59 protein-coding genes (1 of these 59 cut by a window edge) are annotated in these 55,765 nt (G+C 55.9%); 39 read left to right on the top strand and 20 right to left on the bottom strand.

Annotated elements, in window-relative coordinates; translation table 11 throughout:
- The 4 genes from QZQ97_RS16445 to QZQ97_RS16430 form a co-directional block, all read left to right on the top strand.
- Positions 1–682, top strand: the 3' portion of a protein-coding gene (locus QZQ97_RS16445; protein WP_311994327.1) for a putative quinol monooxygenase. 38 nt of this gene lie to the left of the window's left edge; the window shows 682 of its 720 coding nt (coding positions 39–720); its start codon lies off the left edge, out of view; its stop codon occupies positions 680–682.
- Between the two features lie 41 nt (positions 683–723).
- Positions 724–1,512 (top strand): carboxymuconolactone decarboxylase family protein, encoded by a 789-nt coding sequence (locus QZQ97_RS16440; protein ID WP_311994326.1) that lies wholly within the window; start codon positions 724–726, stop codon positions 1,510–1,512.
- Between the two features lie 188 nt (positions 1,513–1,700).
- Entirely contained in the window at positions 1,701–2,633 is a 933-nt protein-coding gene (locus tag QZQ97_RS16435) for an NAD(P)-dependent alcohol dehydrogenase (protein WP_311994325.1), read from the top strand.
- A 2-nt stretch (positions 2,634–2,635) separates the two neighbouring features.
- Positions 2,636–3,340: a helix-turn-helix transcriptional regulator gene (locus QZQ97_RS16430; protein WP_311994324.1), complete on the top strand. Its 705-nt coding sequence runs from the start codon at positions 2,636–2,638 to the stop codon at positions 3,338–3,340.
- 63 nt (positions 3,341–3,403) lie between these two features.
- Here QZQ97_RS16430 and QZQ97_RS16425 read toward each other — a convergent pair whose 3' ends face one another.
- On the bottom strand, positions 3,404–4,306 hold the full coding sequence (locus QZQ97_RS16425) for a LysR family transcriptional regulator (protein WP_311994323.1): 903 nt from the start codon (positions 4,304–4,306) through the stop codon (positions 3,404–3,406).
- 114 nt (positions 4,307–4,420) lie between these two features.
- On the opposite strand from QZQ97_RS16425, the gene QZQ97_RS16420 reads away from it, so the two are divergent.
- Positions 4,421–5,284 (top strand): aldo/keto reductase family oxidoreductase, encoded by an 864-nt coding sequence (locus QZQ97_RS16420; RefSeq protein ID WP_311994322.1) that lies wholly within the window; start codon positions 4,421–4,423, stop codon positions 5,282–5,284.
- Positions 5,285–5,475: 191 nt separating this feature from the next.
- Here the strand turns inward: QZQ97_RS16420 and QZQ97_RS16415 are convergent, their stop codons facing one another.
- Positions 5,476–6,261, bottom strand: coding sequence for a MipA/OmpV family protein (locus QZQ97_RS16415; RefSeq protein ID WP_311994321.1), 786 nt, complete (start codon positions 6,259–6,261; stop codon positions 5,476–5,478).
- 263 nt (positions 6,262–6,524) lie between these two features.
- Here QZQ97_RS16415 and QZQ97_RS16410 point away from each other — a divergent pair, with 263 nt between their 5' ends.
- Positions 6,525–7,196, top strand: coding sequence for a winged helix-turn-helix transcriptional regulator (locus QZQ97_RS16410; RefSeq protein ID WP_311994320.1), 672 nt, complete (start codon positions 6,525–6,527; stop codon positions 7,194–7,196).
- A 79-nt stretch (positions 7,197–7,275) separates the two neighbouring features.
- Here QZQ97_RS16410 and QZQ97_RS16405 read toward each other — a convergent pair whose 3' ends face one another.
- The gene (locus tag QZQ97_RS16405; RefSeq protein WP_311994319.1) at positions 7,276–7,728 is read right to left on the bottom strand and encodes a GNAT family N-acetyltransferase; all 453 of its coding nucleotides are present in this window, start codon (positions 7,726–7,728) and stop codon (positions 7,276–7,278) included.
- Between the two features lie 161 nt (positions 7,729–7,889).
- Between QZQ97_RS16405 and QZQ97_RS16400 the strand changes: the two genes are divergently transcribed.
- Entirely contained in the window at positions 7,890–8,624 is a 735-nt protein-coding gene (locus QZQ97_RS16400; RefSeq protein ID WP_311994318.1) for a class I SAM-dependent methyltransferase, read from the top strand.
- Between the two features lie 158 nt (positions 8,625–8,782).
- A complete protein-coding gene (locus tag QZQ97_RS16395; RefSeq protein WP_006318523.1) occupies positions 8,783–8,965 on the top strand; it encodes a YodC family protein in 183 nt (60 codons plus the stop codon).
- A gap of 33 nt (positions 8,966–8,998) precedes the next feature.
- Here QZQ97_RS16395 and QZQ97_RS16390 read toward each other — a convergent pair whose 3' ends face one another.
- Positions 8,999–9,265 carry a GNAT family N-acetyltransferase gene (locus tag QZQ97_RS16390; protein ID WP_311994547.1) on the bottom strand — a complete coding sequence of 89 codons (267 nt, stop codon included), beginning with the start codon at positions 9,263–9,265 and terminating at the stop codon, positions 8,999–9,001.
- A gap of 128 nt (positions 9,266–9,393) precedes the next feature.
- Between QZQ97_RS16390 and QZQ97_RS16385 the strand changes: the two genes are divergently transcribed.
- Positions 9,394–9,807: a DoxX family protein gene (locus tag QZQ97_RS16385; RefSeq protein WP_311994317.1), complete on the top strand. Its 414-nt coding sequence runs from the start codon at positions 9,394–9,396 to the stop codon at positions 9,805–9,807.
- Positions 9,808–9,858: 51 nt separating this feature from the next.
- On the opposite strand, the gene smrA is transcribed toward QZQ97_RS16385, so the two are convergent.
- Entirely contained in the window at positions 9,859–10,431 is a 573-nt protein-coding gene (smrA, locus tag QZQ97_RS16380; protein WP_311994316.1) for a DNA endonuclease SmrA, read from the bottom strand.
- Positions 10,432–10,615: 184 nt separating this feature from the next.
- On the opposite strand from smrA, the gene QZQ97_RS16375 reads away from it, so the two are divergent.
- A complete protein-coding gene (locus QZQ97_RS16375; RefSeq protein WP_006318535.1) occupies positions 10,616–10,987 on the top strand; it encodes an MbeD/MobD family mobilization/exclusion protein in 372 nt (123 codons plus the stop codon).
- Between the two features lie 66 nt (positions 10,988–11,053).
- A complete protein-coding gene (locus QZQ97_RS16370; protein WP_006318537.1) occupies positions 11,054–11,500 on the top strand; it encodes a DUF1198 family protein in 447 nt (148 codons plus the stop codon).
- Between the two features lie 27 nt (positions 11,501–11,527).
- Here QZQ97_RS16370 and QZQ97_RS16365 read toward each other — a convergent pair whose 3' ends face one another.
- The 3 genes from QZQ97_RS16365 to QZQ97_RS16355 all read right to left on the bottom strand — a co-directional run bounded on the left by QZQ97_RS16365 (position 11,528) and on the right by QZQ97_RS16355 (position 14,267).
- Entirely contained in the window at positions 11,528–11,866 is a 339-nt protein-coding gene (locus QZQ97_RS16365; protein ID WP_311994315.1) for a DUF2002 family protein, read from the bottom strand.
- A 102-nt stretch (positions 11,867–11,968) separates the two neighbouring features.
- Positions 11,969–13,159, bottom strand: coding sequence for an MFS transporter (locus QZQ97_RS16360; RefSeq protein ID WP_311994314.1), 1,191 nt, complete (start codon positions 13,157–13,159; stop codon positions 11,969–11,971).
- Between the two features lie 94 nt (positions 13,160–13,253).
- Positions 13,254–14,267, bottom strand: a complete 1,014-nt coding sequence (locus QZQ97_RS16355) for a helix-turn-helix domain-containing protein (RefSeq protein WP_311994313.1) — start codon at positions 14,265–14,267, stop codon at positions 13,254–13,256.
- Positions 14,268–14,410: 143 nt separating this feature from the next.
- Here QZQ97_RS16355 and QZQ97_RS16350 point away from each other — a divergent pair, with 143 nt between their 5' ends.
- The gene (locus QZQ97_RS16350) at positions 14,411–15,448 is read left to right on the top strand and encodes an alpha/beta hydrolase family protein (RefSeq protein ID WP_311994312.1); all 1,038 of its coding nucleotides are present in this window, start codon (positions 14,411–14,413) and stop codon (positions 15,446–15,448) included.
- Here the strand turns inward: QZQ97_RS16350 and QZQ97_RS16345 are convergent.
- Complete coding sequence (locus QZQ97_RS16345; protein ID WP_311994311.1) at positions 15,408–16,304, bottom strand: LysR family transcriptional regulator; 897 nt, start codon at positions 16,302–16,304, stop codon at positions 15,408–15,410. The genes QZQ97_RS16350 and QZQ97_RS16345 overlap by 41 nt on opposite strands.
- 106 nt (positions 16,305–16,410) lie before the next feature.
- Between QZQ97_RS16345 and QZQ97_RS16340 the strand changes: the two genes are divergently transcribed.
- Positions 16,411–17,793, top strand: a complete 1,383-nt coding sequence (locus QZQ97_RS16340; RefSeq protein WP_311994310.1) for an MFS transporter — start codon at positions 16,411–16,413, stop codon at positions 17,791–17,793.
- On the top strand, positions 17,790–18,170 hold the full coding sequence (locus tag QZQ97_RS16335) for a DUF4440 domain-containing protein (RefSeq protein ID WP_311994309.1): 381 nt from the start codon (positions 17,790–17,792) through the stop codon (positions 18,168–18,170). The genes QZQ97_RS16340 and QZQ97_RS16335 overlap by 4 nt, the downstream gene beginning before the upstream one ends.
- A 190-nt stretch (positions 18,171–18,360) precedes the next feature.
- Here QZQ97_RS16335 and asr read toward each other — a convergent pair whose 3' ends face one another.
- Positions 18,361–18,819, bottom strand: coding sequence for an acid resistance repetitive basic protein Asr (gene asr / locus QZQ97_RS16330; protein ID WP_004953721.1), 459 nt, complete (start codon positions 18,817–18,819; stop codon positions 18,361–18,363).
- Between the two features lie 230 nt (positions 18,820–19,049).
- On the opposite strand from asr, the gene QZQ97_RS16325 reads away from it, so the two are divergent.
- On the top strand, positions 19,050–19,358 hold the full coding sequence (locus tag QZQ97_RS16325) for a DUF883 family protein (RefSeq protein ID WP_311994308.1): 309 nt from the start codon (positions 19,050–19,052) through the stop codon (positions 19,356–19,358).
- Between the two features lie 63 nt (positions 19,359–19,421).
- Here the strand turns inward: QZQ97_RS16325 and pdxR are convergent, their stop codons facing one another.
- On the bottom strand, positions 19,422–20,858 hold the full coding sequence (gene pdxR / locus QZQ97_RS16320) for a MocR-like pyridoxine biosynthesis transcription factor PdxR (RefSeq protein ID WP_311994546.1): 1,437 nt from the start codon (positions 20,856–20,858) through the stop codon (positions 19,422–19,424).
- A gap of 96 nt (positions 20,859–20,954) precedes the next feature.
- Between pdxR and QZQ97_RS16315 the strand changes: the two genes are divergently transcribed.
- From QZQ97_RS16315 to nrdF, 5 genes are all read left to right on the top strand, one after another.
- Positions 20,955–21,386 (top strand): carboxymuconolactone decarboxylase family protein, encoded by a 432-nt coding sequence (locus QZQ97_RS16315; protein ID WP_311994307.1) that lies wholly within the window; start codon positions 20,955–20,957, stop codon positions 21,384–21,386.
- Between the two features lie 281 nt (positions 21,387–21,667).
- Positions 21,668–21,904 carry a glutaredoxin-like protein NrdH gene (gene nrdH / locus QZQ97_RS16310; RefSeq protein WP_311994306.1) on the top strand — a complete coding sequence of 79 codons (237 nt, stop codon included), beginning with the start codon at positions 21,668–21,670 and terminating at the stop codon, positions 21,902–21,904.
- An 8-nt stretch (positions 21,905–21,912) separates the two neighbouring features.
- Positions 21,913–22,317 carry a class Ib ribonucleoside-diphosphate reductase assembly flavoprotein NrdI gene (gene nrdI, locus QZQ97_RS16305; protein ID WP_004953744.1) on the top strand — a complete coding sequence of 135 codons (405 nt, stop codon included), beginning with the start codon at positions 21,913–21,915 and terminating at the stop codon, positions 22,315–22,317.
- The gene (gene nrdE, locus QZQ97_RS16300) at positions 22,299–24,443 is read left to right on the top strand and encodes a class 1b ribonucleoside-diphosphate reductase subunit alpha (RefSeq protein ID WP_311994305.1); all 2,145 of its coding nucleotides are present in this window, start codon (positions 22,299–22,301) and stop codon (positions 24,441–24,443) included. Before nrdI ends, nrdE begins: the two co-directional genes overlap by 19 nt.
- An 8-nt stretch (positions 24,444–24,451) precedes the next feature.
- Entirely contained in the window at positions 24,452–25,423 is a 972-nt protein-coding gene (gene nrdF, locus QZQ97_RS16295; protein ID WP_311994304.1) for a class 1b ribonucleoside-diphosphate reductase subunit beta, read from the top strand.
- A gap of 41 nt (positions 25,424–25,464) precedes the next feature.
- Here the strand turns inward: nrdF and QZQ97_RS16290 are convergent, their stop codons facing one another.
- The 4 genes from QZQ97_RS16290 to QZQ97_RS16275 form a co-directional block, all read right to left on the bottom strand.
- Positions 25,465–25,755 carry a type II toxin-antitoxin system RelE/ParE family toxin gene (locus QZQ97_RS16290; protein ID WP_073438959.1) on the bottom strand — a complete coding sequence of 97 codons (291 nt, stop codon included), beginning with the start codon at positions 25,753–25,755 and terminating at the stop codon, positions 25,465–25,467.
- Positions 25,752–26,042 (bottom strand): ribbon-helix-helix protein, CopG family, encoded by a 291-nt coding sequence (locus QZQ97_RS16285; RefSeq protein WP_062791798.1) that lies wholly within the window; start codon positions 26,040–26,042, stop codon positions 25,752–25,754. The genes QZQ97_RS16290 and QZQ97_RS16285 overlap by 4 nt, the downstream gene beginning before the upstream one ends.
- Before the next feature lie 77 nt (positions 26,043–26,119).
- A complete protein-coding gene (locus QZQ97_RS16280; protein WP_119804999.1) occupies positions 26,120–26,317 on the bottom strand; it encodes a DUF1289 domain-containing protein in 198 nt (65 codons plus the stop codon).
- A 75-nt stretch (positions 26,318–26,392) separates the two neighbouring features.
- On the bottom strand, positions 26,393–27,133 hold the full coding sequence (locus QZQ97_RS16275) for an SDR family oxidoreductase (protein WP_311994303.1): 741 nt from the start codon (positions 27,131–27,133) through the stop codon (positions 26,393–26,395).
- Positions 27,134–27,257: 124 nt separating this feature from the next.
- On the opposite strand from QZQ97_RS16275, the gene QZQ97_RS16270 reads away from it, so the two are divergent.
- A complete protein-coding gene (locus tag QZQ97_RS16270) occupies positions 27,258–28,151 on the top strand; it encodes a LysR family transcriptional regulator (RefSeq protein WP_311994302.1) in 894 nt (297 codons plus the stop codon).
- A gap of 27 nt (positions 28,152–28,178) precedes the next feature.
- On the opposite strand, the gene QZQ97_RS16265 is transcribed toward QZQ97_RS16270, so the two are convergent.
- A complete protein-coding gene (locus QZQ97_RS16265; protein WP_311994301.1) occupies positions 28,179–29,123 on the bottom strand; it encodes an MBL fold metallo-hydrolase in 945 nt (314 codons plus the stop codon).
- A 211-nt stretch (positions 29,124–29,334) separates the two neighbouring features.
- On the opposite strand from QZQ97_RS16265, the gene QZQ97_RS16260 reads away from it, so the two are divergent.
- A complete protein-coding gene (locus QZQ97_RS16260) occupies positions 29,335–30,306 on the top strand; it encodes a patatin-like phospholipase family protein (RefSeq protein ID WP_311994300.1) in 972 nt (323 codons plus the stop codon).
- Between the two features lie 98 nt (positions 30,307–30,404).
- Here the strand turns inward: QZQ97_RS16260 and QZQ97_RS16255 are convergent, their stop codons facing one another.
- Positions 30,405–31,760 carry a 2-hydroxycarboxylate transporter family protein gene (locus QZQ97_RS16255; protein ID WP_311994299.1) on the bottom strand — a complete coding sequence of 452 codons (1,356 nt, stop codon included), beginning with the start codon at positions 31,758–31,760 and terminating at the stop codon, positions 30,405–30,407.
- 325 nt (positions 31,761–32,085) lie between these two features.
- On the opposite strand from QZQ97_RS16255, the gene QZQ97_RS16250 reads away from it, so the two are divergent.
- From QZQ97_RS16250 to proX (QZQ97_RS16225), 6 genes are all read left to right on the top strand, one after another.
- Positions 32,086–33,711: a sensor histidine kinase gene (locus tag QZQ97_RS16250; protein ID WP_311994298.1), complete on the top strand. Its 1,626-nt coding sequence runs from the start codon at positions 32,086–32,088 to the stop codon at positions 33,709–33,711.
- A gap of 52 nt (positions 33,712–33,763) precedes the next feature.
- Positions 33,764–34,450 carry a response regulator gene (locus QZQ97_RS16245; protein ID WP_311994297.1) on the top strand — a complete coding sequence of 229 codons (687 nt, stop codon included), beginning with the start codon at positions 33,764–33,766 and terminating at the stop codon, positions 34,448–34,450.
- Between the two features lie 415 nt (positions 34,451–34,865).
- Complete coding sequence (gene proV, locus QZQ97_RS16240) at positions 34,866–36,068, top strand: glycine betaine/L-proline ABC transporter ATP-binding protein ProV (RefSeq protein ID WP_119804878.1); 1,203 nt, start codon at positions 34,866–34,868, stop codon at positions 36,066–36,068.
- The gene (proW, locus tag QZQ97_RS16235) at positions 36,061–37,188 is read left to right on the top strand and encodes a glycine betaine/L-proline ABC transporter permease ProW (protein ID WP_311994296.1); all 1,128 of its coding nucleotides are present in this window, start codon (positions 36,061–36,063) and stop codon (positions 37,186–37,188) included. The genes proV and proW overlap by 8 nt, the downstream gene beginning before the upstream one ends.
- A gap of 61 nt (positions 37,189–37,249) precedes the next feature.
- Complete coding sequence (gene proX / locus QZQ97_RS16230; RefSeq protein ID WP_006318592.1) at positions 37,250–38,245, top strand: glycine betaine/L-proline ABC transporter substrate-binding protein ProX; 996 nt, start codon at positions 37,250–37,252, stop codon at positions 38,243–38,245.
- Positions 38,246–38,279: 34 nt separating this feature from the next.
- A complete protein-coding gene (proX, locus tag QZQ97_RS16225) occupies positions 38,280–39,281 on the top strand; it encodes a glycine betaine/L-proline ABC transporter substrate-binding protein ProX (RefSeq protein ID WP_311994295.1) in 1,002 nt (333 codons plus the stop codon).
- 36 nt (positions 39,282–39,317) lie between these two features.
- Here the strand turns inward: proX (QZQ97_RS16225) and QZQ97_RS16220 are convergent, their stop codons facing one another.
- Entirely contained in the window at positions 39,318–40,196 is an 879-nt protein-coding gene (locus QZQ97_RS16220) for a LysR family transcriptional regulator (RefSeq protein WP_311994294.1), read from the bottom strand.
- Positions 40,197–40,300: 104 nt separating this feature from the next.
- Here QZQ97_RS16220 and QZQ97_RS16215 point away from each other — a divergent pair, with 104 nt between their 5' ends.
- The 6 genes from QZQ97_RS16215 to emrB all read left to right on the top strand — a co-directional run bounded on the left by QZQ97_RS16215 (position 40,301) and on the right by emrB (position 46,865).
- A complete protein-coding gene (locus QZQ97_RS16215; protein ID WP_311994293.1) occupies positions 40,301–41,500 on the top strand; it encodes an MFS transporter in 1,200 nt (399 codons plus the stop codon).
- A gap of 124 nt (positions 41,501–41,624) precedes the next feature.
- A complete protein-coding gene (locus QZQ97_RS16210; protein WP_311994292.1) occupies positions 41,625–41,957 on the top strand; it encodes a hypothetical protein in 333 nt (110 codons plus the stop codon).
- A 158-nt stretch (positions 41,958–42,115) separates the two neighbouring features.
- Entirely contained in the window at positions 42,116–42,634 is a 519-nt protein-coding gene (gene mprA / locus QZQ97_RS16205) for a transcriptional repressor MprA (RefSeq protein ID WP_006318604.1), read from the top strand.
- Positions 42,635–42,662: 28 nt separating this feature from the next.
- Entirely contained in the window at positions 42,663–44,114 is a 1,452-nt protein-coding gene (locus tag QZQ97_RS16200; protein ID WP_311994291.1) for an efflux transporter outer membrane subunit, read from the top strand.
- A gap of 25 nt (positions 44,115–44,139) precedes the next feature.
- Positions 44,140–45,312 carry a multidrug efflux MFS transporter periplasmic adaptor subunit EmrA gene (gene emrA / locus QZQ97_RS16195; RefSeq protein ID WP_311994290.1) on the top strand — a complete coding sequence of 391 codons (1,173 nt, stop codon included), beginning with the start codon at positions 44,140–44,142 and terminating at the stop codon, positions 45,310–45,312.
- Positions 45,313–45,329: 17 nt separating this feature from the next.
- Positions 45,330–46,865 carry a multidrug efflux MFS transporter permease subunit EmrB gene (gene emrB, locus QZQ97_RS16190; RefSeq protein ID WP_311994289.1) on the top strand — a complete coding sequence of 512 codons (1,536 nt, stop codon included), beginning with the start codon at positions 45,330–45,332 and terminating at the stop codon, positions 46,863–46,865.
- A gap of 126 nt (positions 46,866–46,991) precedes the next feature.
- On the opposite strand, the gene QZQ97_RS16185 is transcribed toward emrB, so the two are convergent.
- Positions 46,992–48,080 (bottom strand): tRNA/rRNA methyltransferase, encoded by a 1,089-nt coding sequence (locus QZQ97_RS16185; RefSeq protein WP_311994288.1) that lies wholly within the window; start codon positions 48,078–48,080, stop codon positions 46,992–46,994.
- Positions 48,081–48,288: 208 nt separating this feature from the next.
- Here QZQ97_RS16185 and trxC point away from each other — a divergent pair, with 208 nt between their 5' ends.
- The 5 genes from trxC to QZQ97_RS16160 all read left to right on the top strand — a co-directional run bounded on the left by trxC (position 48,289) and on the right by QZQ97_RS16160 (position 54,193).
- Positions 48,289–48,708, top strand: a complete 420-nt coding sequence (trxC, locus tag QZQ97_RS16180) for a thioredoxin TrxC (protein WP_212557561.1) — start codon at positions 48,289–48,291, stop codon at positions 48,706–48,708.
- A gap of 177 nt (positions 48,709–48,885) precedes the next feature.
- Positions 48,886–49,590 carry a tRNA-uridine aminocarboxypropyltransferase gene (locus QZQ97_RS16175; protein ID WP_311994287.1) on the top strand — a complete coding sequence of 235 codons (705 nt, stop codon included), beginning with the start codon at positions 48,886–48,888 and terminating at the stop codon, positions 49,588–49,590.
- Positions 49,591–49,623: 33 nt separating this feature from the next.
- A complete protein-coding gene (locus QZQ97_RS16170; RefSeq protein ID WP_311994286.1) occupies positions 49,624–52,272 on the top strand; it encodes a bifunctional acetate--CoA ligase family protein/GNAT family N-acetyltransferase in 2,649 nt (882 codons plus the stop codon).
- Positions 52,273–52,425: 153 nt separating this feature from the next.
- Positions 52,426–53,781, top strand: a complete 1,356-nt coding sequence (pssA, locus tag QZQ97_RS16165) for a CDP-diacylglycerol--serine O-phosphatidyltransferase (RefSeq protein WP_311994285.1) — start codon at positions 52,426–52,428, stop codon at positions 53,779–53,781.
- Positions 53,782–53,860: 79 nt separating this feature from the next.
- Positions 53,861–54,193: a YfiM family lipoprotein gene (locus QZQ97_RS16160; RefSeq protein ID WP_311994284.1), complete on the top strand. Its 333-nt coding sequence runs from the start codon at positions 53,861–53,863 to the stop codon at positions 54,191–54,193.
- 1 nt (position 54,194) lies between these two features.
- On the opposite strand, the gene QZQ97_RS16155 is transcribed toward QZQ97_RS16160, so the two are convergent.
- Positions 54,195–55,505, bottom strand: coding sequence for an MFS family transporter (locus QZQ97_RS16155; RefSeq protein ID WP_311994283.1), 1,311 nt, complete (start codon positions 55,503–55,505; stop codon positions 54,195–54,197).
- Positions 55,506–55,765: the final 260 nt, after the last annotated feature.

Below are 55,765 nucleotides of genomic sequence, written 5' to 3'. Positions count from 1 at the left end.
GGGCAGCCCCACATTTGCAGCCGGCTCAACTCTGCGGGATAAAACCGTTATGAACATTTTCGAGCTTGGTATCAAGACGGGGAAAAGCCAGCAGTATGATGAAGTCGCCAGCAGCACTATTTCCTCTTCCGTTGAGACTGAAAGTGGCACCCTGGCCATGTACTCACTCAAACGCAAGGATGATCTCAATCAGGCGTACATGATTGAGATCTACGCCAGAAAGGAGGCCTATAAAAAACATTTGGATTCAGAGCAGTACAAGGCGTTTATTGAGCGTGCTCCTGAAATCATAGATAAAAAAAGCAAAACAGATGTCACCCCGCAATTCCTTGGCGATAAGCGAATAGTACAAAACGAGAGAACGATAAATAACCTGGTTATTGTCGATGTAAAACCCGAACACCAACAGGCCTTCAAAAATATCGTCCTCGCGGAAATGTCTGACTCCCTGAAAATTGAAGATGGCGTTTTGGCCATGTATGCCGCAACCGATGCGAAAAATGAAAATCGCTGGTACTTCTATGAAATTTACACCAGCGAAGCTGATTATCAACGGCACCGGCAGACGCCCCACTTCCGGGGGTATATAGAGCAAACGTCAGAAATGACAACCGGGAAGGAATCAATCCCTGTCGTGCCCGTTTTTCTCAGAAATAAAGGCGCCATGCCGTTTGGTGATTAGCACCTGAGCTTCAGTCGATTGGATGATCAATGAGGTTTGCAATGAAAGAGGTTATTGCCGCTGCAGTGATGTCGCTTGTACTTGCAGATTTCGCGAATGCAGAAGAAAAAAGAGGTGAAGCTATGTTGAAAATTAATCCGTCGGGCCTTTCAGTTGCCGATATCCAATCCGTTTCTCCGGCCCTGGCCCGCTTCGGTAGCGAAGCCATTACGGACGACCTCTGGAAACGCGACGAGCTTTCGCAACGTGATCGCAGCATCGTTACCCTGGCCATTCTGATTGCCAGGAACCAGCCCACCGAGCTGAAGCATTATGTCGGGGTTGCTCTCGACAGTGGCGTCACGCCGGCCGAAGTATCGGAGATTATCACGCACCTTGCGTTCTATTCCGGATGGCCAAGCGCGATGTCGGCTATCGCGGTAACTAAAGGTGTTTTTCAGGAGCGTGGCGTCACTGCAGAACAGTTAGCCGAAGCCTCCCCTGCACTTCTGCCGCTTAATCAGGATGCCGAACGGCAGCGTTCAGAAACGGTGGAAAAAAATGTCGCGCCAATTTCCCCCGGGCTGGTGAAATTCACCACCGCCCCTCTCTTTCTCGATCTTTGGCAGAGGCCGGCGCTTAAGCCCCGGGACAGGAGTCTGGTGACGGTAAGCGCGCTGATAGCATCGGGGCAGAGCGCGCAAATTGGTTACCACCTTAACCGGGCCATGGATAATGGATTGACCGCCGAGGAAGCGGGTGAAGTCGTGACCCATTGCGCTTTCTATGCCGGCTGGCCAAACGCCTTTTCGGCAGCACCCGTGGTCGGTGAAGTGCTACGCACCCGATAAAGGATGGAACGCCCTGGATTAGCGGTGCAAAAAGAGCCCAACGAATGGTGCCAGAAACTGTCATCACGGCGTTATAGGATGTCTCCGCAAGTAGAGAAGAGGCATCCAAATCGCACTCAACGCCTTCTGTCTTTCAGAAGGATTTGCAACCTACCTCGACCAGAACCGCTCAAACCTCGGTGAAGCAAATGAAACGTATTCAGTACGACAGTTATGGTGGCCCGGAGTTAATGCGGGTCGCTGATGTTGAATTACCCGCGCCCGGTAACGATGAAGTGGCCGTGCGAGTCGGGTTCGCGGCAATCAACCCCATCGATTGGAAGCTGCGCAACGGACTGATGAAGATCGTCACCGGCAGACGTTTTCCTCGTGCCATGGGAATGGATTTTTCCGGTATCGTCACGTCCATTGGCCCAGGTGTCTCGCGCTTTAGGGTAGGCGACGCCGTCTTCGGACTCGCTCGCTTCAAGGAAAGCGGTGCGCTTGGCCAGTCGGTGATAACGAAAGAAAACTTCCTGACCAGGAAGCCCGAGAGTATCTCCTTCGAGGATGCTGCCTGTCTGGGCACTCCGGGCGTTACGGCATGGAACGGACTGATCGACAAGGCCAAACTGCAAGCGGGCCAGCACGTCTTCATTAATGGCTGTGCCGGAGCGGTAGGTGAAGCGTCCGTGCAGATCGCACGGCTTTTCGGTGCGATCGTTTCCGGAAGTTGCAGCTCCCGAGATATGGAGCGCGCTAAATCACTTGGCGTACAGACGGTCTATGACTACCGTGAGACGGATGTGTCGTCCATATCCACGCGCTTCGATGTGGTATACGACACTGCTGCGACAATGACCGTATCTGCCGGCGTGGCTATGCTACGCCGCGGGGGCGTGTTCCTTGATCTCAACCCCGACCTGGGCAAGTTCCTTCGGGCTGTCTTCGATCGACGGTTGAAGCCTGTCATTGGTTCGCCGCGAGCCGATATCCTGGAAAAGCTTGCCAGTGCCGCTAAAGAGGGCAAGTTCCAAATAGCGATTGGCGAAATCGTTGGTCTGGAGGGTGCGATTAAACTGATCACCGAGCTTGAAAAAGGCCGCAAGCTCGGCGGTAAAGGCATTGTGGCGATGGAGTAAGCATGGCCAGAAGTCATCGATTATTCGAGCTAATGCAAGTGCTCCGCCGACACCGAAGAACGGTGTCGGGCCAAGCACTGGCGCGTGAGTTGGGCGTGTCCCTGCGAACTCTCCGCCGCGACGTTGCCACACTGCAGGGCATGGGAGCCGACATCGACGGAGAGGCAGGCGTCGGCTACATCCTGCGGCCAGGATTTCTCCTGCCCCCAATGTCTTTTACCGAAGAAGAGATCCTGGCGCTCGTGACCGGCGCCAAGTGGGTCAGTCGTCAGACCGACGATACGTTAGCCCTTGCAGTGACAAACGCGCTGGCCAAAATCAACGCCGTTCTTACGCCCGACATGCGATCAGCCTTCGACGATGACACTATCTATGTAGGCCATTCGCTGAAAGGCTCGACACACCTTGATCTGAGCGAAATCCGCCGAGCGCTTCGCGAGCAACGTAAGCTGCGCATCAAGCTGTCGCTCGAACACGCACCGGAAGATGAACAGGTAATATGGCCGATCATGCTGGGCTTCATCGAAGCCAAGCGGTTTGTCGCAGCCTGGTGCGAGCTGGACGAACAGTTCCGCGTGATCGGCATGGACGATATCACGAGCGCTGAAGTTCTTGCCGAACGCTACCTTCGGAGTCGCCGGCTGCTCGTTAAGGAGTGGCGCGCTCTCGAGATGCGACCGTGCAACGGTCAGGGCGACACTTGCTGATTAAGATTAAAGTGATGGGATCCGAGGAATTTGGCACTGATCTGTCAGCAAAGTTTACCGATCTCAACCCGCCCCCTGCTTAATAAAATCGATAAAAGCGCGCAGCGGCGAGGGGATAAACCGCCGGTCGGAATAATAGAGAAACGGGCCGGAAAACTGCGGCCACCAGGGTTCGAGCACCGGTTCCAGGCTTCCGTTGACCAGGTAAGGTTTCAACCAATCCTCAAACAGATAGACAATACCCACGCCGGCCACCGCCGCCGCTATGGCCAGATCCGTGGCGCCACCGGCCTGTACCGTCAGCGGCCCCTCAGGGTGAAAAGAAACATTCTCCCCACCCTTTGCAAACTCCCAGGGATAACTTTTCCCGCTGGGGAAACGGCCATTGATACAGGCGTGCGAGAACAGGTCATGCGGATGTGCAGGCCGCCCACGCCGTTCAAGGTAAACCGCAGATGCACCTGCGGCAAAACGCTGTACCCTGGGGCCAATAGGTACGGCAATCATGTCTTTTTCCAGCCGCTCTTCATAGCGGATACCGGCATCGCAGCCGGCGGCCAGCACATCGACAAAGCTTTCTTCCGTCTGCACCTCAACCTTGATATCCGGGTAGGCGGCAAGAAAGGCAGGAATCAACGCAGGCAGCACCAGCCGCGCCGCGCTGACCGGGACATTCAGCTTAAGCGTTCCGGCGGGTTTATCGCGAAAGCCATTCACCACATCCAGCGCGCCCTGCACCTCGGCGAGCGCTGGCCCCAGCCTTTCCAGCAAGCCGTAACCGGCGGCGGTTGGCGTTACGCTGCGCGTCGTGCGGTTAAACAGCCGCACGCCAAGCTGCTTTTCGAGGCGCCGAATGGCATCGCTGACTCCGGACGCGCTCCGGCTCAACGTTCGCGCACCTTCACGAAATCCCCCTGAGCGCGCCACGGCGAGAAAAGCATGCAGGTCTTCTAAATCGGTTTTCATTGTGCGTCCCCCCGTACACCCCGTCCACTGCCCCACTACTTATCACGGGAATGAGCAGCGCCTATTATAAATAAATGCGGCAGCCCCGCAGACTATCCCAACAGGAGACAAGTTATGTCCAATAACGACCAGCATCCCACATTTCCCCTTGGCGATCGAAACGTCAAGCGGCTCGGCTACGGTGCCATGCAGTTGGCCGGCCCCGGCGTGTTCGGGCCACCGAAGGATCCTGATGCCGCCCTGGCGGTACTGCGGGAAGCCGTTGCGCTGGGGGTTAACCATATCGACACCAGCGACTTTTATGGCCCGCATATCACTAACCAGTTGATTCGCAAAGCGCTGGCCCCCTATCCGGACGATCTGACCCTTGTCACCAAGATCGGCGCGCGCCGGGGTGCGGACGCCTCATGGCTACCGGCCTTTTCCGCCGCAGAACTGACCAGTGCGGTACATGACAACTTGCGCAACCTCGGCCTTGAAACGCTGGATGTGGTCAATCTCAGGATCATGCTTGATACCCATGGTCCGGCGGAAGGCTCGATAGAAGAACCCCTGACGATCCTCGCGGAACTTCAACGTCAGGGGCTGGTGAAACACATTGGCCTGAGTAATGTGACACCGACCCAGGTGGCGCAGGCGCGCAATATTTGCAACATTGTTTGCGTGCAAAACCACTACAACCTGATAAACCGCGGCGATGATGCTCTGATTGACCATCTGGCCCGGGAAAGCATCGCTTATGTGCCGTTTTTCCCGCTCGGCGGTTTTACGCCGCTCCAATCCTCGGCGTTATCGGATATCGCCGTGCGTCTTGGGGCCACTCCTCTGCAAACCGCGCTGGCGTGGCTGTATCATCGTTCGCCCAATATTCTGCTGATACCGGGCACCTCCTCCGTCGGCCATTTGCGCGAAAACCTCGCGGTACCTGATTTGCCGTGGACGGAGGATATCGCTAAAGCACTGGACGCTCTCGTCTGACACGCGGCGCCAGTTATACCGCAAAACAAAACCCTGCCGAAGCAGGGTTTTAGTGTTCGTCTTTCCGAACCGTCGACAGTTACCTTTTATCGGTCTTTCCCGATCGTCATTGGGTTCAAGAGCATAGCCAAATCACCACGGCAGACAGGCACGACTCCCCTGAGGACAGAATATGCTCTCGAACACGTGGATTAAAACCTGTAGCCACCGCCCAGCAAGACCTGGCTGGAAATATCTTTGTCCACCATTGGGCTATCGGTGATTTCACTGCTCAGCTGCACGACACGTACTGACGCCAAGGCATACCAATGTTCGTTAAACTGGTAATTGGCGCTCAGCTCCACATAAGGGCTCCAGCTCTCTCCGGCCGAATACGTCGAAAAACCGCTGCGCTTTGCCTCAGCATGACCAATGCCGTAGTAGTAATCATTTTGGTTGCCGTTGTTGTAAACCGCGCCAATGCCGGGAACAAGGCGTAGCTTGCCCACCTTGATTGGGTACAGAAAGGCCACGTCTCCCACCACACCGTTGCTGTTATCAAGGGTATCACCAGCCAGCGAGGCGCGAATAACCCCCCATTTCTCTTTATGGGTGAAGGCCATTCCGGCCATTAATGTGCCGTCGCGCTTATCCAGGCTTTTCATTTGACGGTTATTGCTGTCATCGGGATCAAAACCCAGAGGGGAATAGTAAGTAATAACCGAGATTCGATCCTTTGGCGTATTCAGTAGGTAATAACCGGCAGCCAACGAATGAATATAAAAATTCCCTTTTTCATAATTTACCGTGGGCAGCCCCTGCGTTTTTGCATCGGTATCAACATAGCCATAATCGTTTAGCATAGCGGCAGCACCCAAAGACCAGCTTGCAGCGGATGAAACCGTCGGGTAAATAAGAGAGGCGAAAATCAAAAAAATATTAATATAAGATGTTTTCCTCAGAAAAAAGGAAAGCGAAGAGACTGAAAGCGGTTTCATTATTATCATCCATAGTGGGAGCATCAAGCGCCCTGCATACTACTCCCAACGGCAATCGCCTCATAGCCGCTCGCATGTCCAAAAATGCACACTTGACAACGAATTGATTTATAAACACACTCACCCCATCTTACTAATACCTTCTCTCCGCCGCCTTATCGATAAGGCCGCTCAATTGCATCGCAGCAAGGCATATTATAGTATGCGTAAAAACGTCATTCAGGGCTCACCGTAATAAGCTCTCATCCTTGGACTCTCAAATTATGGCAGCAGAAGTTATCTTAACGCCCCCTGAAAAAAATGCCCCGACCTTATTCACGCAAGAGGATAAACCCACAGAACATATCTTGGCGCTGCAGCACGCTTTAACGCCGTTTGGGAGGAAATGCTCATTTCCTGCTGGAAAGAAAATCCGTTTATTTCACAATGGAATACGTTATTGGTTCTTGCTCCAGTCAGGTGAAATGTCTGTATGTCGCGACAGCGATGGGTTAAAAATAGCCAATTTTAGAGAGCCTTCACTCGCCGGCATCGCAGAAACCTTCTACCCCAAGGAACTGCTCTTCTTCCTGGCTGAATCACCGGTTGAACTTCTGATGTATCAGGAAAGAGATGTGCTGGAAACCCTGGCGCGAGAAAACCTTTGGCAGAGTCTGGTCTATATACAAGCCTATATTATCCAAACCATGAGCATTCGCGACAAATTGCTTTTAGGCAGCGATACCTATGAGATAGTTTGTAATCACCTACTCATGCTAATGAATGAAAAAGAAGCTTTCCGGTTATCCACCACGGTCCCTCGCTATATCCAGCAAAGAACGCAACTCTCACGCAGCGGCATCATGAAGATATTATCTGACCTGCGTAAGGGGGATTACATTACTATCGAAAAAGGGATTTTATACGCGGTTAATCGGCTGCCGAAGCGTTATTAAATTACCGTTCAGGGCCCTTAATACGCCCTAAACGGTGCACTCGCCTTATTTGACTTAGATGGTCTGGCTGCGGCGTTCTTTACAGCGCCCGCGTATACACCCGTGAAGCTTCGCCCCAAGGGTGATAGCCCAATCCGTTAAAGGCAAAACCCTGCTTTTCGTAATACCCCTCAAGATCGGTGCACAGATGCAGTTGCGGGAAGCCAAATTTGCGAGCCTCTTCCGCCACATGATTAATCAGCAGCGAACCGTAACCGCGCCCACGCTGCGCTTCTTCCACATACAGCGCACATAGCCAGGGGTACAACTCGCCGCGGCTGATAAAGTCATTGGTGATCAACCCCGCACAACCCAGGATGTCGTGGTCGTCCATCAGCAAATACCACTGCGGCAGTGGATTGGCTGCGCCAATGCAGCGGGTGATGGCATCTTCATACATCTCCAGGGTGTCTGGCGAAGCCCATTGCTGCTGGAAATAGCGAATCGCCTGTTGCCTAAACTCAGGTGATTGACGCACCGAAATAATGTTCATATCCGTTCCTGTGGTTATTTTCCCTGCTTAAACCGGTTTAAAATTATGCGATATACGAAGGAGATTAGCACGGCCTTTGTTATAGAAATCAGCTGGATGTGCAGATAATATGGCAGTGCTGCCCAAAGATTCGGCAGTATTTTTCCCAAACAGAGGTCGTTATGACGCAAAATATTTATGACAATCAGGCCTTCTTCGACGGTTATGCGCAACTCAGCCGCTCGGTGAACGGGCTGGACGGCGCGCCGGAATGGCCGACTATCCGCAGTATATTGCCGGATTTGCGCGGCAAGAAGGTGGTCGATCTCGGCTGCGGTTACGGTTGGTTCTGCCGCAGCGCACGCGAGCAAGGCGCCGCGAGCGTGCTTGGTATGGACCTCTCCGAGAAAATGCTGAACAAAGCACGGGAGATGACGCAGGACACCGGCATTGAATACCGCCGGCAGGATCTGGAACAGCTTCAACTGCCGCCGGCATCCTGCGATCTGGTCTACAGTTCGCTGACGCTGCACTATATCGAAGATCTGGCCCGGCTGTTCGCCACGGTTTATCAGGCACTGGCGGCGGGTGGGCGGTTTATCTTCACCGCCGAGCACCCGATTTATACCGCGCCGCAGCATCAGGGCTGGCTGGTCGATCAACACGGGCAAAAATCCTGGCCGGTCAACGGCTATCAGCAGGAAGGGCGACGGATCTCCAACTGGCTGGCGGAAGGCGTCATCAAGCAACATCGCATGCTCGGCAGCTATGTCAACCTGCTGGTGCAGCAGGGATTCATCATCACCTATTTAAATGAATGGGGCCCTTCGGCGCAGCAAATCGTGGAAAACCCAGCGCTCGATGAAGAAAAAGAACGCCCGATGATCTTTATCCTGGCCGCCCATAAACCCGCCTGATTATTCCCTTTCGCAGTACATCCTTAACACATAGATTCTTGGGGAGCTCGCCTCCCCCCAACGTTTTATTCCCCCCATGGCGGCGGCACCTTCTTGCGTAAAGCCTCTCAACAGCCGACTATACTTAAGCTATTACCCCCTTGAACCGGAGAGAAAAAATGGCATTTGCTATCGGCGATTTTGTACAGCGCACCACCGGCGGCCCAAAAATGATCGTGGTGGCCATTGATGGTGACACACTGGTCTGCAGTTGGAACGAACTGGGCACCGAGCAGCGTGCGGAAGTCCAGGCCAGCGACGTGGCGCTCTATCATGAAGACGGTGATTTTGGCGTATGCTGAACAATCGGGGCGCAATGGCGCCCCACCAGACCTTCAGGCGCGAATGTCCTGATATTCCGGCGTGGTGTCGAATTCATGTTTGGCGAACGGGCACAGCGGAATGATTTTTCGTTTTTCCGCCCGCATTTTCTCCACCACCCGCGCCACCAGCTTTTTACCCACCCCTTGGCCTTTCAACACCTCATCAACCCAAGTGTGATCGATAATGGTTAATTTATCCCCGCTCGGCACAAAAGATATCTCGGCGATCGTTTTTCCCTGCCGATCGTTTATATAGAAACGTTTGTCATCTTCCAGAATGTTAAGATCCACAGCCTTGCTCCTGTATTTAAATGCGTAATCGCCTGCAACTACTAGAAATAACCTAAGGTTAGTCTATTATTTAAACAGCAACACAACATAATTCCGCAGTGGCTGAGGAGTTCAAAATGGGTGACGGCTCAAAAGACGGCGTTATTCTGCTATCCCGAATATTGTTGATGGTCCTGTTTATCATTTTTGGCTGGATGAAACTGACCAGCTTTGGCGCAACGGTGAGCGCAATGGAGGGTTACGGCACGCCAATGCCGTATTTGGCGGCGATTATCGCCGTGGTGGTTGAGTTTGTTTTCGGCATTGCGCTTATTGTCGGCATATTTACCCGCCCTATTGCGGTTATTTTCGCCGTCTATGTGCTTGGCACCGCTTTTATCGGCCATCCATTCTGGAAAATGACCGGGATGGAAATGATGGGCAATGAAATAAACTTCTTCAAAAACATCAGTATTATCGGCGGGCTGCTGCTGTTGGCGGTCACCGGTGCCGGGCGTTATTCGCTGGACTATAAATTCTTTAATAAATAGCCCCATTCAGCCGGCAGTCACGCTGCCGGCTGCTCTTCCCTTACTTGCACCCTAGCGACTACGCTTGGCATGACGCTCGAAGTTGTCGGCCTTGGCCTGCGCCGATTTACGCAGCGTGACGTAGCAAGCGCCTTCTCCCCCGTCGCGCGGCAGCGCCCGGCAAAATGCCTGCACCTGTTCAAACTGCGCCAGCCATTTGGCGAGGTAGCTGCGCACAATATTGGGGTGGCTCTCGTCCTCACGCCCCCGGCCATGGACAATCAACAACGAACGCAGATTGTGCTTTTCCGCCAACAGAATAAAGCGGAACAGCTCTTGGCGGCAGGTCTCGACCGGCTGTCTCAGCAGGTTGAGGTTGGCCTGCGGCGGGTAGCGGCCATTGCGCAGCTTATCCAGCACGCCCTGTTGAATGCCCTCGCCTTTGTATTCCAGCGGCAGCCCGCAGGGGATCACCTCAAGAAAACCGGTGCTGAGGAAATTCTCCTGCCGCAGCGCCTGCGCTTCGCGGCGCGCGCTTTTATCCACCGTCTCCTGCGGTTTGAGGTACAGCGTCTGGCACCCGCGGGATAGCGGGATGACATCGGCCATCGCCTGCGCAAAAACATCTTTTTCCTGGTTGCTCATCTCACTGCCACTCCTGGACGGGAAGCCTTTTTGGCGCGGATGAACCTGATTGTAAGACGCCGCGTCCCGGTTGCAAGCCGGAATTGTCAGCGGAGTTTGTCCGCAATCGTCGTCAACGGGTGAGGTTCTGTGCAGTTTTCGTTATACTGCAAACCATTATTGAGTGCCGCAAAGGGAAGAGACCATGAGAATGCGCGAGCTGGAAATCCAGTTTCAAAATGCAATGAGTGAGTTGCAGGCCAGCTTCGAAAAGCAGCACCGCGAATGGCAGCAAAGCTATCAGGCTCTGCAGCAGTTATTGGCAGAGTCCAAACAACGCGAAGCCGCGTTGCTGGAAGAAGCCAAACAGCGCGAAGCGGCACTGCGTGTGCAGAATGAGCAGTTGGTGCGCAAGCTGAGCACTGCCAGCTCGGTACCGGAACAGCACGCACTGGTGAAGCAAATCAAAATGCTGGGCGCGCACCTGGATGCATTGGCCAAAGACGCCGCCACGTTCAACCATCACCTGCGCAATCAACAGCGGGCAGCCGACAACTTTAGCGGCGATCAGCGTTGACCCCGGGCGCTGTAGCACAGCGCCTCCTGCCAAATACTGGCGCTCTGAGAGTGTAATAAATCATAAATGACCTGGATCATCATCGCTGCCCTGATCGTTGTATTTATTATTGGTTACCGCATTCTGACTTCAGACACCCGCAAAGCCATCGACTCACTGGCCCACCTGCTGAAAGTAAAACCGATGCTGATTGAATCGATGATTCAGGAAATGGGCAGCCGCAACAGCCAGACCTTTATCCGCACGCTGAATAACGGTTACACCGAAGAGATGCACCAGGCGGCGTATCTGCTGTTTATCTATCTGACCTTTATCAAGCAGGCGAGCGATGAGCAAATCGCCCTGTGGCGCGAAACGCTGCTGCGCGCCGGGCTGTCGCCGGAGCTGCATGCCGAGCACACCGAGGCCGCGCTGTTTTACTTTGCCGATCTGGATATTGACGCGTTCGAACTGGCGCAGTTTCGCCGCGCCTACAATGAGCGCTTTAACCGCGAGGCGATCGCCAACGGGTGAGGTACTCCCCCGCAGGCGGGGGATGGATTACAGGAACATGCTGTAGAGATAGCGCGAAAGCGCATCACGCGAGCTGAAGCCGTGTGGAATGCCATAACGCGCACTCGGGGCATCGCTGCTTAAATCCAGGGGAAACTCAAGGTACTGCTCGCTGGCGCGTACCGGCGAGGTCGGCGTGGCGAAATGCACGCTTTTCTCTTTCAGCGCAGGGTGGATCACCAGCGCAGTTCTGCCCATGCGCGCTTCGCGATTCACATACACGTAGTGCTCACCCTTGCGGTAACCATAGGCTTGATCGGTGATATAATCACGTTCAAAGCCGGTATTCTCCAACACTCTAGCCACTTCATCCGGCCGTAAATACATCGATTTCTCCTCTCGTTCTGGACCGCTGAGCGACCTTACCGTAATCATGAGATGAAACAATAAATTTCTCGGTATGGATGTGGGTTTAGGAATAATCCTTAACTAGGTATTTGCCCGGTTCTGCAACAGCAACCGCAACGTCAGCAATGCCCCCAGAAATACCATCAAGGCTGCCGCCAGGTAGATCGATGGCACGCCCATCCGGCTCATCAGCAAACCGGCCAACGGCCCGGTGATCCCCAGCGCCAGATCGAGAAACGCCGAGTAGGTGCCAAGCGCGGTACCCTGATTCTGCTGCGGCACCTGCTTCACCGCCTCCACGCCCAGCGCCGGAAACACCAGCGAAAAACCGGCACCGGCCAGCAACGCCCCGGCCTGCACCATCAACGGATCATTGGCCAGCCAAATCAGCAACAGCCCCGCAATCTCAATCAGAAATGACACCAGCGTGACCTTCAAACCGCCATGACGGTTAATGGTGTGGCTGAAGATCAGGCGGATACCGACAAAGGCGCAGCTGAACAGCGTCAGCGAGAACGCAGCCCCGCTCCAACCCTTATCAGCATAGTAGAGGGTAATAAAAGTGGCGATCACGCCAAACCCCACGGTACCCAGCGCCAACCCCAGGCCATAGGCCCAGATGCGGCCAAACACCGCGCTGAAGGCAATACGCTGGCCGGCGGAGATAGACACGTTAGGTTTCCCGCCCGCCAGCCACAACGAAACCGCCACCGCCAACACGATCAGCGCCGCCACCCCGGCCAGCCCCCAAAGCTGATTGAGATAAACGCCGAGCGGTGCGCCGGCCGCCATCGCGCCGTAGGTCGCCACACCATTCCACGAAATCACCCGAGCGGTGTGCATCGGCCCCACCCGACCAATGCCCCACAGCGTGGAACCGGTGCTGGCGAAGCTTTCGCCGACGCCGAGAAACACCCGGCCGACACACAGCAGGATCAGGCTCAGTAGCGGCAGGCCGTCGCACCAAAAAGCGACGGCATAAAACACCCCGCTCACGCCGCAACAGGCCAGCCCGAACAACACCACTTTTTTCGGCCCGAGTTGATCGGCATAGCGCCCGGCATGCGGCCGGCTGAACAGCGTTGCGAAGTACTGCGCGCTGATGATTAACCCGGCCAGCACCGAGTTATACCCGAGATGGTTATGCACAAACCCCGGCAGCACCGCCAGCGGTAAGCCGATGGTCAGATAGCAGACGAAAGTGAACATCACCACGGACAAGATACGTCGGTTAAGCTGGAGGGTATTTTCTTTGGCACTGACTGCGGTCATCGAAGGCGGCTCGCATCAAACGGGGTAAGCAACAGCGTTCAGCATACCCCGGCGCGATCCGATCATAAATATGAGAGTTATAACGAATTATTATTTAACTAACCTTTCGCTGCCTGCGCCATTCGCTCGGGCTGATACCCTGAATACGCAGGAACTCACGGTTAAAATTCGATTTGGTGGTAAACCCGGCCCTTTGCATGATATCCGTCACCGGATCGTCACCGGCCAGCAACCACTGCGCGGCCTGGTTAATACGCAGTTGGTTCACATACTGCGACACATTCATCCCCGTATGCCGGTTAATGGCCTGTGAAACGCGCCGCGCCGGTAAGCCTGCCTTGCGCGCCAGCCGGGCCAGGTTCAGCTCAGGCTCCAGATAAAGATCATCCTGCAGCAACCGCCGTTGCACCAGACCGAACCACTCCGCCAATCGCTCTTCGTCTTCCGCGACGCTGTCAGGTAGCTCCGGCAATCTCTCTGCCGGGGTTTCCGAAGGCCGACTGCGGGACAGCACCAGACAAATGCTCAACGCCACCAGCAGGTTGTCGAAGGTCGCCAGCATGGCGGCGTGTCGCCCTTCGAAATAGGCAAAATCGAGCACAATCACCCCTTCGGCAATGGCTATCGCCACCAGCAACATCCCCAACCCACGCCACAGGCGGTAGCTGAGCCAGCTTTCCGCCAGCGGCACCTGCTGCAAAACATTTTCGCCGCGTCGCAGCGCGTACAACAGGGCAGCGCCGTAGCCGAGATCGGTGACGACGATCAGTATATCCAGCCAGAACGGAGCCAAGAGGCTTGCCAGTAACGTCAGGCACAATGGCGTCAGGTGCCATAGCTCACGCCACCTCAACCTTCCCTGAGTGCTGGCAAGAAACGCCAGATAGGTCAGCGGCGGTATCGCCACCGCACCGAAGGGTTGCAACCCGTTGAACTGCGTCAGTCCATAGCCGTAACGCAGGCCCACCAGCAGGCTCTGCCAGGCGCATAACAGCAACAACAGCTGAAACACCCAGCGCCGCGCCTGCGGCCGGCCGAGACGGTACAGAAGCCCCAAACACAGCAGGCCAAACAGAAAAGTGACGGGAATAAGCGGCATCGGCGACATCTTGTTGTCTTCATTCGGGATCCGAAGTGTAGGACCTTAAACCTGTCAAAACAATTATTTAACGACCCGGATCGCGATCGAGGTCGCCGGATTAAGCGGCCAATGCCAGCCTTCTGCGTATTGACATACATTGAGGAGTAAAAATGAAAAGAGCGATGTTTCTGTGGTTGCTGCTGTGTGGAACGGCTAATGCCGCCACTTACCGGGTCGCCACACACGATGAGGTATTTCAGGCCGGTACACGCCAGTTGGCGAGCCGTATTTATTACCCGACCTCAGCCCCCGGCGCACCACAGTGGGTCGGGGAAAACCCGGTGTTTACGGGCATCGAAAGCCAGCCGGATGCACCGGTGGCAAAAGGCCGTTTCCCGCTGATCGTGCTCAGCCACGGCAGCGGCGGCAATAATGCGAGCCAGGCGTGGCTGGCGGCAGCGCTGGTTCAGCAAGGTGCCGTGGTGGTAGCGGCCAATCATCCGGGCAGCACCACCGGCAACTCAATTCCTGCGCTTTCCGCCCAACTGTGGCTACAGACCGGCGATATTTCCGCATTGATTGACGCCATGACCGACGATCCCCGCTGGCGCCAGGCAATCAATCGTCAGGCTATTGGCGTTATCGGCCACTCCAAGGGGGGCTACAGCGCCATTGCCACCCTCGGCGGCAGGATCAGGCTGAGCGATTTTATCGCCGGTTGTCGGCAACGCCCTCAGTCACCTGACTGCCAGTTTTATACACAGGCAAAGGTTGAACTGGCCCAACTCCCTGCCCGGCAGTTTGACGCCGACTACAGGGACCCGCGCATCCGCTTTGCCGTCGCCCTCGATCCCGGTATGGCGCCCTACCTGCTGCCAACCAGCCTGCATCGGCTCGGCGCGCCGCTGCTGATCGTCGAACCGCAACGCTATTTGCCAGGCAACCGGCAACAAAGCCTTGGCGGCGCGGCGCTGGCCACGTACGCCGGGCGGCAACCGATCCGCGCGCTCAAGCTGACCGGCGGCAATCATTTTGATTTTCTGCCGCTTTGCCGGCTCAACGGGCGACAAATACTGGAGGAAGAAGGCGACGGTGAAATGCTGTGCGCCGCTTCCGGTGAACAGCGAGAAGCGGTACACCGCCAAACATTGGCGGCTATCCTGGCATTTATCCGCCCGTGGCTACCCGCTCACGCAGGAAATCAATAAACGCCCGCACCTTTTCCGGCACGTGGCGAGTATTTGGGTACAACGCATAGATGCTCTGCGCGGGAAACTGATGGTCGGCCAGCAGTGCGCACAGTTTGCCTTCGGCGATGGCCGGTCGTACCAGCCATTCGGGCAACAGCGCCACCCCAGCGCCATGCAGGGCAAACGCCAGCAGCGCGGCGGCGCTGTCGCCCATCAGTGTGGCGGCGTCTTCAACCTTGAACAGCACCGCCTGCCGCTGCGGGGTGATCACCTGCCAGCTCAGCGGCGAACTGAGGCGGCTGTGGGCGATCCACTGCGCCTGCGCCAGTTGCGTCAACGAACCGACCGGATGGCGGGCCAGATAGTCCGGCGCCGCGACCGGCAAAATGGCAAAGCTGTCGATTAGCGCGGCACGGTGGCTGGAGTCCGCCAGTTGCCCCAGCCGAATAGCCACATCGAACCGTTCCGAAATCAAATCGGCATGGTAAGAGGAAGAAACGTGCTGAATGCGCAAACGCGGATGCAACCGTGAAAATGCCGCCAGCGCCGGCACCACCACCTGAGCGCCGTATTCCGGCGTGGTGGTGATGCGCAATACGCCGCTCAATCCGTGGTGATCGCGGCGTACGTCGTCCAGCACGTTTTCAGCATCCTGCAACAGCCGCAAACAGCGCTGATAAAATCGCTCGCCGGCATCGGTCAGCGCCAGCCGCCGGGTGCTACGCACCAGCAGCGACACGCCCAGTTCACTCTCCAACTGTTTGACATTGAAACTCACCACCGCCTTGGTTTGCCCGAGCGTCACCGCCGCAGCGGTGAAACTCCCGGCGTCCACCACCGCCACAAAAATGACCAACCGTTGCAGGTTAAGCATGCTGCCACCCTTTACTGTCAAAATATTTTTGACAGTGTAATCGTCCGTGGCCGATTTATCCGCACTTTCGTCACCGCTACACTGCCTGCCTTCAACCGGAGGCACCATGCCCTATCGCATCAAAGTCGCAATCGTCTATCTGCTCGGATTTTTCGTCGATCTGATCAACATGTTTATCGCCAATGTCGCCTATCCGTCCATCGGCCATGCTCTGCATGCCTCGGTCAGCGAACTGGCCTGGGTCAGCAACGGCTATATCCTCGGCCTGACGCTGGTGATCCCGCTCAGCGCCTGGCTGGCACAGCGCATTGGCGGGCGGCGGGTATTTTTACTGTCGCTGACGCTGTTTATGCTGGCAACCGCGGCGGCGGGCTATGCCGGCTCAATCGGCGAGCTGATTGGCTGGCGAGTAGTACAAGGCATGGGCGGCGGGCTGCTGATCCCTATCGGTCAGACGCTGACCTATCAGCTCTATCGCAGTCATGAACGCGCCGGGCTATCCGCCGCCATTATGCTGGTCGGGCTGCTGGCTCCCGCACTGTCGCCGGCGCTGGGCGGGCTGATTGTCGATCGGCTTGATTGGCGCTGGGTATTTTTCGCCAACCTGCCGTTGGCGGCCCTGGCGTTGCTGCTGGCCGCACTTTGGCTGCGCGCACAGGCCCCAGACCCACAGCGCAAACCGCTCGACGTTCAGGGGCTGCTCAGCGCCTGCGCCGCCCTGACGCTGATCCTGCTTGGCCTGACCCGGCTGGGTGAGGTCGATAACCTGCTTCAGGGCACGCTGTTGCTGGCCGGCGGCGCGCTGGTGCTGGCCCATTACCTGCGGCGCAGCCTGCGCGTCGCCCAGCCGCTGTTGAACCTGCGGCTGGTGCGGGATCCTCTGCTGCGCACCTCGATGATGATTTATCAGTGCATTCCCGGCCTGTTTATCGGCGTTAGCCTGGTCGCCATGCTGTATTTGCAAAATCAGCTGGGTATGCGCGCCGCGCAGGTTGGCAGCCTGATGCTGCCCTGGTCGCTGGCCTCGTTCCTGGCCATCACCCTGACCGGCAAGAAATTCAACCGCCTTGGGCCACGGCCGCTATTTATTGCCGGCTGCCTGTTGCAGGGGCTGGGTATTTTGGCGCTGTCGCAGATTGCTCACGCCGGAGATCATGGATTGCAAATTGGCGCCTTTGCCCTGATGGGCTTTGGCGGCAGTCTGTGCAGCAGTACCGCGCAGAGCAGCGCATTCCTGCACATCGCCGATGAGCAATTGGCGGACGCCAGCGCACTGTGGAATATCAACCGCCAGCTCAGTTTTTGCCTCGGCGTCGCGCTGCTCAGCCTGTTGCTCAATCTGTTGCTTGAGCATTTGCCGCCGATTGTCGCTTATCAAAGCTGTTTTTATCTTGCCGCCGCCAGCACACTGCTCCCACTGCTGTTGTGCCTGCGCATCGCTAATCGCGCCATCGTGCGCAGTCTCAACGCTCAACAGGAAACCCTATGAACCGATATTTTACCGAAGTGATCGACGCTCACGTCGCTATTGAAAACTGGCTGGAAAAAGGAGCGGGTGATGAGCAGGCGCTGCTGGCGCGCTTTGATCCAGCCTTCAGCATGATCGCACTGAACGGCGGCAGGTTGGATTTCGCCGCACTGTGCGCGTTTTTCCGCGCGCATCGCGCTGCCAAACCGGGCCTGGAAATCGCAATAGAAGAAATGACGTTAGTGGCCGAATGGCCGACGGGTGCTGTGGTTAGCTATCGCGAGAGGCAAACGCTGCCTGGGCAGGTGGCCACATTGCGTAACTCCACGGTGGTATTTGAACAGACCCAAACCGGCCTGGGCTGGCGGCATCTGCATGAGACCCCTCTGTTAAGCTAAAGAAAGCCGTCGGCCAGGAACAGTTCCCAGGCGACAATCAGCCCGCACAGGGTGACGGCGCTGAAAATCACTTCGAACAGATAGCGATTGAACATCATCAGATAGCCCTCAAAGAAAACACCCGGCAAACCGGGTGTCTGAATACTTGCTGGATCATGCTGCGCCTTCAGGCACCGCATTTTTTACTCAATTAAGCGGCTGGAGTAGCGGCTTTTTTGGCTGCTTTGTGGTGCTTTTTAGCGGCCTGAGCTTTCTGCACTGGCGCTTTGTGGTGTTTTTTAGCAGCCTGGGCTTTCTGTACTGGTGCTTTGTGGTGTTTTTTAGCAGCCTGGGCTTTCTGAGCTGGCGCTTGTTTGGTGGCTTTGTGGTGCTTTTTAGCAGCCTGGGCTTTCTGAACAGCGGCTTTTTTGTGGTGTTTTTTAGCGGCCTGAGCTTTCTGAGCCGGGGCTTTTTTGTGGTGTTTCGCTTTCTTGTGATGCGTTGCTTTAGCTGGCGCTTTCTCAGCAGCAGCGGCCGGCGCAGCGGTAGTAGTGGTGGTGGTTGCTGCCGGAGTGGTAGTTGCTGGAGCAGCAGCTGCAGTATCAGCAGCGAAAGCAACAGAAGACAGACCCATGGTAGCAGCAACGATCAGGGCTAATACTTTTTTCATCTTTAATTCCTCAGAGTGTTTTTTCGGTAAGCCCTGTTGGGCCGTTGAAGCAGATACTAGAGGAATCGATGGGCCGCTTCCGTGAGTGATTGGTTTCACCGCGTAACCAAATGTACAAGCGAAAAAAGAGGCAATGAGCGCCAACCCGCATGCGGTTTTTTTCCGTGATCGCCAACACAGTTTGAAAAAGGGTCTACACTTAATAGACATGTGTCGAAACGGAGAGTCGAATGTTTAGGAAATCAGAAAAAGTAGAACGCGACATCGATCAGGACGTCACCCTTCTGGCGGATACGTTGGATGAGGTGCTACGCGAATCCGGTGACAAGACCAAAGAGGAACTGAAAGAGCTGCACAGCAAGGCAAAAGGCGTATTACGCGATGCCCGCGCGCGCTTCAACGGTTCCAGCAGTCTGACACAACACGCACGCGACGCCGTCGATCAAGCCGACAGCTATGTACGCGACAAACCTTGGCAGGGCGTAGGGATCGGGGCCGCTGTTGGCATCGTTCTGGGCGTTCTGCTGGCCCGGCGTTAACACCCCTTGCAGTCATAAAGATAAAACAGATGTGCGTCTGGCCCGCGGGAAACCGCGGGCCGTTTAATTTCCGCCGTCGAATAACCTGGCCAGCCTGGCCACTGCCCGTTCCGCATCCGTCCGCTGAGTGAAGTTGGCAAAACCCATTAACAGCCCCTCTCCTGAAGGGTGAATTATCTGCCAATCCGACAACGCCTGCAGCGACAACCCTTCCTCCCAGCCACGCTGTGCCAGACGCTTATCCTGCCCCGACGACGCCGTCAGGCGAGCCAATAACTGAATGCCGCCCGCCTGCGACGCGACGGCAAGATGCTCGCTCAACTGTTGCTCGATCGCCTGCGCCAGCCATTCACGCCGTTGACGGTAGATCGGCCGCATTCGCTTCAAATGGCGGTAAAAATGCCCCTGATTGATAAAGTCCGCCACGCTGGCCTGCATCAACGGCGGGCAACCGCAGCCCCGCAGCCGGCTGCTGTGGCCAAAGGCCTCCACCAGCCCGACAGGCACCACCAAATAAGCCATCCGCAACGCCGGAAACAGGGTTTTGCTGAAGGTGCCGGCGTACAGCACACGTCCCTGACGATCGAGGCTCTTCAGCGGCGGCAGCGGCCGGCCTTGATAGCGGACCTCACTGTCATAGTCATCTTCAAGGATCCACGCCGCGCGCTGCTGCGCCCATTCCAACAACGCCATACGCCTTGCCAGGCTGAGCGACACGCCCAGCGGGCTTTGATGCGTCGGCGTCAACACCGCCATGCGTGCGCCCGGCGCGGCACGAATACCGGCGGCGATATCCATCCCCTGCTCGTCAACCGGCAACGCCACTGGCCGCATGCCGGCAGCGCGAAACAGTGGCAGCGTCACCGGATATCCCGGATCCTCCAGCCACACGTCATCACCCGGTGTTAACAAGGTGCCGATAACCCGCTCGAGCAACGCCTGATAACCGGCGCACACGAAGACCTGCTCCGGCCGGCAACTGATGCCCCGAGAAAGATGCAAATAGTTGACGATAGCCGCACGCAATTCCGGCAGGCCATTGATGGGCGGATGCGCCAGCGATGCCGTGGTACCGGTGCGCAACTGGCGGGCGACAATCCGCTGCCACAGTGCGCGCGGAAAGGCGTCCAGCGCCGGTAGCCCCAGTTGAAACGGCTGCATCGTCCCGTTCGGATGCAGCGAGTTCGGCGCCACGGCCGGCAAAGGCTCCGCCACCGGCACGGTGCGTACCGGCAGATTAGGTAACTGCGGTGAAACATAGGTGCCCGCCTGCCCCCGGCTCTGCAAAAAACCTTCGGCAATCAACTGAGCATAAGCGCTTTCCACCGTGGCACGCGCGACACCCAGATCGCTCGCCAGCCCCCGCACCGAAGGCAACCGGCTGCCCGCCAGCAACGCTCCCTGCGCAATGGCATCTTTAACCCGCTGATAAATCTGCCGGTAGAGCGGTTCGGCAAGCTGGTTATCCAGCCGCAGGGTGGAAAGAAATTGGTGCATTATGGCCCGGTTAAATAATCATTTTATGGCCCTATAGCATAGTCCATATCGCCGCTAAAGTAGCCCCCATGATTTGCTATCCGCTAACTGAGGTTGACCATGATTAAGCAACGATTGAAATACGCCGAACTCTCTGCCGCCCCCTATAAAGGCCTGGTAAACGCGCTGATGGCGCTGGAGAAAGGCGCACTGGACAAGGCGACCATTGAGCTGATGTTTATGCGCGTCTCCCAAATCAACGGCTGCGCCTTCTGTCTGGAGATGCACGGCAAGGCGCTGCGCGAAAGCGGCATCAGTAACGACAAACTGGATCAACTGGCGGGCTGGCGCGTCAGCAATGCATTCAGCGAGCGCGAACGCGCGGCGCTGGAGTGGGCGGAATCGGTGACCTTGATCGCCGCTACCGGCGCACCGGATAGCGTATTTGAGGCGTTGCAGGTGCATTTCAGCGACGCAGAAATTGCCGATCTGACCTTCGCCATCAGCATCATGAACGCCTTTAACCGCCTGGCCGTCAGCATGCGTCAGTAATCGGACTACACCTCCCCTCTCCTTGCGAGAGGGTTTCCGCCAACCGGCAGGCCACCGAAATAAATTTCCCGCCCCCAGATCCAGCCCCACTGCGGCCTTAGCGAAAAAACCATTAAAACACCATATATAGCGTGGTTGATAAATAAAATATCTACATATAGTATTTAGCTTATCCGGTGTCGGTATAATTTGTCGCTGGGTAACGCCGTCAGAAACGCCGTTCAATGCTCCGTTATCTGACCTGTCCGCCTTTCCTTCACCTCAAAAGGTAAATGCGAATCATGAGCATTATTATTTACAGTAAACCGGACTGTGTCCAGTGCAACGCCACCTATCGCGCCTTTGATCAACAAGGCATCGGCTATCAGGTGATCGACCTCTCTCAGGATCAACAGGCGCTAAATCATGTTAAATCTCTGGGATATCAGCAGGTTCCGGTGATTATCGCCGGCGACGATCACTGGTCGGGTTTCCGTCCCGATAAAATTGGCGCCCTGGTCCACGCCCTCGCGTCCTGAGGCCCGCCATGCACCCGTTGGTTTATTTTTCCAGCAGTTCGGAGAACACCCACAGGTTCGTTGAAAAACTGGGCTTGCCGGCGATGCGCATTCCGATCGCCGGGGCACGCAGCAAATTGCTGATGGAAGAACCCTATATCCTGATTGTGCCCAGCTATGGCGGCGGCAGCGCCGTGGGAGCCGTACCAATCCAGGTGATCCGCTTTCTCAACGATCCGCAGAATCGTTCATACCTGCGCGGCGTTATCGCCGCCGGGAATACCAACTTCGGCGCAGCGTACGGCATTGCCGGCGACATCATCGCCAAAAAATGTCAGGTGCCTTTTCTTTATCGCTTTGAGCTGCTCGGCACCACGCAAGACGTTGCAAACGTTCGACAGGGAGTAACCGCATTTTGGCAACGACAGAACTGACCAGGCCCGCCTCCGGCGCGCTGGATTACCATTCGCTCAACGCGATGCTCAATCTTTATGATGCTGAAGGCCGTATCCAGTTCGATAAGGATCGACTGGCGGCGCGTCACTATTTCCTGCAGCACGTGAATCAAAACACCGTGTTCTTTCACAACCTGGAAGAGAAGTTGCGCTACCTGGTGGAGGAAGGTTATTACGAACAGGCGGTAGTGGCGCAGTACGACTTCAGCTTTATCAAACAGCTGTTCCAGCAGGCCTACGCCAAAAAATTCCGCTTCGAGACCTTCCTGGGCGCCTTCAAATACTACACCAGCTATACGCTGAAAACCTTTGACGGCAAACGTTATCTGGAACGTTACGAAGACCGCGTATGCATGGTGGCGTTGACGTTGGCGGCGGGCGATACCCGGCTTGCGCAGGATCTGGTGGAAGAGATGATTTCCGGCCGTTTCCAGCCGGCGACGCCAACCTTCCTCAATTGCGGCAAACAGCAGCGTGGCGAACTGGTTTCCTGCTTCCTGTTGCGCATCGAAGATAATATGGAGTCGATCGGCCGGGCAGTGAATTCCGCGCTGCAATTGTCGAAACGCGGCGGCGGCGTGGCGTTTCTGCTGACCAACATTCGTGAAGTGGGCGCCCCCATCAAGCGCATTGAAAACCAGTCCTCGGGCGTCATCCCGATCATGAAAATGCTCGAGGACGCCTTTTCCTACGCCAATCAGTTGGGTGCGCGTCAGGGGGCCGGCGCGGTGTATCTCAATGCGCACCATCCGGACATCCTGCGTTTTCTCGATACCAAGCGCGAAAACGCCGACGAAAAAATCCGCATCAAGACGCTGTCGCTGGGGGTGGTGATCCCGGATATCACTTTCGAGCTGGCCAAAAACAACGAAGAAATGTACCTGTTCTCGCCTTACGACGTTGAGCAGGTGTACGGCGTGCCGTTTTCGGACATCAGCATCAGCGAGAAATATCGCGAGATGGTGGATGACAAGCGCATCCGCAAATCGCGCATCAATGCACGGGAGTTTTTCCAGGTGCTGGCGGAGATCCAGTTTGAATCCGGCTACCCGTACATGATGTTCGAAGATACGGTCAACCGTGAGAACCCGATCGCCGGGCGCATCAATATGAGCAACCTGTGTTCGGAGATTTTACAGGTCAACTGCGCCAGCACTTATCACGATGACCTAAGCTATGACCAGGTGGGCAAGGACATTTCCTGCAACCTCGGCTCGCTGAACATCGCCAAAACCATGGATGCGCCGGACTTCGGCAAAGCGGTCGACACCGCAATTCGCGCGCTGACCGCCGTGGCCGACATGAGCGATATTCGCTCGGTACCGTCGATCGCCGAAGGCAACCACAGTTCGCACGCCATTGGCCTGGGCCAGATGAACCTGCACGGCTATCTGGCGCGTGAACGCATCTTCTACGGCTCGGAAGAAGGTATCGACTTCACCAATATCTACTTTTATACCGTGGCTTATCACGCCATTCGCGCCTCCAACCGGCTGGCGATCGCGCGCGGCAGCGCGTTCGAAGGCTTTGAGCATTCCACCTACGCCTCCGGCGACTATTTCACTAAATATACCGAGCGGGAATGGCTGCCGCAGACCGAACGGGTGCGCGCGCTGTTCGCCGATGCCGACATCGCCATTCCAGGCCGTGAGGAGTGGCTGGCGCTGCGTCAGTCGGTGATGATGCACGGATTGTATAACCAAAATCTGCAGGCGGTGCCGCCAACCGGCTCCATTTCCTACATCAACAACTCGACCTCCAGCATTCATCCGATCGTGTCGCGCATCGAGATCCGCAAAGAGGGAAAAATTGGCCGCGTGTACTATCCGGCACCCTATATGACCAACGACAACCTGGAGTATTACCAGGATGCCTATGACATTGGCCCGGAAAAGATTATCGACACCTACGCCGCCGCCAGCCAGCACGTCGATCAGGGGCTGTCGTTGACGCTGTTCTTCCGCGATACCGCCACCACCCGCGATATCAATCGGGCGCAGATTTACGCCTGGCGTCAGGGCATCAAAACCATTTACTACATCCGCCTGCGCCAGATGGCGCTGGAAGGCACCGAGGTACAGGGCTGCGTGTCCTGCGCGCTGTGAGGCAACTTATGACTATCGTGAAACCGGCGCCGCTGGTGCGCGCCATCAACTGGAATAGCATCGAAGACGACAAGGATCTGGAGGTCTGGAACCGTCTGACCTCCAACTTCTGGTTGCCGGAGAAGGTGCCGCTGTCTAACGACATCCCTTCCTGGGCCACGCTGACGCCAAAAGAACAACAGCTGACCATCCGCGTGTTCACCGGGCTGACGCTGCTGGATACCATTCAGAACACCGTCGGCGCGCCGGCGCTGATCGCCGATGCAATGACGCCGCACGAAGAGGCGGTCTATTCGAACATCGGTTTTATGGAAGCGGTACACGCCCGCTCTTACAGCTCGATTTTCTCCACCCTGTGCCAGACGCCGGACGTGGACGATGCCTACCGCTGGAGCGAGGAGAACCGCTCCCTGCAAAAAAAAGCCAACATCATTCTGGCCCACTACCGCAGCGACGATCCGCTGCTGAAGAAGGTCGCCAGCGTGTTCCTGGAATCCTTCCTGTTCTATTCGGGCTTTTATCTGCCGATGTACTGGTCTAGCCGCGCCAAGTTGACCAACACCGCCGATTTGATCCGCCTGATCATTCGCGACGAAGCGGTGCACGGTTACTACATTGGCTATAAATTTCAGAAAGGGCTGGAGAAGGTTGACGCCACGCGTCGCCAACAGGTGAAAAATTTCGCCTTCGATTTGCTGCAGGATTTGTACGACAACGAGGTGCGTTATACTGAAGAGCTGTATGACGGCGTAGGCTGGACGGAAGACGTGAAAACCTTCCTGCACTACAACGCCAACAAGGCGCTGATGAACCTGGGTTATGAAGCGCTGTTTCCACCGGCGATGGCGGAGGTCAATCCGGCCATTCTGTCAGCGCTGTCGCCGAACGCCGATGAGAACCACGATTTCTTCTCCGGCTCCGGCTCGTCTTACGTGATTGGCAAAGCGGTCAATACCGAGGATGAAGACTGGGATTTCTGAGGGGGTTATCGCGATATCGGCCTGCGAGGGCCGGTATCTCGCTATTCATAGCCCAGTTCTTTCTGGCTACGGATCGCCAGAACAAATGCAGTATCAATATCAGGAATGTATTTGTAGAGGGCCAAATATCCTCTGCTTTGCTGACCTATGATCAACTCGCGCTTTCCTGCACTCAGCGGCCTGCCAATTAACGGATTATGTTCCAGTACCGCAATCGCCTGGATAATTTCCTGAATTCGCAGTCCGGCATCTGCAACCTCGTAATCGGCCAAATGGACGAGAATACGCTCAATATCATCCCTGATCTCTGGCGCCAGCTCGACTTTTGTCATCCGCGCCCCAACTTTTTAACCGAAGGTTTGATGGCCGCAATATCCCCCGCCACATAGTTTTCCAGATAACCACGCATCTCCTTCCAAGAGAGGGTCTCACCGGTAGCGATAATCCTGGCGTAACGTTTTTCCGCTTCATCTTCAAAATCGCTACGCAATTCTTCGCGCTGAGTTTTCTCTGCAATCGCCTGCAGAATAAAGTTATGCGAGGTCACACCGGCTTGCTCAGCCACGGCCGCGACTCGAGCTTTAAGTTCTTCAGGTAGACGAATGGTGGTGGTTGGCATAGTCATAAACCTCAGTGCTGACAGAGCGAATGTAGCTCAATTGTGCTACATCAATAGGGGGTACTCAATAGCCTTGTCTATTTATTCATCTCTGCACGCAGCCGGAGACGTTGCCAGATGGCGCGTTTCTCCTCGTCGTTGGCGGTTGGCCAGGCGGCGATTTCATCCAGCGTACGCCAACAGCCTCGACACCACTGCTTATCGGCATCGATCCGACAAAGGGCGACGCAGGGCGACCGAACGCCGTCATCCCCTGAGTTATTGTTACCCGCCATAAAACGCTCCCGCCCAAATTTTCCCGCCACAGGATACCCGATCCGGCAACGGGAAACCGCGAACTTTGCGCAGGATCAGATGATGCCGCCGTTGGCGCGCAGGGTTTGGCCGTTGACCCAGCTGCCGTCGGCACCGGCCAGGAAGGATACCGCTGCGGCGATATCCTGCGGTTGGCCCAGGCGTTCCAGCGGCGCCATCTTCGCCAGTCGCTCGATCAGATCCGGGGTTTTGCCATCCAGGAACAAGCGGGTGGCGGTCGGCCCAGGCGCAATCGCATTGACGGTAATGTTGCGGCCGCGCAGCTCTTTCGCCAATACGCTGGTCAGCGCTTCAACGGCGGCCTTGCTGGCGGCGTACATGCCGTAACCCGGCTGCAACAGCCCCACCACGCTGGATGAAAAGTTAATGATGCGGCCATTGTCGCGCAGGCGCTTTGCCGCTTCACGCAGCGTGTTGAAGGTGCCTTTCAGATTAATGTCGATCAGACGATCGGCATCGGCGTCGCTCATTTCCGCTACCGGTGCCAGGGCGATGACCCCGGCGTTATTCACCAGGATATCGACGCCGCCGAAGGCTTGTTCGGCGCGGTCAAACAGTTGGGCGACGGCAGACGCATCGCTGACGTCCGCTTTGGCGCTCAAAGCTCGACCGCCGTTTTGTTCGATTTTACGCACCAGCGCATCGGCCAATGCCTGGTTGCCTGAATAGTTGACGATCACGGTAAAACCGTCCGCTGCCAGCCGCTCGGCAATGGCGGCGCCAATGCCGCGAGAGGCTCCGGTCACAATGGCGATTTGCGGGTTGCTGTTGTTCATCTTCTCAGTCCTCGTTAGGTCAACGTCGGCAGGCTTGCCGATGTGAAGTGATCATGCACCTTTCGCATCGGCGAATAATCCCCTAAGATTCGTTATCACTATTCGAAAACAGCAAACAATAACGATGGACAGAATCGAGGCGATGCGCCTGTTCACCCGTGTGGTTGAACAACGCAGTTTTACCCGGGCCGCACAGGATATGAACCTGCCGCGTTCGACGGTGACCGATGCCATCAAACAGCTGGAGGCACGGTTACAAGTGCGGCTGCTGCAGCGCACCACGCGCCATGTCAGCCCGACGCTGGATGGCGAAGCCTACTATCAGCGTTGCCTGATCATTCTGGCCGATATCGAAGATGCCGAGATGGCGTTTGCCGGTGCCAAACCGCGCGGGCTGTTGCGCATCGACGTGCATGGCACACTGGCGCGACATTTTCTGCTGCCGGGCTTGCCCGACTTTTTAGCTCAGTATCCGGATATCGAATTTTACATGAGCGAAGGTGACAGGCTGGTGGATCCGGTACGGGAAGGCATCGACTGCGTAGTGCGCGTCGGCAAGCTGAAAGACAGCGATATGGCGGCGCGCCGCTTGGGGGAGCTGGAAGAAGTTACCTGTGCTGCGCCGGAATACCTGCGGCGCTTCGGTACACCGCTCAGTATTGATCAACTTCAGGGGCACCATATGGTCGGGTTCCGTTCCTCGGCCACCGGCGCGGTAATGCCGTTGGAGTTTAGCGTCAACGGCCGGCCACAGCAGGTAACATTGCCCAGTACGGTGTCGGTCAGCGCAGCGGAAAGCCTGGTTGCGGCGGCACGCATGGGGCTGGGGATTATCCAGGTACCGCGCTATCACCTGCTTGACGATTTGGCCAGCGGCGAACTGGTGCCGCTGCTGCCGCAATGCCCGTCCACACCGATGCCGGTGTCGTTGCTCTACCCGCGTAACCGCCAACTGTCGCCACGGGTGCGGGTCTTTATCGACTGGTTCAGCGAGGCTTTCGCTGCACGCAATCAATAACAAACCGCCTGTTCGGCGGCCTGCGGTCTATAAAGCGCCATAATCCAACGGCACCCAGTTATAACCTTCCCCCTGCTTGTTCAGGTAACCCAGCCCAGGGAACGACAGATGCGCGGCTCCGACCAGTTCACTCTGTCGGGCGCTGTCGCCAAACACCCGCAACCGTTGCACTACCGCCGCTTTGGGGTCACTGTCGAAACTGATCGCCACCTGCGGATGGGCAAACTGTACTGCGGCCACGTGGATCAAATCTCCCATCAACAACAGCTTTTTACCCTGGCTGCTCACCTGATAAATGCTATGACCCGGCGTATGACCATGGGCAGCAAATGCGGCAATACCCGGCGACAACTCGCCGTCGTTGCTGAAGGGTTTGAAATGCCCGGCTGCCTGATAGGGTTTGATCGCCGCTATCGCGTTTTCAAAACTGGCCTTATCTTCCGCCTTCGCTTGTTGCAGACGTTTTTCACTCAGCCAAAAATCGGCATCCTGCTGCGAAGCGCGCACCAGGGCATTCGGGAAGCGCGCCTGACCGTTCTCCGTCAGCCCGCCCAAATGATCCGGGTGCATATGGGTCAGATAAATTTCATCCACCTGTTCCGGCTGATAGCCGGCCGCCCGAAGATGAGTCACCAGTTGATCCAAACCTTCACCCAGCAGCTTGCCGGCACCGGCGTCAATCATGACAAGCTTGCTGCCGGTATTGATCAAATAGGCGTTGACCGAGGTGACCACCGGCAGGCTTTGATGATGTTCAGCCAGGCCCTCGGCAATTTGTTGCGGCGTACTGTTGAGCAGCAGTTTATCCACCGGCAGACGGATCACGCCGTCGGACAAGACCGTGACTTCATAACTGCCCAGCATGATGCGATAAAAACCCGGTGAAGGCGTTTTTACCTGCGGTGCAGCGGCCGTAGCCTGCAACGCCATAACCGCCAATGCCGCACCTAACAGGTAACGTTTCCAGAACATGGTGACTCCTTGTTGTGATTAGACAGCGGTAAGTATTAACCCAAAACCGCCGATGCGCCTGCACAACAAATAAATTTAAATTATATCATTTTAAAAAATATATTTAATTTGAATGCTTTTGTCTGAGAAACCACACAACCTCAATCAATATTTAATAAAAAGCGAATCCGTTATTTTCTTTACTCCACTCAACAACGAGCAAGGAATTATTATGACATATCAATTTGAAAATCTGGTGTTTGAAGGCGGTGGTGTAAAGGGTATCGCCTATGGCGGCGTTTTGGAACTCTTGGAAACCAAAGGCATTATACCGCAGATCAAAAAAGCCTCCGGGGCGTCTGCCGGTGCCATCGCCGCACTCCTGGTGAGCCTGGGCTGCAGCGCCGCTGACGTCACAAAAATTCTGTCCGACATGGACTTCAAGAAATTCCTCGATTATAACGGCGGTATTTTTGGCTCTCTTTACGATGCACATCGCCTGTTTAATCAATATGGCATTGCCCCTGGCGATTATTTTTACTCTTGGTCGCGCAATATTATCAAGCGATATACCGGAAATGCGGATATTACTTTTGAGAGATTTGAAGCATTGAAAGAAACAAAAGGATTTAAATCCCTCTACTTTATTGGCGCCAATCTGAACAGCGGGCTGCGTGAGGTGTATTCCCATCAGACAACACCGCGCATGAAGGTCGCGGATGGATTGCGGATCTCCATGTCATTCCCCTTCGCCTTTGTCGCTAAAAACAATCAGCTGGGCGATCTGTGTATCGATGGCGGCACAATCGATAACTATCCGGTACGGATGTTCGATTACGACTTCACCGCATCGCCACCCTATATCGATGTCACCACGCAACAGATCAATACCCGAACCCTGGGCATTCGTCTGGATTCCGCCAACGAAATCGCACAGGCGGCGGGCCAATCGGTCAATAAAACCGCCATCAATAACCTGTGCGATTTCACCTTGGCGGTGGTTAACACCCTGCTGGATATTCAGACCAAAGTGCATCTGGACAGCGACGACTGGAAGCGGACTGTTTACGTGGACACCCTCGACGTCGGCACGCTGGATTTCGCCATCAGCGAAGCCAAAAAACGCGCGCTGATTGAATCCGGTCGTCAGGGTGTGGAACGTTATTTCGCCTGGTATGATGCGTCCGTCAAACTGGCGGCGTAACTCCCAATACCTCGCCCGTTCGGCCCGGCGCCGAACGGGCAAAAAAAATCCCCGCGGGGGCGGGGAAAGGCAAAGAAATGCTTAGGTCTTATTGGTTATTATGCGAAAAACTTGGCCAGTACCAGCAGAGAGAGCGAAACGTTAATCGCGCCGCCGATACGGGTAGCAATCTGGGCAAACGGCATCAGCGACATGCGGTTGCCGGCGGTAAGAATAGCGACGTCACCGGTGCCGCCCTGCCCGCTCTGGCAGCATGAGACAATCGCCACATCAATGGGGTGCATGCCAATTTTCTTGCCGACGAAGAAGCCGGTCGCCACCAGCGCGCAGACGGTGCTGACAATCACCACCAGATTCTGCAGGGTGAAAGCGTTCACCAGCTCCTGCCACGGAGTGATGGCCACGCCGACGGCAAACAGAATCGGATAGGTCACTGCGGTGCGGAAAAATTTATATACGACCTGCGAGCCTTCCTGAATGCGTGGCGACACGCCGTGCGCCAGCTTCACCGCCACGGCGGCAAACAACATGCCGACCGGCGCAGGCAAGCCAATCATGCGATGCAGCAACATCCCCACCATGTACAGCAAAATAGCCAACAAAGCGCCGCAGGCAATGGTACTGACATCCACCTTGCCGCTGATTTTATCCACGGCGGCCATATCGCTGTCACCCTGTTTGCTTGGCATCAGGCTGCCTTCGCCGGTCAGGTGCGGATAGCGTTTGCCGAGCTGGTTGAGCAGGCCGGCAAGGATAATGGCTGTCAGGCTGCCGAGCATGACGATCGGCAGAATACGGCCCAGTGCCACACCCTGATCCATATGCAGGATTGCCGCGTACCCCATCGACAGCGGTATAGCCCCTTCGCCGACGCCGCCGGCCATGATCGGCAGGATCAGGAAGAAGAAGATCTGGAACGGTTCCAACCCAAGCGTCATACCGACCGCCATACCCACCAACATGCCGACAACCTCACCGCACAGCATGGGCGCGAAGATCCGCAAGAAACCCTGAATCAGCACCTGACGGTTCATGCTCATAATACTGCCGACGATAATGCAGCAGATATAGAGATAAAGAATATTGGTCGATTTATAGAATTTGGTGGTCGATTCCACCACTACGTCCGGCAGCAAACCGTAATGCACCAATGCGGAAGGAATAAAGGTGGCGCAGATCGCCGCTGCCCCCATTTTGCCGATCAGCGGCAGGCGTTTGCCAAACTCGCCGCAGGCAAAGCCGAAGAAAGCCAACGTGGCGACCATCACCACGATATCGCTCGGTAATTTCCCTTCCAGGCAATCCAGTAAAATAAGTACGCCGGCCAGAATAAAGAACGGTAACGGAATAATCCCTACTTTGTAATTGTCCAGTATATGCCACCATTTTTCTCTCAGCGGTATTTCAGCCGTTTTGTCTTTGGCGACGAGGTAAGAATCATCTGTTGTGCTCATAATCTGGCCTCTTATTAGTTTGTTCGGCCATCATAGAGAAATGCACGGATTACCTGTTGTGATTTTGTTCAAAATTAAAAAGGGTTTTTAATGGTGGTTATGGTTTCTATGGTGTTAATCAGGATTATGTAAAATATTGCGCGGTTTTAATGGTGTTAATGCTATTTTTATTTAAAATTTATCCGTTTTATCGCAGCCGTTGAATAGCGATACCTGACAAGTATAATCCCGTGTCTGCGATCACAACTTGATCGGTCGCAATATTACATTAATCCTGACTCATGATAGGGTAAGCGCTCAGGATTTCTCACGGTGAACCCCGGCCATGCGCGTAAAACTCTCATTTCAAATCAAGCTGTTCCTGTGCCTGGTCGCCTTCTCCTGTCTGCTGCTGACGCTGATTGGCGCCTATACCTATCATCAGTTGGATGCGCAGCTGCACCGTGACCTTGGGGCGCGGGCGCAAGTACAGGCGCGAGAGATTGCTTTGATCCCCTCTCTGGTCAGCGCCGTGGAAAAAAACGACCCTGGGCAAATCGCTGCGCTGATGAAAAAAATACGCAACAGCAGCGATGCCAGTTATATTGTCATCGGCGATAATCGCGCCAGGCATCTTTACCATTCTGAATACGCCGATCGCTTCGGCACGCCGATGGTCGGCGGCGATAATAAAGAAGTCTTGGAAGGGAAAAGCATTATTTCGATCCGCAAAGGCGGCATCGGCATTTCATTGCGCAGCAAAGCGCCGATACTGGATGAAAATAATCATGTCATCGGCATTGTTTCGGTTGGCTATCTGAAGTCACATATCGACAATTTGAATGCCAGAACCCTGACGCAGATCGTGGGTTCCATTGTGCTGTTGTTAATCGCCCTGTTTATTTTTTCCTGGCTGCTCTCTAAAAATTTAAAACGCCAAATGTTCTGGCTTGAGCCCAAAGAAATTGCGTTGCTGGTGCGCCAGCAGAAAGCCCTGCTGGAAGCGATCTACGAAGGCGTTATTGCCGTCGATCCTCAGTTGCGGATCATCACCATCAACCACGCGGCACGCGAACTGCTGGATCTGCGGCAACCCGCCAACACCCTGATGGGCCGCGAAATCGGCGAAGTGATCCAGTCGCAGCCGGACTTCTTCGGGGCGTCGCAACTGGGGCATGACACTCACGATGAAGTGTGTCGCTTCAACCACGTGCGGGTGATCGCCAGCCGGGTACGCATCATGCAAGAAGATGTGCTGCAAGGCTGGGTGATCAGTTTCCGCGACAAAAATGACATCAATACCCTGAGCAGCCAGCTAAGCCAGGTAAAGCGCTACGCCGACAACCTGCGCATTATGCGCCATGAACAACTGAACTGGACCGCCACCCTCGCCGGGCTGCTGCATATGCAGCGTTACGACGAGGCAATCCGTTATGTAGAAGCTCAGTCGGAAGGCGCACAGGAGATCCTCGATTTCATCTCTCAGCGCTTCAGTTCGGCCGCGTTGTGCGGCTTGCTGTTGGGCAAATACTCCAGCGCGAAGGAAAAAGGCGTCGAATTGCGCTTTGATCCCGCCTGCCAACTGCGGCAGATCCCGGCGGCGCTGAACGAAACCGAACTGATGTCGATCATCGGTAATTTGCTGGATAATGCGGTAGAGGCTACGCTGCATTGCGATGCGCCGCACGAAGCGGTAGAACTCTATATCAGCGACAGCAGCAATGAGCTGGTGATTGAAGTGGCCGATCGCGGCACCGGCATTGCGGCAGAGGTGCGCGATACGCTGTTTGAACAGGGCGTCACCACCAAAGATGACAAAGGCGACCACGGTATCGGCCTGCATCTGGTCGCCAGCCATGTAGCGCAGGCGCACGGCAACATAGAAGTATCGGACAACGATCCGCACGGCACCATATTTTCCTTATTTATCCCCTATGAATTTCGAGCCGCAAGCAACAATGCTGAAGTTTGAAAGACGACGGATAGAGACCTAAAAACCTTATAACAGTCTTGAGCACCCGATTATGCAACACGAAGCACTGGACGTTTTGATCGTGGAAGATGAGCCACAGCTGGCGACGCTGCACGCAGAGTTCATCGAGCAGAACTTTGCTCTGCGGGTTGTGGCTTATGCCGCCACGCTGGCCGAAGCCAGGGCCAAAGTCAACGCGCATCAGCCACGGCTGATCCTGCTGGATAACTTTCTGCCGGACGGTCAGGGCATTGAACTGATGGAAGAACCGGCGGTGAAAAACCCCGGGTGTTCAGTGATCTTTATTACCGCCGCCAGCGATATGAATACCTGCAGCCAGGCGATCCGCAACGGTGCCTTCGATTACATCATCAAACCGGTGTCCTACAAGCGGCTGCGTAACTCGCTGGAGCGTTTTATGCAGTTTGTGCAAACCCAGCGCAGCTTCAAAGTCATAGACCAGAGCAGCGTCGACGCGCTGTATAACCTGCAATCCAAACAGTTTTCCAGCGAACCGAGCGCCAAAGGCATTGAAGCCAATACGCTGGAACTGGTACAGGCACTGTTTATCAACCGGCCGGAGATCGCGCACGCGGTGGAAGATGTCGTCGAGCAGGTCGGCATCAGCAAAACCACCGCCCGACGTTACCTGGAATACTGCGTCGCCAGCCAATTCGTGCGCGTGGAGATGATGTACGGCAATATCGGCCATCCGCGCCGCCTGTATCGCAAAGCTTAAGCTGCAATATAGTTGTCATATTAGAGGCATATACTGCTTGCGACGATATCCCCTCGATATCGGCACCTGTCGTTGAATACTGATGAAATACTGATGACTTTTACCCGGCCTCTGGTCGGGTTTTTTATTGTCTGGACGACAGCCTGAAGGGGAAATAAAACGGGATTTCCTTGCCATTATTACTGTGAAATATCAACTTTCAGCGAGAAATATAATTCAGAAACATCCTAGCAATAATTGAACGTGGGCCAAGCTACCATAACTAATCGACAGGCCGATGTAAACCGCCAACATTCTCATTCCGGGACATTGAGGGTTGTCTCAGATCTTCACTGTGTTAGGGTATAGGCGATTATTATTTTCTATTAGGACGTTTTTATCGTTTGATAATTCATCAGAGGAAACAGCAAATTGCATGGCAATTAAACTCGAAGTAAAGAACCTGTATAAGATATTTGGCGAACATCCGGAACGAGCGTTCAAACTGATTGAGAAAGGTCTGACAAAAGACCAACTGCTTGAAAAAACCGGATTATCGCTTGGCGTGAAAGACGCCTCTCTGGCCATTGAAGAAGGCGAGATATTTGTCATCATGGGGCTTTCCGGTTCTGGAAAATCCACCCTGGTACGCCTTCTCAATCGTCTGATAGAACCCACTCGCGGGCAGGTGTTGATTGACGGCGAGGATATTTCGAAAATATCCGACAGTGCGCTGCGCACCGTCCGCCGAAATAAGATCAGCATGGTGTTCCAGTCATTCGCCTTAATGCCGCATATGAACGTATTGAATAATACCGCCTTCGGCATGGAATTAGCCGGAATACCGCCACAGGAGCGTCAGGAAAAAGCCCTGGAAGCCCTGCGGCAGGTCGGGCTGGAGAATTATGCGCATTCCTATCCCGATGAGCTTTCCGGCGGGATGCGCCAGCGTGTAGGATTAGCCCGCGCCATGGCCAATAATCCGGACATATTATTGATGGATGAAGCCTTCTCGGCGCTGGACCCCTTAATCCGCACCGAAATGCAAGATGAACTGGTCAAATTACAGGCCCGACATCAGCGCACCATCGTGTTTATTTCCCACGATTTGGATGAAGCGATGCGTATTGGCGATCGCATTGCGATTATGCAAGGTGGCGAGGTCATTCAGGTCGGTACGCCGGAGGAAATATTAAATAATCCGGCCAACGATTATGTCCGCACCTTCTTCCGCGGCGTAGATATCAGCCACGTGTTCAGCGCAAAGGATATCGCCAAACGCCGCCCGGTTGCCCTGATTCGTAAAACCCCCGGTTTTGGTCCGCGCTCGGCGTTGCAACTGCTGCGCGATGAAGACCGCGATTATGGTTATGTTGTTGAACGCGGAAAGAAATTTATCGGCGTGGTGTCGGTAGATTCGCTCAAACAGGCGCTGGCCGCCAACCTGACACTGGATGACGCCCTGTTGGACGCCCCAGCCCCGGTACCGGCGGATATGCCGCTGAGCGAACTGATTTCCCTGGTTGCCCAGGCACCCTGCGCGGTGCCGGTAGTCTGCGAAGAAAATAACTATATCGGAATTATTTCCAAGGCCATGCTGCTGCAGGCCTTAGATAAAGAGGGCCCAGCGAATGAGTGATACGACACAGGATCCATGGGCCACCGCGCCTGCCGACCCCAGCGCCGCACCGGCGACTGATGCCGCCGCTTCCGCAGCTCCTGCTGATGGCGCGGGCGATGCCTGGTCCAGCGCACCGCCACCGGCAGCACACGACGCAGCCAATCAGGCCGCTCAGGGTTCTGACTGGCTTAACAGCGCACCGGCTCAGCCGGAGCATTTCAATCTGCTCGATCCGTTCCACAAGGCCTGGGTGCCGTTCGATTCCTGGGTGACTCAAGGTATCGACTGGCTGGTTCTGCACTTCCGCCCGCTGTTTCAGGGGATACGCGTGCCGGTCGACTTTATTCTCAGCGGCTTTCAGCAGTTACTGCTCGGTATGCCGGCACCGATCGCCATTCTGGTGTTTTCACTGATCGCCTGGCAGATCTCCAGCCTCAGCATGGGTGCCGCTACCTTGGTGTCCCTGATTGCGATAGGGGCGATTGGCGCTTGGTCGCAGGCTATGGTAACGCTGGCGCTGGTACTGACCGCCCTGTTCTTTTGCATTGTCATCGGATTGCCTCTTGGCATTTGGCTGGCGCGCAGCAGACATGCCGCCAAGATCATACGCCCGTTGCTCGACGCCATGCAGACCACGCCGGCGTTCGTTTATCTGGTGCCGATCGTCATGCTGTTCGGCATCGGCAACGTGCCGGGGGTGGTGGTCACCATTATCTTCGCGCTGCCGCCGATCGTGCGTCTGACCATTCTCGGCATCAAACAGGTGCCGGAAGATCTGATAGAGGCTGCCGAGTCCTTCGGTTCCAGCCCGCGTCAGTTGCTGTTCAAAGTGCAGTTGCCGCTGGCGATGCCGACCATCATGGCCGGCGTTAACCAGACCCTGATGCTGGCACTGTCGATGGTGGTCATCGCCTCGATGATCGCCGTCGGCGGTCTGGGACAGATGGTGCTGCGCGGCATCGGCCGGCTGGATATGGGGCTGGCCGCCGTGGGCGGTGTCGGCATCGTGATCCTGGCGATTATTCTCGATCGTCTAACCCAGTCGCTGGGGCGCGATCGCCGCAGCAAAGGCATGGGCCGCTGGTACGCTCATGGCCCGATCGGGCTGCTTACCCGCCCCTTCATCAAAAAGCCTTAATGCCCTGCCCCCGGCGAACCGTCGGGGGAGCTGGCCGCTCCATAAAACCGAAGGAAACACTATGCGCTCGACAAGAATTTGGGCTGTTGCCCTGACTTCATTGCTAAGCACACAGGCGTTCGCCGCCGAACTTCCCGGCAAAGGCGTCACGGTTAAACCGCTGCAAAGCACACTCGCGGAAGAAAGTTTTCAGACTGAGCTGGTCAACCGCGCGTTGGTAAAACTGGGCTACGACGTCCAGCCCACCGGCGAGGTGGATTACAACGTCGCCTATACCTCCATCGCCTCCGGCGACGCCACCTACATGGCGGTGAACTGGGATCCGCTGCAAACCGATATGTACAACAGCGCTGGCGGCGACAAGAAATTTTATCGCCAGGGCGCTTATATCACCAATGCGGCACAGGGGTATTTGATCGATAAAAAAACCGCCGACAAATACCACATCAGCGATATTTCCCAGTTGAAAGATCCCAAGCTGGCAAAGCTGTTTGACGCCGATGGCGACGGCAAGGCCGATCTGGCCGGCTGTGAACCGGGCTGGGTGTGCGACAGCGTGATTGACACCCATATCAAGGCCTACGGGCTCAGCGGTACCGTGACCCAAAATCAGGGCAACTACTCCGCCATCATCGCCGACACCCTGACCCGCTATAAGCAGGGTAAACCGGTGCTGTACTTTACCTGGACACCTTACTGGGTCAGCGACGAACTGGTGCCCGGCCGTGACGTTGTCTGGCTGACCGTTCCGTTCTCCGCCAGCCCGGGGTCATTGAAAGACAGTAACACCGCGTTGCCAAACGGCAAGAACTACGGTTTCGCCGTCAATAACGAACACATCGTCGCCAACAAACAGTGGGCACAGGCCAACCCGGCCGCCGCCAAATTGTTCGCCATCATGAAATTGCCGCTGGCGGACGTGAACGCGCAAAACCTGCGCATGCACAACGGCGAGAACGGCGCGGACGATATACAGCGCCACGTAGACGGCTGGATTAAAGCCCATCAGGCCACTTTTGACGGCTGGGTAAACACCGCTGCCGCGGCAGCGAAATAATCCCGATTTCACAACATAAAAAAGGTATTTCACTATGCGCACTACAGGAATCTGGGCGGTTGCCCTTACGACACTGATTGGCTCGCAGGCGGTTTTCGCCGCTGACTTACCGGGAAAAGGCGTAACGGTACAGCCGGTACAAAGCACCATTTCTGAAGAAACCTTCCAGACGCAACTGGTCAGCAAGGCGTTGGAAAAACTGGGCTATGACGTTAAAGACACCCGTGAAGTGGATTATAACGTCGCCTACACTTCTATTGCCTCCGGCGACGCCACCTTCCTCGCGGTGAACTGGGATCCGCTGCACGCCGATCAGTACAAGGCCGCCGGTGGCGATGCCAAGTTCTATCGTGAAGGGGTATACGTCAACGGCGCGGCGCAGGGTTACCTGATCGACAAGAAAACCGCCGATAAATACCACATTACCAACGTCGAACAGCTGAAAGATCCGAAGATCGCCAAGTTGTTTGACACCAACGGCGACGGCAAGGCGGATCTGACCGGCTGTACGCCGGGCTGGGGTTGCGAGGCGGTGATTAACCACCATATCGAGGCTTATGGCCTGAGCAAAACCGTCGAGCACAACCAGGGCAATTACGCGGCGATGATCGCCGACACCATAACCCGCTACAAAGAAGGCAAACCGATACTCTACTACACCTGGACACCGTACTGGGTAAGCGACGTGTTGGTGCCGGGGCGTGACGTGGTTTGGCTGCAAGTGCCGTTCTCTTCCCTGCCGGGCGAGCAGAAAAATGTGGATACCAAGCTGCCGAACGGTGCCAACTATGGTTTCCCGGTGAACACCATGCGCATCGCCGCCAACAAAAAATGGGCGGAAGCCAACCCGGCGGCGGCCAAGCTGTTCGCCATTATGAAGCTGCCGATTGCCGACGTGAATGCGCAAAACCTGCGTATGCATGAAGGCCAGGCGTCCGACGCCGATATCCAAAACCATGTCAACGGCTGGATCAAGGCGCACCAGGCGACCTTCGACGGTTGGGTGAAAACCGCAGCCGAAGCCGCGAAGAAATAACGCCCTGCGGGGCGCAGGCCAAGGCTATTGCGCCCCCTATTGCGTCAGTTCAATCCCGCTGAACTGCAAAAAGCGTTCGGCGGTCCTCGATAGCTGCTGCGGCCATACGCAATACACCTGCCGCCGCGGGCCATCCTCAATCGGGATCGACACCAGCGCACTCAGACGCTGCGCCGTCGAGATCGGCACAATGCCCGCCGCCAATCCGCGCTGTACCAGATTCTCCAGCCATTCAATATGATCGATTTCAAAACTGATATGCCGCTTGATACCTGCAGCCTGAAATGCGCGGTCGGTCTGGCGCCGGGCACCGGTACCGCTGTAAAAATCCACCAGCGGCACTTCCGACAGGGTTTGCAGATTGACCCGCTGGCGGCTGGCCAAAGGATGTTGCGCTGCCACCAGCGCCACCAGAGGCTCATCGGTCAACTGACGATGGGATACCGGCAGCATATCGATATCCCCCGGCCAGATCCCGACAAACGCCACATCGGTCTTCTGTTGGCGGACATCCTCGAGCAGTTCCTCACTCATGCCCACGTATAACCTGATGTTAACCGCCGGATAGTGGCGATGAAACTTGCTCAGTTTTTCGGTCAGATCAATCGCGTTTATGGTGGAGATGGTTCCGATGGTCAAGGTACCGGAAATCGTGCCGTTGGCCGCCAGCACTTCTTCCACCAGCGATTGTTTAGCCGCCAACAGCCGCTGCGCAGGCAGAATAAACGCCTGTCCGGCGCTGGTCAGCCTGACCCGACGCGAGGTACGTTCAAACAATGCGCAGCCCAGCTCTTCCTCCAGTTTGGCAATTTGATGGCTGAGAGCCGACTGTACCGTGTGGCAACGTTGCGCCGCACGGGTAAAGCTCTGCTCTTCGGCTACCGCCAGTGCAAAGCGGATCTGTTTCAGGTTCATGTCATCTATCGCAAAATGAGATTAATCAAATGAAAATTATACATTGGTTTCATGTGCTGTCCTGCCCGATACTTCGCATCACTTCTTCTTGTGACTAAGCCCTCATGAATCAACAAAATCCACATCCGGGCCTCAGCCCGGCGCTGATTGTCCTGATCGCCATCGCCACCGGCCTGGCCGTCGCCAGTAATTATTATGCGCAGCCGTTGCTGGAAACCATTGCCAAGAACTTTGCGCTGTCGGTCAATCAGGCCGGTTTTATCGTCACCGCCGCTCAGTTGGGTTACGCCGTTGGCTTGCTGCTGCTGGTCCCGCTCGGCGACATGTTTGAACGGCGCAGGTTAATCGTCTTCATGACGCTGCTGGCGGCCGGCGGCATGTTGATAACCGCCAGTTCAACCACCTTAGCGATGATGATCCTCGGTACCGCGCTTACCGGCTTGTTCTCGGTGGTGGCGCAAATACTGGTCCCGCTGGCAGCCACCCTGGCGCATCCGGAAAAACGCGGCAAAACCGTCGGCATCATCATGAGCGGCCTGCTGCTCGGCATCCTGTTGGCACGCACCGTCGCCGGGGCGCTGGCGTCGATCGGCGGCTGGCGCACCATTTATTGGGTAGCCAGCGGGCTGATGATCCTGATGGCTCTGATCCTGTGGCGCGCACTGCCGCGTTACAAACTGCATTCGGGCCTGAATTATCCCCAGTTGCTGAAATCGATCTTTACCCTGTTTTACGGCACGCCGCTGCTGCGTACCCGCGCCGCGATTGGCGCGCTGTCATTCGCCAACTTCAGCGTGCTGTGGACTTCGATGGCCTTCCTGCTGGCTGCGCCGCCGTTTGGTTATTCCGAAGGGGTGATCGGCCTGTTCGGCCTGGTGGGTGCCGCCGGTGCGCTGGCCGCCTCCCGTGCCGGACATCTGGCGGACAAGGGTAAAGCCGGGGTGACCACGACCCTGGGCCTGCTGCTGCTGCTGCTGTCGTGGATCCCCATCGCTTTCGCTACACAATCGCTGTGGGCGCTGATCGCCGGCATTCTGATCCTCGATCTGGCGGTGCAAGCCGTGCACGTCACCAACCAGAGCGTGATGTACCGTATTATGCCGGAAGCGCGTAACCGTCTGACTGCCGGCTATATGACCAGCTATTTTATCGGCGGCGCACTCGGCTCGCTGTTGTCCGCTTCGGCCTATCAGCACGCAGGGTGGCCGGGCGTCGCCGCCACGGGAGGCGTTTTGTGCGTGCTGAATCTGCTGGTCTGGTGGCGCGGCAAACATCACGACCCACAGGGACCGGCAGCAATCTAATTAGCACGCGAATAGTAATAGTAGAAATTTATTAGCGCCGCAGGGTATAAACGTTACTCACTCTCTGGTAATGTTCTGGGCATAAACTATTGATGTCCTATATACCCTGCGATCAGAACAAAACATGCATAGCCAAACTGCAGAAAACGTCAATTCCCCTTCTGCCTTCTTCGACGGCATCGCCGACAGGTTAGCCGCCATCATCGGCTTTATGACGGCGGCTTTTGCCTTCGGTCGTAGCGTCGGCATGTCGCTGCGAGTTTCTGCCCATCTGGTATCCAGCTCCCCGGTAATCACGCCCCCATCAGCCGGATTGTGGTCAATGGAGGCCGATTTTATCGCGCCGTGCCTATGTTTTTATCGCAGCAAAAACATCCTTTTTTCTACGCGGATCGGCGTGGAGATCTTTGGTATATCATTAAAATCACTTATGATTTTCAGACGGAATAACCGGTGATTTTGTGTGCCATATCACACTGAAGCTTTTTTCAGGCGTGAGTCATTTACAAAAAACTGACAAATGACACGAATAGCTAAATTATTCACTCTGCTGAACATTTACATTATTAATCACTATCGTTACTATCTCGAACGAAATTAATGAGGCCCTAAATTATGGAAAGCTCGTTTACTCCCATTGAACAAATGCTTAATTTTCGTGCAAAACGTCAGAAGGATTTCCCTTATCAGGAAATTCTGCTGACCCGGCTGTGCATGCACATGCAAGGTAAGCTGCTGGAAAATCGCAATAAAATGCTCAAGGCACAAGGGATTAACGAAACATTGTTTATGGCGCTGATTACCCTGGATGCGCAGGAAAATCACAGCATTCAGCCTTCTGAGCTAAGCTCTGCTCTGGGTTCTTCGCGCACCAATGCTACGCGTATTGCCGATGAGCTGGAAAAGCGCGGCTGGATTGAGCGCCGGGAAAGCGACCATGACCGCCGCTGCCTGCATCTGCATATGACGCCCCAGGGCGAAGAATTTCTCAGTCAACTGCTGCCACCGCAGCACAAATGTCTGCATTTCCTGTGGTCCACGCTGAACAATGATGAACAGCAACAGCTTGAAAAGCTGACGCGCAAACTATTGGCACGTCTGGATCAAATGGAAATCACAGAACAGTTATCCTAATTCACAATTTCTGTTCAGGTACTTACTTATGCGATCCCCATTTAACTGGAGGCTCACCCCGCTGTTCGCGGTATTACTGCTGGCCGGGTGTGCGTCTACCGATAATATTGCCCCGCAATCCACGCTGATGGACTCTCAGAGCCTGCAGCTGTCGCAGCCGAAAGTCAGCTCGCTGAACGTCAGCCCGCAGTGGTGGCGTGCGCTTAACGATCCGCAGCTTGATGCCCTGATGACCCGAACGCTGCAGAGCTCGCCGACGCTGCGCCAGGCCGCTGCCCGCGTGCGTGAAGCTCAAAGCGTCATGGGCCAGGCTAATGCGGCCAACGGCCCGAATCTGGATCTGAACGCCAGTACTGAACGTCAACGCGTGCCGCAAAACGTCAATATGGGGTTGGGGTATCCGCATAAGCCAATCTATGAGAGCTCCAACTCGCTGGGGCTGAACCTGGCCTACGAATTTGACTGGTGGGGCAAGTACCGCAACCAGGTCAACGCCGCCAAGGCCCAGGTCGATGCGGCCCGCGCCGAGCAGGAACAGGCGGCACTAACGCTGACCAGCTCCGTGGCCTCCTCCTATTACCAGTTACAGAGTAACTTCGCGCTGGAAAAACTGCTGCAGCAGGAAGTGGACAACAACCAACGTCTGACAGAGCTACGCCAGCGGCAATATAAAGCCGGCATCACCGGTATTGATATTCCGCAACAAACCGAGGCGCAGGCCGACAGCGCCAAGCAACAGATCCTGCAGTTGCAGTCGCAAATTGAACAGCTGAAACACCAGTTGGCGGCCCTCGCCGGCCAAGGCCCGAGCGCCATGCAAAACCTGCGTCCGGTGGCGCTGCCCGCCAATACGCTGATGGCGCCAAAAGGCGAACTGACCGCCGATCTGCTGGGGAAACGTCCGGATATCGCCGCCCAGCGTCAATTGGTGGAATCCTACAACCAGCGCGTCAGCGCCGCGCGTAAAGAGTTTTACCCCAGTCTGACCATTTCAGCCTTTTCCGGTCTGACCACCACCAATACCAGTGGCACCAGCCCGAATCTGTTTGAAGCGGCCAGCCAGGCCTGGAACGTGATGCCGGCGATTTCGCTGCCGATCTTCCACGCCGGTGCGCTGCGCAGCAAGCTGGGTGAGGAATCCGCGCTGTATGACGAAGCCGTGGAATCCTATAACCAAACCATCCTGAATGCCGTGCAGGAAACCGCCGATGCCATCACCGTCCAGCAAAGTACTGCGCAACAGCAGCTGCAGGCGGCATCCGCGTCCCAATCGATGCAGCAGGTGTACCGAGTCGCAAACGCACGATACCAGGCAGGGATTATCGGGCGCGACGAACTGTTGACCAGCCAGACGCAGCTCTTGCAGCAGCAACAGGCGGAACTGACAGCCAGCAGCAACTTGTTGCAGGCGAAGATAGGACTGATCCGCGCGCTGGGCGGAGGCTATCAAGCCCCGGCCATAGCGGATTCAAAAGCATAATAAAATAGAGAGCTTGGAGAACACCATGAGCGCAAGCGCGGAGACTCAAAACCCGCAGCAGCCGAGCGGCAAAAAGAAGCAGCGCAAGTTTTGGCTGCTGTTGCTGACGGTTATTTTCATTGTTATTGGGGTGGCTTATTTAGTGTATTGGTTCCTGGTATTGCGTCATCACCAGGAAACCGATGATGCCTATGTATCCGGCAACCAGGTGCAGATCATGGCGCAGGTGAACGGCAGCGTAAACAGCGTCAATTTCGATAACACCGACTATGTCAGACAAGGTGATGTTCTGTTGACGCTCGATCCGACCGATGCCGAACAGGCGTTGGAGCGCGCCAAGACCAGCCTGGCCAACAGCGTGCGCCAAACCCACCAGCTGATCATCAACAGCAAGCAGTATCAGGCCAATATTGCCCTGCGCAAATCTGACCTGAGCAAGGCGGAGAACGACCTCAAACGCCGCGTGGTGTTGGGCAGCGTTGATGCCATCGGGCGCGAAGAGCTGCAACACGCGCGCGATGCCGTCGACAGCGCCAAAGCGGCGCTGGAAGTGGCGGTACAGCAATATAACGCCAATCAGGCGATGGTGCTGGATACCCCGCTGGAGAAACAGCCGGCAATTCAGCAGTCTGCCGCGCAGATGCGCGATGCCTGGCTGGCGTTGCAACGGACTAAAATCATCAGCCCGATCACCGGTTATGTTTCCCGCCGCAGCGTACAGGTTGGCGCGCAAATCGCCGCCGGTTCCCCGCTGATGGCGGTGGTGCCAGCCGATCACATCTGGGTTGACGCCAACTTCAAAGAAACCCAGATCGCCAATATGCGCATCGGCCAATCGGCAAGCGTAGTCAGCGATATTTACGGTGATGACGTGGTGTACACCGGCAAAGTCGTCGGCATCGATATGGGCACCGGCAGCGCCTTCTCGCTGCTGCCTGCACAGAACGCCACCGGTAACTGGATCAAAGTGGTTCAGCGTTTGCCGGTTCGCATCGAGTTGGATGCCAAACAGATCGCCGATCATCCGCTGCGCATTGGCCTGTCGACGCAGGTGAAAGTGGATACCACCAATCTGGATGGCCGCGTGCTGTCTGACGTGGTGCGTGACAAGCCGCTGTACCAGACCAACGCACTGGCGTTGAATCTGGCGCCGGTTGATCAAATGATCGCCGACGTGATCCATGCGAATGCCGGCTAAGCGCGCGGGAGGCTACCTTGGCACAGAAACCGCTTGAAGGCGCACAGTTAGCCTGGATGACGGTCGCGCTCGCCATGGCGACCTTCATGCAGGTACTGGACTCGACCATCGCCAACGTGGCGATCCCGACCATCGCCGGTAACCTCGGGTCATCCAACTCGCAGGGGACCTGGGTGATCACCTCGTTTGGGGTGGCGAATGCCATCTCCATTCCGATCACCGGCTGGTTGGCCAAGCGCATCGGTGAAGTGCGCCTGTTCCTTTGGTCCACGGCGCTGTTCGCTCTCGCTTCCTGGCTGTGCGGCATTTCCAACAGCCTGGGCATGCTGATCTTCTTCCGCGTGATCCAAGGGTTGGTGGCGGGGCCGTTGATCCCACTGTCGCAAAGCCTGTTGCTGAATAACTATCCCCCCGCCAAGCGATCGATGGCCCTGGCGCTCTGGTCGATGACGGTGATCGTGGCGCCGATATTCGGGCCGATCCTCGGTGGGTATATCAGCGATAACTATCACTGGGGCTGGATCTTCTTCATCAACATTCCAATTGGTCTGTTCGTGATCCTGGTGGCGATGGCGACGCTGAAAGGCAGAGAAACCAAAACCGAGATCAAACCGATCGACACCGTCGGTCTGGTGTTGCTGATTGTCGGGATCGGTTCGCTGCAGGTGATGCTCGATCAGGGTAAAGAGCTTGACTGGTTCAACTCGACGGAGATTATCGTCCTGACGGTCGTCGCCGTGGTGGCACTGGTATTCCTGGTGGTGTGGGAGCTGACGGATGAGCACCCGGTGGTAGATTTGTCGCTGTTCAAATCGCGCAATTTTACCATCGGCTGTTTGTGCATCAGCCTGGCCTACATGCTGTACTTCGGCTCTATCGTGCTGTTGCCGCAGCTGTTGCAGGAGGTATATGGCTATACCGCCACCTGGGCCGGCCTGGCTTCGGCACCTATCGGGCTGTTACCTGTGTTGCTGTCACCGATTATCGGTAAATTCGGTAACCGGCTCGACATGCGGCGACTGGTGACCTTCAGCTTCGTTATGTATGCCGTGTGCTTCTATTGGCGCGCCTATACGTTTGAACCGGGAATGGATTTTGGCGCTTCGGCTTGGCCGCAGTTTGTTCAAGGTTTCGCCATCGCCTGTTTCTTTATGCCACTGATCACCATTACGCTGTCCGGCCTGCCGCCGGAGCGCATGGCGGCGGCATCGAGCCTGTCGAACTTTACCCGTACGCTGGCGGGTTCAATCGGCACCTCGATTACCACCACGCTGTGGACCCAGCGCGAGTCGCAGCACCACTCGCAACTGGCGGAGTTTGTAAACCCTTACAACCCGCAGTCGCAGGAGATGTACCGGCAGCTGGAACAGGTTGGTATGAGCAAACAGCAGGCCTCGGCTTATATTGCCAACGAGATCACCGCGCAGGGGCTGATTATCTCTGCCAATGAGATCTTCTGGCTGGCGGCGGGGGTGTTCCTGGTCCTGCTGGCATTGGTCTGGGTGGCGAAACCGCCGTTCAGCTCCGGTGGCGGCGGCGGCGGCGCTCACTGAATCTCACCAAACAAAACGGGCGCCCTTCTGAGGCGCCCGTTCTTTATAATATTCCCGATGATACCCTGAGAATGGCAAGTTGCCGCCCATAGCACGGCGGCTTCAAAGGTTCCGGTTGTCTAACCGTTACGCCTGATTCTGACGCCACCAGTCAGCCAGCAAAATGCCGGTTGCGACCGATACGTTCAGGCTTTCCACCTTGCCGGTACCCCCGATGGACACGCTCATATCGCCTTGCTGCCACGCACTGTCGCTCAGGCCGTCACGCTCCTGGCCCAGCACCAACACCATTTTGGCCGGCAGTTTGGCTTGCGCCAACGGCGTGCCTTTGTGGCTTGAGGTGGTGACGATGGTGTAACCCGCTTTGCGGAAGGTATCCAGCACCGACAGGAAGTCATCGGCGTTAATCGCCTTGATGTGCTCCGCGCCGCCTTCGGCAGTACGCACCGCCGCACCGGATTCCAGCACCGCCGGATCCTGCAACAGCACACCGTTCACGCCAAAGTGGGCGCAAGAACGGACGATAGCGCCCAGGTTGTGCGGGTTGCCCACTTCTTCCAGCGCCAGCACGCAATCTTTCGCCGGGGCTTCTTTCAGATAGGTTTGCGCATCCAGACCCTGACGCTTTTTGATCAGGAAACACACGCCGCCGTGGTGTTCGGTGCCGGACGCTTTCGCCAGCTCTTCTTCATCCACCACGTGGTAAGCTTTGCGGTTAGCCGCCATCCAGCGCAGCGCTTCACGGAAACGCGGCGTAACGGACTGCACGAACCAGGCGCGGACAATGGCGTCCGGACGGCTGGCGAACAGAGCCTGGCAGGCATTCTCACCGTAGACGCGGGTTTCTTCCGCGCGCTGACGGCGCAACTGCTCTGGATCGATAAAGCTTTTGCCACTGATGCCACCGTGATCGAACGCCGGCTCTTCTTCCGGGGCACGTGACACGGTTTTCCACGGCGAATCATAACCGCCACGGTCTTCAGTATGCGCCGGACGGCGAGGACGATCGCTTTCATTGCGGCGAGAATCGGAGCCACGGCGATCATTATTGCCACGCGGCTTGTCCTGACCGGTACGGCCCGAGCGCGCACCGTCAGCCGGACGGCCTTTGCCGGCCGGACGTTTATTCTTGTTACGGTCGTCGCTGCTGTCGTCGTCACTGCGGACGTACATCACTTTAACTTTACCGTTTTTGCCACTAAATGAATCGTTCATTGTCTTCTCCACCAACGCGCAGGGCGCGAAGATTACCTGATGTTGGGGTGCTAAGCCACCTACTTGCGCTAAAAGCTAGCAACTATCGTATCCATTGAACAAACCTCTTTGTTCAATGCCCCGTTTTTACCGATAATAACCAGCATTAAAGATACAACTCCGCAACCTGACTGCGGCGTGGAATGCTTTCTCAGTCTCCGAGGTAAACATGAATACAGTCTGTGCAGTTTGCAATGCCACCAACCGCGTACCTGAAGAACGAGTGTCGGACGGCGCGAAATGCGGCCGCTGCGGCCACCCGTTATTTGACGGCGAGGTGATCAATGCCACCGCAGCCACGCTGGACCAATTGCTGCAGGATGACTTGCCGGTAGTCGTCGATTTCTGGGCGCCGTGGTGCGGCCCCTGCGTCAACTTTGCGCCCGTCTTCGAAGACGTTGCCGAAGAGCGTGCCGGCAAAGTACGCTTCGTGAAGGTGAACACCGAAGCGGAACCGGAACTGAGCGCCCGCTTCCGTATCCGCAGCATTCCGACCATCATGTTGTTCCGTGAGGGCAAAATGGTCGACATGCTCAACGGCGCAATGCCGAAAACGCCGTTCGATAACTGGCTCAATGAACTAGTTTAACGCAGAAAGTATATAGCCGTCGCCTTTCAAGCTGCAGCGTTGTTAGCGGCAACTTGAAATTCATAAGGTATAGGCGGTGTTGCCCATTGTGGGCGACACCGGCGCCATTCGAACTAGCCCGCGCGCTCCCGCCGGGCTTTTTTCTGCGCTACAATAGCGGTTTTCCCCAGGATATTTATGACTGACAACGCCGTACTCCGTCTGCGCCAATTTCGTTTGGAACGCTCTACCCGCCCTTTTCTGGCGCGCGGTAATCGCATACCGCGTTGCCAGGGCTGCCTGCTGCCCCATAAAAACTGCCTGTGCGACACCATCCAACCGCAGCCGGCGGCCAGCCGTTTCTGTTTGATCATGTTTGGTGCGGAACCATTGAAGCCAAGCAATACCGGTCGCCTGATAGCCGATATCCTGCCGGATACCCAAGCGTTCCTCTGGTCGCGCACCGAGATCGACCCCGAGTTGCTGAAGGCGATTAACGATCCGCAACGCCAGCCTTACGTAGTCTTCCCCGCCTCCTACGCCGCTCCTGAGAGACCGGTGTTCAGCGAACTGCCTGTCGGTGGCAAACCGCCGCTGTTTATCATGCTCGACGGAACCTGGACCGAGGCGAGCAAGATGTTCCGCAAGAGCCCGTATCTGAACGCATTCCCGGTGTTCTCACTCAACGTCACCGCCGCTTCAAATTATCAGTTGCGTGAAGCCAGCCGCACCGAGCAGCACTGTACGGCAGAAGTGGCGGCGGCGTTGTTGCAACAGGCCGGCGATACCGCCGCATCTGAGGGTTTGAACCAGCATTTTCGCTATTTCCGCCAGCAATATCTGGCCGGGAAACCTACGCGCCCGGAGGCACCGGTCACAGCAAAGCTGCCGCAAAACGCCTAGAATCAAGGGTAACGTTGCCAAAAGGAGCCGTGCATGAGCCAGCGAGGGTTAGAAGCGCTTTTACGTCCTAAATCGATTGCCGTTCTCGGCGCTTCACAACAGCCCGGCCGCGCCGGTAACCTGATGATGAGCAACTTGCTGGCCGGTGGCTTCAGCGGACCGGTAATGCCGGTTACGCCGCGTTATAAGGCCGTGTGCGGCGTGATGGCCTACCCGGACGTCGCCAGCCTGCCGCTTACGCCCGATCTGGCGATACTCTGTACCCACGCACAACGCAACCTGGCATTGATTGAGGCCCTGGGCAAACGCGGCTGTAAAACCGCCATTGTGCTCTCCTCCCCACCGGAACAGTTCGCCGAGTTGAAAGCCTGTGCGCAACGTTACTCGATGCGCCTGCTTGGGCCGAATAGCCTGGGCCTGCTGGCCCCCTGGCAAGGTCTCAACGCCAGTTTCTCACCGGTACCGATCCTCAAGGGCAAACTGGCGTTTATTTCGCAATCTGCCGCCGTCGCCAATACCATTCTCGACTGGGCCCAGCAGCGCGAGGTCGGGTTTTCCTATTTTATCGCGCTGGGTGACAGCCTGGATATTGACGTCGACGACCTGCTGGATTTTCTGGCTCGCGACAGTAAAACCAGCGCCATCTTGCTGTACCTGGAAAACATCAGCGACGCGCGTCGCTTTTTGTCTGCCTCGCGCAGCGCTTCGCGCAATAAGCCGATACTGGTGATCAAAAGCGGTCGCAGCCAACAGGCGCAACTGCTGCTCAACAGCCAGCAAGGCCTGGACGCGGCCTATGATGCCGCTATCCAGCGTGCAGGGTTATTGCGCGTTCAGGACACCCACGAACTGTTCTCAGCGGTGGAAACCCTGAGCCATATGCATCCGCTGCGCGGCGAGCGGCTGATGATCGTCAGCAACGGCGCTGCACCGGCGGCGATGGCGTTAGACGAACTGCTAGGCCGCAACGGCAAGCTGGCGCAGTTGGGGGAAGAGAGCCTGGCGCAGCTCGGCGAGGTTTTGCCGGAGTCTATTCGCGCCGGTAACCCCATAGACCTGCGTGATGATGCCACGCCGCAACGTTATCTGGCGGCGGTCAAGACGCTGCTCGACAGCCACGACTACGATGCTCTGCTGCTAATCCACGCCCCCAGTGCGGCGGCCCCGGGCACCGCCACTGCTGAACGCATTATCGATACCCTGCGCCAGCACCCGCGCGGTAAACGCATCACGCTGCTCACCAACTGGTGCGGCGAATACTCTTCGCAAGAAGCCCGGCGGTTGTTTACCGAAGCGGGTATCCCGACCTACCGCACCCCGGAAGGCGCGGTGACCGCCTTTATGCATATGGTGGAATATCGCCGTAACCAGAAACAACTGAAAGAGACCCCGGCGCTCCCGGTCGGCCTTACGGCCAACACCGCCGATGCGCACAGGTTAATCCATCAGGCGTTGACTGAAGGGGCTACACAGCTCGATACCCACGAAGTGCAATCCATTCTGCAGGCCTATGATCTGACCACCCTGCCCACCTGGATTGCCGAAGACAGTACCGAAGCGGTGCACATCGCCGAACAAATCGGTTACCCGGTAGCGCTGAAGCTGCGCTCACCGGATATTCCTCATAAATCAGAGGTTCAGGGCGTTATGCTCTACCTGCGTACCGCCACCGAAGTCCAGCGTGCGGCGGACGCTATTCTCGATCGCGTAAAACGCACCTATCCGCAGGCCCGCATTCACGGCCTGCTGGTGCAAAGCATGGCCAACCGTGCCGGAGCGCAAGAACTGCGTATTGCAGTAGAGCAGGATGCTATTTTTGGTCCGCTGATCATGCTGGGCGAAGGGGGGATCGAATGGCGGCAGGAAAACCAGGTCGCCGTAGCCTTGCCGCCACTGAATATGGCGTTGGCACGCTATTTGGTGCTGCAGGCGGTTAAAGGAGGAAAGATCCGTGGGCGCAGCGCACTGCGGCCGCTGGATATTCCCGGGCTGAGCCGCCTGCTGGTGCAGGTATCTAACCTGATCCTCGACTGCCCTGAAATCACCCGGTTGGACATCCACCCGGTGCTGGCCTCCGGCAGCGAATTCACGCTGCTGGACGTCTCCATGCAGATTGCGCCTTTCGTGGGTGATCCGCAGGCGCGGCTGGCAATCCGCCCTTATCCCCATGAACTGGAAGAAGCTATCCGCTTGAAAGACGGTTCGCAGTGCCTGTTCCGGCCAATTCTGCCGGAGGACGAGCCGGCACTGAAGCACTTTATCGATCGCGTGACCAAGGAAGATCTCTACTACCGCTATTTCAGTGAGATCAACGAGTTTACCCACGACGATTTGGCTAACATGACGCAAATCGACTACGATCGGGAGATGGCTTTTGTCGCCGTGCGCGATGAGCAAATCATCGGCGTAACGCGTGCGCTTTCCGATCCGGACAATACCGATGCGGAATTCGCCGTGCTGGTGCGATCTGATCTGAAAGGGCTGGGCCTCGGCCGCCAACTGCTGGAAAAGATGATCGCCTATGCCCGTGCTCACGGACTGACCCGCCTGACCGGCATCACCATGCCGAATAACCGCGGCATGATTGCACTGGCACAGCGGCTCGGCTTTGGCATCGATGTGCAACTTGAGGACGGGATCGTCAATTTGACCCTGCCGCTGCAGGCTGGCGAGGCGCAGTGACCTGTGTCGCAATGCGCTACGAATCCACCACTTAACGCCAAAACATACGCACAATCGGGACAACTAATGGTATTATCGCCCGATTATTCGTTTTATTGTTTTTCCGTATTTGGCGTTCCGGCCATCTAATCATGAGAGAAGAAGCGCACTGTGATGTTGTCAAAATTTAAACGTAGCAAACATCAACAACACCTTGCACAACTGCCAAAACTCCCCCAGACGGTAGCTGATGTACGTACCTTGTACACACCGTCCGATTACCGCACTACGCTGCTGGAATTGATCGCTAACGCCACCCATCGCATCTATCTGGTCGCTCTGTATCTGGAGCATGACGAGGCCGGACGCGACATTCTCAATGCGCTTTATCAGGCACAGCAACGGCGTCCGGAACTGGAGATTTGCATCTTGGTCGACTGGCATCGCGCTCAGCGTGGGCGCATTGGCGCCGCCGCCGCCAATACCAATGCCGATTGGTACTGCTCGATGGCAGACCAGCACCCGGGGCTGCAAGTTCCGGTCTACGGCGTGCCGGTAAATACCCGAGAAGCGTTGGGGGTGCTGCACCTGAAAGGGTTTGTTATCGACAATACCGTTATTTACAGCGGTGCAAGTATCAATGACGTTTACCTGCATCAGCACGAGAAATACCGTTACGATCGTTACCAGTTGATCACTAACGGTGCTCTGGCCGATACCCTGATCGATTACATCAAACACCACTTGTTGGCTGCTGATGCGGTACAGCGCTTGGATCGTGACGATCGTCCGAAAAGCCCGGAGATCAAAAACGAAACTCGCCTGTTTCGCTTTGCCCTGCGCCGTGCCGGTTATCAGTTCCGTAACAACGCGGGCAACGATGAACTGGCGGTAACCCCACTGGTTGGGCTGGGTAAACAAAGCGTGCTGAATAAAACCATTCATCATCTGATGTCCTGCGCCGATCAGAAGCTGACGCTGTGTACCCCCTATTTCAACCTGCCGGCCCTGCTGGTACGCAATATCATTTATCTGCTGCGCCAGGGTAAACAGGTGGAAATTATCGTCGGCGACAAGACCGCTAACGACTTCTACATTCCTGAAGATCAGCCGTTCAAAATTATTGGTGCACTGCCCTATCTGTACGAAATTAACCTGCGCCGCTTTCTCAGCCGGCTGCAGCGTTATATCGATACCGGCCAGCTGATTGTACGCCTGTGGAAAGACGGCGATAACAGCTATCACCTGAAAGGCATGTGGGTAGATGACGAGTGGCAGCTGATCACCGGTAACAACCTCAACCCGCGCGCCTGGCGGTTGGATCTGGAGAATGCCATCCTGATCCACGATCCGAAACAGGAGATGCGCGAACAACGCCACAAAGAGCTGGAGTGTATCCGCACCCATACCACCGTGGTAGGCAACTACCTTGAACTGCAAACTATTCAGCAGTATCCGGTCAAAGTGCGCAAGCTGATACGTCGTCTACGCCGTATCCGTATTGACCGTTTGATTAGCCGTATACTGTAATCCCGCTATAATTCAGTTATCACGGACCCCGGCCAAGGCTGGGGTTTTTTGTACGCCATGACAACAGGATGTTTTCATTATGCGCCCATTCCGTCTCTTGCTTGTCCTGCCCTTTTTGCTTCTCACTGGCGGTTGCACTCATCTGGCAAGCGACAGTTGGACAGGTAAAGACAAGGCGCAGCATTTCGTCGCCTCGGCGGCCTTCGCTGCCGCCGGTACCGCTTATGGCGATCACCAAAACTGGAGTGAGGCCAGAAGCCGCAGCTTTGGCCTGATGTTCTCCGTTGGGCTCGGTGCCGCCAAAGAACTGTATGACAGTCGCGAAGGCGGTACCGGCTGGAGCTGGAAAGATTTTGCCTGGGATGTGGCAGGGGCAGCGACCGGCTATAGTCTGTATCACGCCACTCGCTAATTTACAGCTGAACCTCTTTCCCCTTGCGATGCAACTTGAGCGAAACGATCAGGGCCAGCAGACACATGCCGGAAACATACCAGAAGAAAGCGTTCTCCACGCCGAACGACTTCAGCGACAGGGCAACATACTCCGCAGAACCGCCAAACATCGCGTTTGCCACCGCATACGATAGCCCTACCCCCAGCGCACGGACTTCCGGCGGGAACATTTCAGCCTTCAACAACCCACTGATCGACGTGTAAAAACTGATGATGAACAGCGCCAGAACTATCAATCCAAATGCTGCATAAGGGTTGGACACGTTTTTCAGCGTCATCAGAATAGGCACCGTCATCAGTGTGGCAAACGAAGCGAAGACCAACATTGAACTGCGACGGCCAATTTTGTCCGAGAACGCGCCTACCAATGGTTGCAACAGCATGTAAATAAACAATGCGGCGGTCATGATGCCGCTGGCCAGCTTGGCGTCCATGCCGGAGGTATTCACCAGGTATTTTTGCATATAGGTGGTGAAGGTATAGAAACTCAATGAACCGCCGGCGGTAAAACCCAGCACCATCAGAAACGCCTTGCGGTTTTTCCACAGACCTTTCAGCGAACCGGCATCTTTATGGTTGCGAGTTTTCGCATCTGACGTTTCATTCAGCGAACGCCGCAGGTACAGCGCAACCACCGCCAACACTGCGCCCAGAGCAAACGGAATGCGCCAGCCCCAAGCTTTTAGCTCTTCTGTAGAAAGGATTTGCTGCAACGCCACCAGGACCAATAGCGCCAGCAATTGACCACCGATCAGCGTCACATATTGGAAAGAAGCATAGAACCCACGCTTCCCCTTGATCGCCACCTCACTCATGTAAGTGGCGCTGGTACCGTATTCGCCGCCAACGGACAGGCCCTGGAACAACCGAGCAACCAATAACAACACCGGAGCCCAACTGCCGATCGAATCATAAGTCGGCAAACAGGCGATCACCAGCGACCCGGCGCACATCATGCAGACCGAAATCAACATCGAATTTTTGCGGCCATGTTTATCCGCGATATAACCGAACAGCCAACCGCCAATCGGGCGCATAAAAAAGCCCGCGGCAAAGACGCCAGCGGTCTGCAGCAGTTGGGTTGTGCTGTTGCCGGCGGGAAAGAACGAGGCGGCGAAATAGATCGAGCAGAAAGAGTAAACGTAAAAATCGAACCACTCCACCAGGTTTCCCGATGAAGCGCCAACGATAGCGAAAATACGCTGCTTTTTATCCTGAACCGCCAGATCTGCGGCATCCCCATCCTCAATGACCGAGGTTGTTTCTGTCATATTGTCTTCTCCGAGCCAGATAAGTAGTGAAGTCGGCATCCCGCCGTTTAATTATTACTTTGTTGTTATGTTTAAGTTAACAATTAAACCTGATAGCGGGCGAAGGATATGTGATGAAACGAGGGGCAAAACGCGGTTTTTGTGATGAATATTAGATAGTGCAATGAAAATAAGAGGAGATTACAGTCTGTTTTTTGCAAAGCAAAAAGCCCCATGCTTTCGCATGAGGCTTTCGACTTTGTTTGATGCCTGGCAGTGTC

It is taken from the genome of Serratia sp. root2, assembly GCF_031931805.1.
Classification (GTDB): domain Bacteria; phylum Pseudomonadota; class Gammaproteobacteria; order Enterobacterales; family Enterobacteriaceae; genus Serratia; species Serratia inhibens.
Note: the sequence above shows the minus strand (reverse complement) of the source record. Positions and strands in the feature narration are given on the sequence as shown.

Excerpts from the sequence above, each read along its gene's own strand:
- QZQ97_RS16160 (WP_311994284.1), top strand. The coding sequence starts at position 53,861 with ATGCGCCCATTCCGTCTCTTGCTTGTCCTGCCCTTTTTGCTTCTCACT.
- QZQ97_RS16415 (WP_311994321.1), bottom strand. The coding sequence starts at position 6,261 with ATGAAACCGCTTTCAGTCTCTTCGCTTTCCTTTTTTCTGAGGAAAACA.
- QZQ97_RS16325 (WP_311994308.1), top strand. The coding sequence starts at position 19,050 with ATGTTTAGGAAATCAGAAAAAGTAGAACGCGACATCGATCAGGACGTC.
- QZQ97_RS16290 (WP_073438959.1), bottom strand. The coding sequence starts at position 25,755 with ATGACAAAAGTCGAGCTGGCGCCAGAGATCAGGGATGATATTGAGCGT.
- QZQ97_RS16175 (WP_311994287.1), top strand. The coding sequence starts at position 48,886 with ATGACTGACAACGCCGTACTCCGTCTGCGCCAATTTCGTTTGGAACGC.
- QZQ97_RS16265 (WP_311994301.1), bottom strand. The coding sequence starts at position 29,123 with ATGTTCTGGAAACGTTACCTGTTAGGTGCGGCATTGGCGGTTATGGCG.
- QZQ97_RS16260 (WP_311994300.1), top strand. The coding sequence starts at position 29,335 with ATGACATATCAATTTGAAAATCTGGTGTTTGAAGGCGGTGGTGTAAAG.
- QZQ97_RS16350 (WP_311994312.1), top strand. The coding sequence starts at position 14,411 with ATGAAAAGAGCGATGTTTCTGTGGTTGCTGCTGTGTGGAACGGCTAAT.
- QZQ97_RS16385 (WP_311994317.1), top strand. The coding sequence starts at position 9,394 with ATGGGTGACGGCTCAAAAGACGGCGTTATTCTGCTATCCCGAATATTG.
- QZQ97_RS16220 (WP_311994294.1), bottom strand. The coding sequence starts at position 40,196 with ATGAACCTGAAACAGATCCGCTTTGCACTGGCGGTAGCCGAAGAGCAG.
- QZQ97_RS16270 (WP_311994302.1), top strand. The coding sequence starts at position 27,258 with ATGGACAGAATCGAGGCGATGCGCCTGTTCACCCGTGTGGTTGAACAA.
- QZQ97_RS16340 (WP_311994310.1), top strand. The coding sequence starts at position 16,411 with ATGCCCTATCGCATCAAAGTCGCAATCGTCTATCTGCTCGGATTTTTC.
- nrdF (WP_311994304.1), top strand. The coding sequence starts at position 24,452 with ATGACTATCGTGAAACCGGCGCCGCTGGTGCGCGCCATCAACTGGAAT.
- pssA (WP_311994285.1), top strand. The coding sequence starts at position 52,426 with ATGTTGTCAAAATTTAAACGTAGCAAACATCAACAACACCTTGCACAA.
- QZQ97_RS16170 (WP_311994286.1), top strand. The coding sequence starts at position 49,624 with ATGAGCCAGCGAGGGTTAGAAGCGCTTTTACGTCCTAAATCGATTGCC.
- proV (WP_119804878.1), top strand. The coding sequence starts at position 34,866 with ATGGCAATTAAACTCGAAGTAAAGAACCTGTATAAGATATTTGGCGAA.
- QZQ97_RS16430 (WP_311994324.1), top strand. The coding sequence starts at position 2,636 with ATGGCCAGAAGTCATCGATTATTCGAGCTAATGCAAGTGCTCCGCCGA.
- QZQ97_RS16215 (WP_311994293.1), top strand. The coding sequence starts at position 40,301 with ATGAATCAACAAAATCCACATCCGGGCCTCAGCCCGGCGCTGATTGTC.
- nrdH (WP_311994306.1), top strand. The coding sequence starts at position 21,668 with ATGAGCATTATTATTTACAGTAAACCGGACTGTGTCCAGTGCAACGCC.
- QZQ97_RS16425 (WP_311994323.1), bottom strand. The coding sequence starts at position 4,306 with ATGAAAACCGATTTAGAAGACCTGCATGCTTTTCTCGCCGTGGCGCGC.
- QZQ97_RS16410 (WP_311994320.1), top strand. The coding sequence starts at position 6,525 with ATGGCAGCAGAAGTTATCTTAACGCCCCCTGAAAAAAATGCCCCGACC.
- proX (WP_006318592.1), top strand. The coding sequence starts at position 37,250 with ATGCGCTCGACAAGAATTTGGGCTGTTGCCCTGACTTCATTGCTAAGC.
- proX (WP_311994295.1), top strand. The coding sequence starts at position 38,280 with ATGCGCACTACAGGAATCTGGGCGGTTGCCCTTACGACACTGATTGGC.
- QZQ97_RS16375 (WP_006318535.1), top strand. The coding sequence starts at position 10,616 with ATGAGAATGCGCGAGCTGGAAATCCAGTTTCAAAATGCAATGAGTGAG.
- asr (WP_004953721.1), bottom strand. The coding sequence starts at position 18,819 with ATGAAAAAAGTATTAGCCCTGATCGTTGCTGCTACCATGGGTCTGTCT.
- QZQ97_RS16405 (WP_311994319.1), bottom strand. The coding sequence starts at position 7,728 with ATGAACATTATTTCGGTGCGTCAATCACCTGAGTTTAGGCAACAGGCG.
- QZQ97_RS16275 (WP_311994303.1), bottom strand. The coding sequence starts at position 27,133 with ATGAACAACAGCAACCCGCAAATCGCCATTGTGACCGGAGCCTCTCGC.
- QZQ97_RS16345 (WP_311994311.1), bottom strand. The coding sequence starts at position 16,304 with ATGCTTAACCTGCAACGGTTGGTCATTTTTGTGGCGGTGGTGGACGCC.
- proW (WP_311994296.1), top strand. The coding sequence starts at position 36,061 with ATGAGTGATACGACACAGGATCCATGGGCCACCGCGCCTGCCGACCCC.
- QZQ97_RS16155 (WP_311994283.1), bottom strand. The coding sequence starts at position 55,505 with ATGACAGAAACAACCTCGGTCATTGAGGATGGGGATGCCGCAGATCTG.
- QZQ97_RS16355 (WP_311994313.1), bottom strand. The coding sequence starts at position 14,267 with ATGTCGCCGATGCCGCTTATTCCCGTCACTTTTCTGTTTGGCCTGCTG.
- QZQ97_RS16335 (WP_311994309.1), top strand. The coding sequence starts at position 17,790 with ATGAACCGATATTTTACCGAAGTGATCGACGCTCACGTCGCTATTGAA.
- QZQ97_RS16285 (WP_062791798.1), bottom strand. The coding sequence starts at position 26,042 with ATGCCAACCACCACCATTCGTCTACCTGAAGAACTTAAAGCTCGAGTC.
- QZQ97_RS16315 (WP_311994307.1), top strand. The coding sequence starts at position 20,955 with ATGATTAAGCAACGATTGAAATACGCCGAACTCTCTGCCGCCCCCTAT.
- QZQ97_RS16245 (WP_311994297.1), top strand. The coding sequence starts at position 33,764 with ATGCAACACGAAGCACTGGACGTTTTGATCGTGGAAGATGAGCCACAG.
- QZQ97_RS16185 (WP_311994288.1), bottom strand. The coding sequence starts at position 48,080 with ATGAACGATTCATTTAGTGGCAAAAACGGTAAAGTTAAAGTGATGTAC.
- QZQ97_RS16250 (WP_311994298.1), top strand. The coding sequence starts at position 32,086 with ATGCGCGTAAAACTCTCATTTCAAATCAAGCTGTTCCTGTGCCTGGTC.
- QZQ97_RS16440 (WP_311994326.1), top strand. The coding sequence starts at position 724 with ATGAAAGAGGTTATTGCCGCTGCAGTGATGTCGCTTGTACTTGCAGAT.
- mprA (WP_006318604.1), top strand. The coding sequence starts at position 42,116 with ATGGAAAGCTCGTTTACTCCCATTGAACAAATGCTTAATTTTCGTGCA.
- nrdI (WP_004953744.1), top strand. The coding sequence starts at position 21,913 with ATGCACCCGTTGGTTTATTTTTCCAGCAGTTCGGAGAACACCCACAGG.
- QZQ97_RS16200 (WP_311994291.1), top strand. The coding sequence starts at position 42,663 with ATGCGATCCCCATTTAACTGGAGGCTCACCCCGCTGTTCGCGGTATTA.
- QZQ97_RS16420 (WP_311994322.1), top strand. The coding sequence starts at position 4,421 with ATGTCCAATAACGACCAGCATCCCACATTTCCCCTTGGCGATCGAAAC.
- QZQ97_RS16435 (WP_311994325.1), top strand. The coding sequence starts at position 1,701 with ATGAAACGTATTCAGTACGACAGTTATGGTGGCCCGGAGTTAATGCGG.
- QZQ97_RS16365 (WP_311994315.1), bottom strand. The coding sequence starts at position 11,866 with ATGTATTTACGGCCGGATGAAGTGGCTAGAGTGTTGGAGAATACCGGC.
- smrA (WP_311994316.1), bottom strand. The coding sequence starts at position 10,431 with ATGAGCAACCAGGAAAAAGATGTTTTTGCGCAGGCGATGGCCGATGTC.
- QZQ97_RS16210 (WP_311994292.1), top strand. The coding sequence starts at position 41,625 with ATGCATAGCCAAACTGCAGAAAACGTCAATTCCCCTTCTGCCTTCTTC.
- trxC (WP_212557561.1), top strand. The coding sequence starts at position 48,289 with ATGAATACAGTCTGTGCAGTTTGCAATGCCACCAACCGCGTACCTGAA.
- QZQ97_RS16280 (WP_119804999.1), bottom strand. The coding sequence starts at position 26,317 with ATGGCGGGTAACAATAACTCAGGGGATGACGGCGTTCGGTCGCCCTGC.
- QZQ97_RS16255 (WP_311994299.1), bottom strand. The coding sequence starts at position 31,760 with ATGAGCACAACAGATGATTCTTACCTCGTCGCCAAAGACAAAACGGCT.
- QZQ97_RS16370 (WP_006318537.1), top strand. The coding sequence starts at position 11,054 with ATGACCTGGATCATCATCGCTGCCCTGATCGTTGTATTTATTATTGGT.
- QZQ97_RS16400 (WP_311994318.1), top strand. The coding sequence starts at position 7,890 with ATGACGCAAAATATTTATGACAATCAGGCCTTCTTCGACGGTTATGCG.
- emrA (WP_311994290.1), top strand. The coding sequence starts at position 44,140 with ATGAGCGCAAGCGCGGAGACTCAAAACCCGCAGCAGCCGAGCGGCAAA.
- QZQ97_RS16360 (WP_311994314.1), bottom strand. The coding sequence starts at position 13,159 with ATGACCGCAGTCAGTGCCAAAGAAAATACCCTCCAGCTTAACCGACGT.
- QZQ97_RS16395 (WP_006318523.1), top strand. The coding sequence starts at position 8,783 with ATGGCATTTGCTATCGGCGATTTTGTACAGCGCACCACCGGCGGCCCA.